The organism is Mesorhizobium sp. AR10, from assembly GCF_024746795.1.
Classification (GTDB): domain Bacteria; phylum Pseudomonadota; class Alphaproteobacteria; order Rhizobiales; family Rhizobiaceae; genus Mesorhizobium.
This window is the reverse complement of record NZ_CP080524.1, coordinates 2523381-2579203: the sequence shown is the minus strand read 5'-3', so window position 1 is coordinate 2579203 and position 55823 is coordinate 2523381. Positions and strand designations below refer to the sequence as shown.

53 protein-coding genes (2 of these 53 cut by a window edge) are annotated in these 55823 nt (G+C 62.9%); 29 read left to right on the top strand and 24 right to left on the bottom strand.

Annotated features, from left to right (window positions below):
* The 5 genes from LHFGNBLO_RS16040 to LHFGNBLO_RS16020 form a co-directional block, all read right to left on the bottom strand.
* Positions 1-51, bottom strand: the 5' portion of a protein-coding gene (locus LHFGNBLO_RS16040; RefSeq protein WP_258608910.1) for a DUF6665 family protein. It extends 264 nt beyond the left edge of the window; 51 of the gene's 315 nt are visible here — the first part of the coding sequence; the start codon lies at positions 49-51; its stop codon lies off the left edge, out of view.
* Positions 52-61: 10 nt separating this feature from the next.
* Entirely contained in the window at positions 62-1945 is a 1884-nt protein-coding gene (locus LHFGNBLO_RS16035; RefSeq protein WP_258608907.1) for an ABC transporter ATP-binding protein, read from the bottom strand.
* A complete protein-coding gene (locus LHFGNBLO_RS16030; RefSeq protein ID WP_258608906.1) occupies positions 1942-3834 on the bottom strand; it encodes an ABC transporter ATP-binding protein in 1893 nt (630 codons plus the stop codon). The genes LHFGNBLO_RS16035 and LHFGNBLO_RS16030 overlap by 4 nt, the downstream gene beginning before the upstream one ends.
* Before the next feature lie 152 nt (positions 3835-3986).
* Positions 3987-5873 carry an ABC transporter ATP-binding protein gene (locus LHFGNBLO_RS16025; RefSeq protein ID WP_258608905.1) on the bottom strand — a complete coding sequence of 629 codons (1887 nt, stop codon included), beginning with the start codon at positions 5871-5873 and terminating at the stop codon, positions 3987-3989.
* A 32-nt stretch (positions 5874-5905) separates the two neighbouring features.
* A complete protein-coding gene (locus tag LHFGNBLO_RS16020) occupies positions 5906-6421 on the bottom strand; it encodes a hypothetical protein (RefSeq protein ID WP_258608904.1) in 516 nt (171 codons plus the stop codon).
* Between the two features lie 283 nt (positions 6422-6704).
* Here LHFGNBLO_RS16020 and LHFGNBLO_RS16015 point away from each other — a divergent pair, with 283 nt between their 5' ends.
* Together LHFGNBLO_RS16015 and soxR are read left to right on the top strand one after the other, a co-directional pair.
* Positions 6705-7163 (top strand): tRNA (cytidine(34)-2'-O)-methyltransferase, encoded by a 459-nt coding sequence (locus LHFGNBLO_RS16015; protein ID WP_258608901.1) that lies wholly within the window; start codon positions 6705-6707, stop codon positions 7161-7163.
* A gap of 167 nt (positions 7164-7330) precedes the next feature.
* Complete coding sequence (gene soxR / locus LHFGNBLO_RS16010; protein WP_258608900.1) at positions 7331-7777, top strand: redox-sensitive transcriptional activator SoxR; 447 nt, start codon at positions 7331-7333, stop codon at positions 7775-7777.
* On the opposite strand, the gene LHFGNBLO_RS16005 is transcribed toward soxR, so the two are convergent.
* Positions 7774-8031 carry a hypothetical protein gene (locus LHFGNBLO_RS16005; RefSeq protein ID WP_258609752.1) on the bottom strand — a complete coding sequence of 86 codons (258 nt, stop codon included), beginning with the start codon at positions 8029-8031 and terminating at the stop codon, positions 7774-7776. The two genes, soxR and LHFGNBLO_RS16005, sit on opposite strands and share 4 nt — an antisense overlap.
* A gap of 102 nt (positions 8032-8133) precedes the next feature.
* On the opposite strand from LHFGNBLO_RS16005, the gene hemF reads away from it, so the two are divergent.
* The 3 genes from hemF (at position 8134) to LHFGNBLO_RS15990 (ending at position 9985) form a co-directional block, all read left to right on the top strand.
* Positions 8134-9048, top strand: a complete 915-nt coding sequence (gene hemF / locus LHFGNBLO_RS16000) for an oxygen-dependent coproporphyrinogen oxidase (RefSeq protein ID WP_258608898.1) — start codon at positions 8134-8136, stop codon at positions 9046-9048.
* A gap of 246 nt (positions 9049-9294) precedes the next feature.
* Positions 9295-9555, top strand: a complete 261-nt coding sequence (locus tag LHFGNBLO_RS15995) for a DUF1344 domain-containing protein (protein WP_258608896.1) — start codon at positions 9295-9297, stop codon at positions 9553-9555.
* Positions 9556-9799: 244 nt separating this feature from the next.
* Positions 9800-9985 carry a DUF1059 domain-containing protein gene (locus tag LHFGNBLO_RS15990; RefSeq protein WP_258608895.1) on the top strand — a complete coding sequence of 62 codons (186 nt, stop codon included), beginning with the start codon at positions 9800-9802 and terminating at the stop codon, positions 9983-9985.
* Positions 9986-9988: 3 nt separating this feature from the next.
* Here LHFGNBLO_RS15990 and LHFGNBLO_RS15985 read toward each other — a convergent pair whose 3' ends face one another.
* Genes LHFGNBLO_RS15985 through LHFGNBLO_RS15975 form a run of 3 tightly spaced genes read right to left on the bottom strand, consistent with a single transcriptional unit; the run spans position 9989 to position 12530 of the window.
* Complete coding sequence (locus LHFGNBLO_RS15985) at positions 9989-11257, bottom strand: CCA tRNA nucleotidyltransferase (RefSeq protein ID WP_258608893.1); 1269 nt, start codon at positions 11255-11257, stop codon at positions 9989-9991.
* Positions 11254-11886 (bottom strand): CoA pyrophosphatase, encoded by a 633-nt coding sequence (locus LHFGNBLO_RS15980; RefSeq protein WP_258608892.1) that lies wholly within the window; start codon positions 11884-11886, stop codon positions 11254-11256. Before LHFGNBLO_RS15980 ends, LHFGNBLO_RS15985 begins: the two co-directional genes overlap by 4 nt.
* Complete coding sequence (locus LHFGNBLO_RS15975) at positions 11886-12530, bottom strand: DUF1285 domain-containing protein (RefSeq protein WP_258608891.1); 645 nt, start codon at positions 12528-12530, stop codon at positions 11886-11888. Before LHFGNBLO_RS15975 ends, LHFGNBLO_RS15980 begins: the two co-directional genes overlap by 1 nt.
* A gap of 146 nt (positions 12531-12676) precedes the next feature.
* Between LHFGNBLO_RS15975 and LHFGNBLO_RS15970 the strand changes: the two genes are divergently transcribed.
* The 4 genes from LHFGNBLO_RS15970 (at position 12677) to LHFGNBLO_RS15955 (ending at position 19637) form a co-directional block, all read left to right on the top strand.
* Complete coding sequence (locus LHFGNBLO_RS15970) at positions 12677-13681, top strand: AAA family ATPase (protein WP_258608890.1); 1005 nt, start codon at positions 12677-12679, stop codon at positions 13679-13681.
* On the top strand, positions 13681-14667 hold the full coding sequence (locus LHFGNBLO_RS15965) for a DUF58 domain-containing protein (protein ID WP_258608889.1): 987 nt from the start codon (positions 13681-13683) through the stop codon (positions 14665-14667). Before LHFGNBLO_RS15970 ends, LHFGNBLO_RS15965 begins: the two co-directional genes overlap by 1 nt.
* Positions 14664-17486 (top strand): DUF4159 domain-containing protein, encoded by a 2823-nt coding sequence (locus tag LHFGNBLO_RS15960; RefSeq protein WP_258608888.1) that lies wholly within the window; start codon positions 14664-14666, stop codon positions 17484-17486. Before LHFGNBLO_RS15965 ends, LHFGNBLO_RS15960 begins: the two co-directional genes overlap by 4 nt.
* 63 nt (positions 17487-17549) lie before the next feature.
* The gene (locus LHFGNBLO_RS15955; protein WP_258608887.1) at positions 17550-19637 is read left to right on the top strand and encodes a hypothetical protein; all 2088 of its coding nucleotides are present in this window, start codon (positions 17550-17552) and stop codon (positions 19635-19637) included.
* 5 nt (positions 19638-19642) lie between these two features.
* Here the strand turns inward: LHFGNBLO_RS15955 and clpS are convergent, their stop codons facing one another.
* From clpS to LHFGNBLO_RS15935, 4 genes are all read right to left on the bottom strand, one after another.
* Positions 19643-19948 carry an ATP-dependent Clp protease adapter ClpS gene (gene clpS, locus LHFGNBLO_RS15950; RefSeq protein ID WP_258609751.1) on the bottom strand — a complete coding sequence of 102 codons (306 nt, stop codon included), beginning with the start codon at positions 19946-19948 and terminating at the stop codon, positions 19643-19645.
* A 138-nt stretch (positions 19949-20086) separates the two neighbouring features.
* Complete coding sequence (locus LHFGNBLO_RS15945) at positions 20087-20446, bottom strand: hypothetical protein (protein WP_258608886.1); 360 nt, start codon at positions 20444-20446, stop codon at positions 20087-20089.
* A gap of 138 nt (positions 20447-20584) precedes the next feature.
* Positions 20585-20833, bottom strand: a complete 249-nt coding sequence (locus LHFGNBLO_RS15940; protein WP_258608885.1) for a hypothetical protein — start codon at positions 20831-20833, stop codon at positions 20585-20587.
* Between the two features lie 38 nt (positions 20834-20871).
* On the bottom strand, positions 20872-21171 hold the full coding sequence (locus LHFGNBLO_RS15935) for a hypothetical protein (protein WP_258609750.1): 300 nt from the start codon (positions 21169-21171) through the stop codon (positions 20872-20874).
* Between the two features lie 237 nt (positions 21172-21408).
* Between LHFGNBLO_RS15935 and LHFGNBLO_RS15930 the strand changes: the two genes are divergently transcribed.
* The 3 genes from LHFGNBLO_RS15930 (at position 21409) to LHFGNBLO_RS15920 (ending at position 24003) form a co-directional block, all read left to right on the top strand.
* On the top strand, positions 21409-22125 hold the full coding sequence (locus LHFGNBLO_RS15930) for a response regulator (RefSeq protein WP_258608883.1): 717 nt from the start codon (positions 21409-21411) through the stop codon (positions 22123-22125).
* Positions 22122-23531 carry an ATP-binding protein gene (locus tag LHFGNBLO_RS15925; protein WP_258608881.1) on the top strand — a complete coding sequence of 470 codons (1410 nt, stop codon included), beginning with the start codon at positions 22122-22124 and terminating at the stop codon, positions 23529-23531. Before LHFGNBLO_RS15930 ends, LHFGNBLO_RS15925 begins: the two co-directional genes overlap by 4 nt.
* Before the next feature lie 91 nt (positions 23532-23622).
* Positions 23623-24003, top strand: coding sequence for a YciI family protein (locus LHFGNBLO_RS15920; RefSeq protein ID WP_258608879.1), 381 nt, complete (start codon positions 23623-23625; stop codon positions 24001-24003).
* 96 nt (positions 24004-24099) lie between these two features.
* Here LHFGNBLO_RS15920 and LHFGNBLO_RS15915 read toward each other — a convergent pair whose 3' ends face one another.
* From LHFGNBLO_RS15915 to LHFGNBLO_RS15900, 4 genes are read right to left on the bottom strand one after another with little or no spacing between them, the layout of a single operon-like run.
* A complete protein-coding gene (locus tag LHFGNBLO_RS15915; RefSeq protein WP_258608876.1) occupies positions 24100-24528 on the bottom strand; it encodes an alpha/beta fold hydrolase in 429 nt (142 codons plus the stop codon).
* Positions 24522-24914 (bottom strand): alpha/beta fold hydrolase, encoded by a 393-nt coding sequence (locus LHFGNBLO_RS15910; protein WP_258608874.1) that lies wholly within the window; start codon positions 24912-24914, stop codon positions 24522-24524. Before LHFGNBLO_RS15910 ends, LHFGNBLO_RS15915 begins: the two co-directional genes overlap by 7 nt.
* A 14-nt stretch (positions 24915-24928) precedes the next feature.
* On the bottom strand, positions 24929-26419 hold the full coding sequence (locus LHFGNBLO_RS15905; protein WP_258608872.1) for a pyridoxal phosphate-dependent decarboxylase family protein: 1491 nt from the start codon (positions 26417-26419) through the stop codon (positions 24929-24931).
* Between the two features lie 19 nt (positions 26420-26438).
* Positions 26439-27521, bottom strand: a complete 1083-nt coding sequence (locus LHFGNBLO_RS15900) for a PLP-dependent cysteine synthase family protein (RefSeq protein WP_258608870.1) — start codon at positions 27519-27521, stop codon at positions 26439-26441.
* A 214-nt stretch (positions 27522-27735) separates the two neighbouring features.
* On the opposite strand from LHFGNBLO_RS15900, the gene LHFGNBLO_RS15895 reads away from it, so the two are divergent.
* Positions 27736-29775 (top strand): transcriptional regulator, encoded by a 2040-nt coding sequence (locus LHFGNBLO_RS15895; RefSeq protein WP_258608868.1) that lies wholly within the window; start codon positions 27736-27738, stop codon positions 29773-29775.
* 46 nt (positions 29776-29821) lie between these two features.
* Here LHFGNBLO_RS15895 and choV read toward each other — a convergent pair whose 3' ends face one another.
* From choV to LHFGNBLO_RS15880, 3 genes are all read right to left on the bottom strand, one after another.
* Positions 29822-31003: a choline ABC transporter ATP-binding protein gene (choV, locus tag LHFGNBLO_RS15890; RefSeq protein ID WP_258608867.1), complete on the bottom strand. Its 1182-nt coding sequence runs from the start codon at positions 31001-31003 to the stop codon at positions 29822-29824.
* Positions 31000-31854, bottom strand: coding sequence for a choline ABC transporter permease subunit (gene choW, locus LHFGNBLO_RS15885; RefSeq protein WP_258608865.1), 855 nt, complete (start codon positions 31852-31854; stop codon positions 31000-31002). Before choW ends, choV begins: the two co-directional genes overlap by 4 nt.
* A gap of 120 nt (positions 31855-31974) precedes the next feature.
* Positions 31975-32910, bottom strand: coding sequence for a choline ABC transporter substrate-binding protein (locus LHFGNBLO_RS15880; protein WP_258608863.1), 936 nt, complete (start codon positions 32908-32910; stop codon positions 31975-31977).
* Between the two features lie 237 nt (positions 32911-33147).
* Between LHFGNBLO_RS15880 and LHFGNBLO_RS15875 the strand changes: the two genes are divergently transcribed.
* From LHFGNBLO_RS15875 to LHFGNBLO_RS15835, 9 genes are all read left to right on the top strand, one after another.
* Entirely contained in the window at positions 33148-33759 is a 612-nt protein-coding gene (locus LHFGNBLO_RS15875; RefSeq protein WP_258608860.1) for a thymidine kinase, read from the top strand.
* Positions 33760-33825: 66 nt separating this feature from the next.
* Positions 33826-35010, top strand: coding sequence for a glycosyltransferase (locus LHFGNBLO_RS15870; protein WP_258608857.1), 1185 nt, complete (start codon positions 33826-33828; stop codon positions 35008-35010).
* An 89-nt stretch (positions 35011-35099) separates the two neighbouring features.
* Complete coding sequence (locus LHFGNBLO_RS15865; RefSeq protein ID WP_258608855.1) at positions 35100-35489, top strand: c-type cytochrome; 390 nt, start codon at positions 35100-35102, stop codon at positions 35487-35489.
* 240 nt (positions 35490-35729) lie between these two features.
* The gene (locus LHFGNBLO_RS15860; protein ID WP_258608853.1) at positions 35730-36818 is read left to right on the top strand and encodes a hypothetical protein; all 1089 of its coding nucleotides are present in this window, start codon (positions 35730-35732) and stop codon (positions 36816-36818) included.
* A gap of 46 nt (positions 36819-36864) precedes the next feature.
* Positions 36865-38010 (top strand): hypothetical protein, encoded by a 1146-nt coding sequence (locus tag LHFGNBLO_RS15855; protein ID WP_258608851.1) that lies wholly within the window; start codon positions 36865-36867, stop codon positions 38008-38010.
* A gap of 24 nt (positions 38011-38034) precedes the next feature.
* Positions 38035-39945, top strand: coding sequence for an ATP-binding protein (locus LHFGNBLO_RS15850; protein WP_258608849.1), 1911 nt, complete (start codon positions 38035-38037; stop codon positions 39943-39945).
* A gap of 9 nt (positions 39946-39954) precedes the next feature.
* Positions 39955-41259: a DUF6638 family protein gene (locus LHFGNBLO_RS15845; RefSeq protein WP_258608846.1), complete on the top strand. Its 1305-nt coding sequence runs from the start codon at positions 39955-39957 to the stop codon at positions 41257-41259.
* A 12-nt stretch (positions 41260-41271) separates the two neighbouring features.
* Positions 41272-42393, top strand: a complete 1122-nt coding sequence (locus tag LHFGNBLO_RS15840) for a DUF2333 family protein (RefSeq protein WP_258608844.1) — start codon at positions 41272-41274, stop codon at positions 42391-42393.
* Between the two features lie 431 nt (positions 42394-42824).
* The gene (locus LHFGNBLO_RS15835) at positions 42825-44504 is read left to right on the top strand and encodes a formate--tetrahydrofolate ligase (RefSeq protein ID WP_258608842.1); all 1680 of its coding nucleotides are present in this window, start codon (positions 42825-42827) and stop codon (positions 44502-44504) included.
* A 74-nt stretch (positions 44505-44578) separates the two neighbouring features.
* Here the strand turns inward: LHFGNBLO_RS15835 and LHFGNBLO_RS15830 are convergent, their stop codons facing one another.
* Positions 44579-45226, bottom strand: coding sequence for a cysteine hydrolase family protein (locus tag LHFGNBLO_RS15830; RefSeq protein WP_258608840.1), 648 nt, complete (start codon positions 45224-45226; stop codon positions 44579-44581).
* A 129-nt stretch (positions 45227-45355) separates the two neighbouring features.
* Between LHFGNBLO_RS15830 and LHFGNBLO_RS15825 the strand changes: the two genes are divergently transcribed.
* The gene (locus LHFGNBLO_RS15825) at positions 45356-46342 is read left to right on the top strand and encodes a helix-turn-helix domain-containing protein (protein WP_258608838.1); all 987 of its coding nucleotides are present in this window, start codon (positions 45356-45358) and stop codon (positions 46340-46342) included.
* Between the two features lie 22 nt (positions 46343-46364).
* On the opposite strand, the gene LHFGNBLO_RS15820 is transcribed toward LHFGNBLO_RS15825, so the two are convergent.
* The gene (locus LHFGNBLO_RS15820; protein WP_258608836.1) at positions 46365-46922 is read right to left on the bottom strand and encodes a sugar O-acetyltransferase; all 558 of its coding nucleotides are present in this window, start codon (positions 46920-46922) and stop codon (positions 46365-46367) included.
* Between the two features lie 155 nt (positions 46923-47077).
* On the opposite strand from LHFGNBLO_RS15820, the gene LHFGNBLO_RS15815 reads away from it, so the two are divergent.
* The 4 genes from LHFGNBLO_RS15815 to LHFGNBLO_RS15800 all read left to right on the top strand — a co-directional run bounded on the left by LHFGNBLO_RS15815 (position 47078) and on the right by LHFGNBLO_RS15800 (position 51381).
* Entirely contained in the window at positions 47078-47539 is a 462-nt protein-coding gene (locus tag LHFGNBLO_RS15815) for a DUF4126 domain-containing protein (protein ID WP_258608834.1), read from the top strand.
* Positions 47536-48912, top strand: a complete 1377-nt coding sequence (locus LHFGNBLO_RS15810; protein WP_258608832.1) for an FAD-containing oxidoreductase — start codon at positions 47536-47538, stop codon at positions 48910-48912. Before LHFGNBLO_RS15815 ends, LHFGNBLO_RS15810 begins: the two co-directional genes overlap by 4 nt.
* A gap of 148 nt (positions 48913-49060) precedes the next feature.
* Entirely contained in the window at positions 49061-50239 is a 1179-nt protein-coding gene (locus LHFGNBLO_RS15805) for an MFS transporter (RefSeq protein WP_258608830.1), read from the top strand.
* An 86-nt stretch (positions 50240-50325) separates the two neighbouring features.
* Positions 50326-51381: a succinylglutamate desuccinylase/aspartoacylase family protein gene (locus LHFGNBLO_RS15800; protein ID WP_258608829.1), complete on the top strand. Its 1056-nt coding sequence runs from the start codon at positions 50326-50328 to the stop codon at positions 51379-51381.
* Between the two features lie 15 nt (positions 51382-51396).
* On the opposite strand, the gene LHFGNBLO_RS15795 is transcribed toward LHFGNBLO_RS15800, so the two are convergent.
* Complete coding sequence (locus LHFGNBLO_RS15795; RefSeq protein ID WP_258608827.1) at positions 51397-52167, bottom strand: isocitrate lyase/PEP mutase family protein; 771 nt, start codon at positions 52165-52167, stop codon at positions 51397-51399.
* 336 nt (positions 52168-52503) lie between these two features.
* Between LHFGNBLO_RS15795 and LHFGNBLO_RS15790 the strand changes: the two genes are divergently transcribed.
* Together LHFGNBLO_RS15790 and LHFGNBLO_RS15785 are read left to right on the top strand one after the other, a co-directional pair.
* Positions 52504-54693 carry an anthranilate synthase gene (locus tag LHFGNBLO_RS15790; RefSeq protein WP_258608826.1) on the top strand — a complete coding sequence of 730 codons (2190 nt, stop codon included), beginning with the start codon at positions 52504-52506 and terminating at the stop codon, positions 54691-54693.
* 5 nt (positions 54694-54698) lie between these two features.
* Entirely contained in the window at positions 54699-55646 is a 948-nt protein-coding gene (locus LHFGNBLO_RS15785) for a cation diffusion facilitator family transporter (RefSeq protein WP_258608825.1), read from the top strand.
* Positions 55647-55652: 6 nt separating this feature from the next.
* On the opposite strand, the gene LHFGNBLO_RS15780 is transcribed toward LHFGNBLO_RS15785, so the two are convergent.
* A protein-coding gene (locus LHFGNBLO_RS15780; RefSeq protein WP_258608824.1) for a type II toxin-antitoxin system VapC family toxin crosses the window boundary here: on the bottom strand, positions 55653-55823 show its final stretch. Its footprint extends 216 nt past the window's final position; only the last 171 of its 387 coding nucleotides appear in the window; its start codon lies beyond the right edge, outside the window; it ends in the stop codon at positions 55653-55655.

Genomic DNA, 55823 nt, shown 5'->3' with positions numbered 1-55823 from the left:
GGTTTCCTGTGCACTGGATTTCCCGAAATTCGACGGCATGCGCACTGACATGATCGCCTCCCTACTCCGCCGGTCTCGTCTCTTCCAGCACGCTGTCCTCGTGATAGAGGAACCCGCCGGACTGCCGCTTCCACAACCGCGCATAGAGCCCGTCGAGCGCCACCAGCTCGTCATGCGTGCCTTGTTCGACGATGCGGCCGCCGTCGAGCACCACCAGGCGGTCAAGTGCTGCGATCGTCGACAGTCGGTGCGCGATGGCGATGACCGTCTTGTTTTCCATCAATCGCGTCAGGTTCTCCTGGATTGCCGCCTCGATGTCGGAATCGAGCGCCGAAGTCGCCTCGTCCAGCACCAGGATCGGCGCGTCCTTGAGGAAGACGCGGGCGATCGCCACGCGCTGGCGCTGGCCGCCTGACAGCTTGACGCCGCGCTCGCCGACAAACGCCTCATAGCCGGCACGGTCGCGGTTGTCGCGCAGACCGAGGATGAAGTCGTGCGCCTCGGCCTTCTTCGCCGCCGCGATCACTTGCTTATCGGTCGCTTCCGGCATGCCGAGCTTGATGTTGTCGCGAAGCGAGCGGTGGAAAAGTGCGGTATCCTGGCTGACGACGCCGATATTGGCGCGCAGCGAATTCTGCGTCACTTTGGAGACATCCTGCCCGTCGATGGTGATTTTTCCGCCCTCGAGGTCGTAGAGGCGCAAGATCAGATTGACGAGCGTCGTCTTGCCGGCGCCGGACGGTCCGACCAGCCCGACCTTCTCGCCCGGCCGCACGACGAGATCGATGCCATTGAGCACGCCGAATCCCTTGCCATAGTGGAATTCGACGTTCTTGACCTCGATACGCCCACCGGTCACCACCAACTGCTTGGCATCCGGCACATCGATCAGGCCGAGCGGCTGCGAGATCAGCGCCTTGGAGTTTTCCAACACGCCGAGGTTTCGCAATATGCCGTTGAGCTGCATCATCAACCGCCCGAGCAGCATGTTGAGCCGTAACACCAGGGACAGCGTGAAGGCGACGGCGCCGACGGTAATCGAGCCTTCGACCCAGAGGTAGATGGCAAAGCTGGCGATCGCCGTGATCATGATGCCCGACAGCGTCGTCAGTGCCATGCGCACGCCGGTCAGCCTGCGGGTGAACGGACGCAGCGCGTCGAGATAGATGTCGAAGCCGTTCCTGATGTAACGGTCGTCACCATCGGCGGAAAACAGTTTCAGCGTCTGCACGTTCGAATAGGAATCGACGATACGGCCGGTGATCATCGAACCGGCCTCGGCGGTTGCCTCGGCGTGCTTGCGGATCGCCGGCAGATAGAGTTTTGCCAGCCAGCCGAAGGCGGTGATCCAGATCACCACCAGCACCGCCAGCCTGAGATCGAGGCCGGCGACCAGAGCCAGCGTCGTCACCGTATAGACGACCATGAACCAGACGACCTCGATGAAGCTTTCCATCAGGTCGCCGGTCGCTTGCCCCGCCTGCCAGACCTTTGTCGAGATGCGGCCGGCGAAATCGTTCTGGAAGAAGGCATAGGACTGGCGCGAGACATGGCGGTGCGCCTGCCAGCGCACCAGATTGTAGAAGCCTGGCGTGATCGTCTGCTCGTCGACCAGCGCCGATAGGCCAACGACAATGGTGCGGATGACCAGCACCACGGCGGCCATGAAGACAAGCTCGGGGCCGGCAGCGCTCCACAGGGCCTGCCAGCTGCGTTCGGCGGGAAGCTGGTCGAGAATGTCGACCAGCCGCCCAACGAAATAGAACAGGCCGGCTTCGACCAGCGGTGCGATACCGCCAATGACCAGCATGGCGAAGAAGGCGACCTTCGCCTGCCCGACATAATGCCAGAGGAAGCCGCCGACACTGGCAGGTGGCCGAAGATTCGCGGGCTCCCGGAACGGATAGACCCAGTTCTCGAACCAACGATAGACGGCTGTCATCATTCGGCGGCTTCACCCTTTGCCGGCAGATCGTCGGCGGTCGGCTTTTCATCGATCAGGAACCCGCCCGACTGGCGCTGCCAGAGCTGGGCATAGAGCCCACCTCTGACGATCAACTCCTCATGCGAGCCGTCCTCGACGATGCGACCTTTGTCCATAACCACGAGCCTGTCCATCGCCGCGATGGTCGACAACCGGTGGGCGATGGCGATGACGGTCTTGCCTTGCATGAGCTTATACAGGTTCTCCTGGATAGCGGCTTCCACTTCCGAATCGAGCGCCGACGTCGCCTCGTCGAGAATGAGGATCGGCGCATCCTTCAGCACGACGCGGGCAATGGCTATGCGTTGCCGCTGGCCGCCGGACAACTTTACGCCACGTTCGCCGACAAGCGCGTCATAGCCGCTCCGACCATTGAGATCGGTCAATCCCGCGATCACATCGTCGATCTGGGCAGCCCTCGCAGCGCTGAACATCGCTTCGTCGCTGGCTGACTGGCGCCCATATTTGAGATTCTCGCGAACGGATCGGTGCAGCAGCGACGTATCCTGATTGACGAAACCAATGGCCGCGCGAACGCTCTCTTGCGAAACGTTGCGGATGTCCTGTCCGTCGATCAACACCTTGCCGTCCTGCACATCGAATAGCCGCAAGACTAGATTGACCAGTGTCGACTTGCCGGCTCCGGAACGCCCGATCAGACCCACGCGTTCGCCCGGCGCGATTTTCATCGACAGATTGTCGATGACGCCGCCTTTACCGTCCTTGCGTGAATAGTTGAAGTTCACCCGGTCGAATTCGATGCCGCCGGCGCTCACAACGAGGGCCGGCGCATCCGGCTTGTCCTGCATGATGATTGGACGCGCGATCGTCGCCATTGAATTGCCGGCGACACCGATCTGCCGGAAAACGTTGGCGCCAACATCGAGTATCCTTCCTGAGATGTTGGCGATCTGCAATGCGAACGGTATGGCGGTTGCCACGGCCGCGGTCGTCATCTGGCCGGCGTTCCAACCGGCGAGCGCGAGCCAGCTTATGGTGACAAGCAGCGCTGCGTTCAGCACGAACAGCGTTGACCACATGAGCGTAAAAACGCGCATCAGTCGGTAAAACGTGTCGGCGTGCTCGATCACCGCTTGCGAGACATATCTATCTTCATGTTCGCCGGTCGAGAATGTCTTGAGCGTCAGAATGTTGGTATAGCTGTCGACCATGCGGCCGCTCACCGCCGACCACCGTTCCGACAATACAGTCGACCACCGCGTGATCCGCGGCATCGAAATCAGGAAGAGCAGGCAGTAGAATAGCAGCCATACAGTCACCGCCGCCAGCAGAACCGGATCGAGCTGCGCCAGCACCACTATGGCCACGGCGACGAAGACCAGCGCATACCAGACGGCGTCGATAGAAAGGTTGACGCTCATCTCCACCGAATCGCCGCTTTGCATGACCTTGGTCCCGATGCGCCCCGCGAAGTCGTTCTGGAAGAAGGACCAGTCCTGGCGCGAGACATGCCAATGGCTCTGCCAACGCACGAGGTCGATGAGATTTGGCGCAATGGCGTGATTGCGAATGAGCGCGTCAACTGCCATCAAGAGAGGACGCAACAGCACGACGAAAGCCATCGTGGCCAGCAGTGGCGCATGTGTCGCGAAAAAATGTCCGGGCTTTGCGTCGGCAAGCATGCCCACGATCAAACCGACAAAAATCGGCAGCATCGCGTCCGCAATGGCGCCCACGGCAACGATCGCCATGCGCAAGAAATATGCGGTGCGAAACTGCCTGATGAAATAGCCGTAGAACTTCCAAAGCCCCATCGGCGGCTGCCGGTCGTCGGCGAGCGCCACCGGCGAGTAACGGCTTTCAAACCAGGCGAACATGCGATCGAACATTTTTCTCTCGTGGGCGCCACAACCGGCCGCCCCTTGGTCTGGTGTCGGTTTGTGCTTCGACTGTGTTTCAATTGCGGGAGGCGGTTACGCCCGGGATCGGATTTCCCGCAATCCTTCGTTCCAATGGACCCGTGCGCGAACCGCGCAGAGTGTTACTCGGCGGCCATCTCGGATTCGGGGGCCGACGCCTTGGCATCGGCGTCGGCCGGCCCGTCGTCGAGCAGGAAGCCCCCCGACTGGCGCTGCCAGAGCTGCGCATAGAGCCCGCCGCTGGCGACGAGTTGCTCATGCGAGCCTTCCTCGATGACCCGGCCCTTGTCCATGACGACGAGCCTGTCCATCGCGGCGATGGTCGACAGCCGGTGGGCAATGGCGATCACGGTCTTGCCTTGCATCAGCTTGTAGAGGTTCTCCTGGATGGCTGCCTCGGCCTCGGAATCGAGCGCCGACGTCGCCTCGTCGAGAATGAGGATCGGCGCGTCCTTCAGCATGACGCGGGCAATGGCGATGCGTTGCCGCTGGCCACCGGACAATTTGACGCCACGGTCGCCGACATGAGCCTCGAAAGCTTTGCGGCCACCGGCATCCGAAAGTCCAGCGATGAAATCCAGCGCCTCGGCGCGGCGCGCCGCCTCGACCAGCATCTCGTCGGAGGCGTCGGGCCGGCCATAGAGGATGTTCTCGCGCACCGACCGATGCAGCAGCGAGGTGTCCTGGGTGACCATGCCGATCTGGGCGCGCAGCGAATCCTGCGTCACCGAGGCGATCTCCTGGCCGTCGATCAGGATCTGTCCGCTTTCCAGATCGTAGAAGCGCAACAAAAGATTGACCAGCGTCGACTTGCCGGCGCCAGAACGGCCGACGATGCCGACCTTCTCGCCCGGCTTCACCGTCAGCGACAGGCTCTCGATCACACCCTTCTGCCTGCCGTAGTGGAAGCGGATGTCGTCGAAGCGGATCTCGCCTCTGGTCACTGCAATATCCTTGGCGCCCGGCCTGTCCTCGACGAGGCGGGGCATCGAGATCGAGCCGATGCCGTCCTGGACCGTGCCGATGTTCTCGAACAGGCCCGACATTTCCCACATGATCCATTGCGACATGCCCCAGAGGCGCAGCACGAGGCCGATCGAGACGGCAACCGCGCCGATCGTCACCGACTGGCCGAGCCACAGCCAGATCGACAGCGCGCCGACCGCAAAAAGCAGCGTCGAATTTAGAAGGTAGAGCGCACCGTAGAGCTGGGTCACCAGCCGCATCGAGCGGTAGACCGTGCCGAGAAAGCCCGCCATGCCCTCCTTGGCGAAAGTTGCCTCGCGACGCGCGTGGGAAAACAGCTTGACCGTCTGGATGTTGGTGTAGCTGTCGACGACGCGGCCGGTCATGGTCGAGCGTGCGTTGGCCTGCTCCTCCCCAACCTTGCCCAGCCGTGGGATGAAGAAGCGCAGCAGCCCGATATAGCCGATGAGCCAGACGACAAGCGGCGCTGCCAGCCGCCAGTCGGAAGAACCGACGATCACCAGCATGCCGGTGAAATAGACGATGACGTAGTTGAGCACGTCGATCAGCTTGATGACGCATTCGCGCACGGCGAGCGCCGTCTGCATCAGCTTTGTGGCGATGCGCCCGGCGAACTCGTCCTGATAGAAGGTCATGGACTGCTTGAGCAGGTAGCGATGCACCTGCCAGCGGATGCGCATGGGGTAGTTGCCCATCAGCGTCTGCTGGGCGATCAGCGAATGAAGAAACACCCCGGCCGGCAGCGCAGCCAGCACGATGAACGCAATCCGCGCCAGTCTCCAGCCCTCATTCGCCAGAAAAGTCTCTCGGCTCTGCGCCGAAAGCCAGTCGACGATGTTGCCGAGGAAGGCGAACATCCACACCTCTGTGGCGGCGATGGCCGACATCAACACTGCGGCGAGGATGATGTGGGGCCACGCGCCACGCGTATAATGCACGCAGAAGGCGATCAGCGTCCTCGGCGGCTCGACCGGTTCCTCGGCTGGGAACGGGTCGAGCCTTTTTTCAAACCAGGCAAACATCGTCTTGGTACTCTTGATAGGCTCGTTAGCGCTCACGCGGCGCGGGATCGCACGACTTCGACGCCAAACGGCTCGGAATCACCCGAGTCGCTGGCTTCGTTTCGCGCAATATAGGGTGTCGAACGCATTTCGCCGACAGGCTCTTTCGACGATCCTGACGCCGCTGTGTCGACAAGGCGGATTTTCGCACCCGGCCGGATCAGCCTGATGATCCGGCGCACCAGCGACGGCCGGCTGTAGTCGGGAACCGCGCGCGAGAAATCGACATCCGGCAGCATGCCGCGATGCGGACGGCGGCGGGTCTCGGCGTGGACCGCCGACGAATAGGTTTCGCCGATCAGCAGCGCCCAGGTCGCCATCTTGCGCTCGTGCAGGCTTCTTGAACCCGGTATTCTATAGGGATCGAACATCGGTCCGTCCTCCATGTGAAAATAGAGATAAAAGGGTGAATCAAACCCGGCCGCGGGCATGGCACCGGCGGCAGGGGGAACATCGGTCGAGGCGTGTTCGGGTGGGGCGTTCAGCCCCTTCGACAGCTTGAAAAACATCGCAGGATCCCTTCGAAGACCGAAAAATGTTTCGGCTGGGAATCGGTGCGACTAGGTCTAAAAGTTCAGGAGAATTGTCGTACCGAAACCGCCGGCAGGCAGGTAAGCCCACGGGAGGGGCGCTGGATGTGCATGGTCATCATGAATTACCCCTCCATCGGTTTGGGTTGACAATGCTGGCCGTATAATCGATTTCGCAGAAAATGGCCACCCGCCAGTCCAGGAATTTCCAAAACCGCGAGATCCCTGTGGCCGATCTGCCACTTATTAGAAGGACGCGGAAATGAACGATCGTCTCCGCATCGCGCTCTACCAGCCGGATATTGCCGGTAATACCGGAACAATCCTGCGCTTCGCCGCTTGCCTCGGTCTCGGTGTCGACATCATCGAACCGGCCGGCTTCCCGCTCTCCGACCGGACGCTGAAACGGGCCGGCATGGACTACCTCGAAATGGCTGATCTGACCCGGCATGTCGACTGGCACGCCTTCGAGGATTGGCGCAAAACCAACGCGCGGCGGCTGGTGCTGCTGTCGACCAAAGCCGCGATCGCCTACACGGACTTTGCTTTCGTCCCCGGTGACGTTCTTTTGTTCGGCCGTGAATCCGCAGGCGTGCCGGACCCTGTCCACGAGGCGGCCAATGCGCGGCTGACCATCCCGATGCAGCCCGGCGCGCGCAGCATCAACGTCGCGCTTTCCGTTGCCATGGTGGCGGGCGAAGCGATCCGGCAGCTCCGATAGCATTTGCCGATCGGCCGGCGCCGGCATCAGCGCCCCGTTCCCGCCGACAATGGCACGCTCTCCCGTCATTCTCACCCAGGCACACATCGCCTTCTCTTGCGGTTTGCAAATCCAGGGTTTCATCGCTACAAGCTCAACTTAACTTGAGGTCAAGCGGAAAATACGAAATGGCTCCAGTTACGGAATTGACGGTCGGCCAGGTGGCCATGCGCAGCGGCGTGGCGGTATCGGCACTGCACTTCTATGAGGCGCGCGGGCTGATCCGCAGCCACCGCACATCAGGCAACCAGCGCCGCTACGGCCGCGACGTGCTGAGACGGGTGGCGATCATCAGGGTAGCGCAGGAGGTCGGCATCTCGCTGGCCGAGATTGGTGCCGCACTTCAATCATTGCCTGAAGGCCGCACGCCGACGCGAGAGGATTGGAACCTGCTGTCGACGGCATGGCGCGACGAGCTCGATCAGAAGATCATCCAGTTGAAGAAACTGCGCGACGGGCTGACCGACTGCATCGGCTGCGGCTGCATGTCGATCGACAAATGCCCACTGCGCAACAAGGGGGACCGGCTGGCAAAGGAAGGGACCGGGGCGAGAAGGCTGGTGGTCGAGCGTTAATCCGCCGCCGGCAGCCGCCTGATCGTGAACTCGATCACATCGCCCGGCCGTTCGAACCAGCTTTCGATCTCGGTCCAGTAGGCTTGCTTGGGAAAGCGCTCGAACCATTCCTTCGCCTTGAGGCGCGCATCGGAACGCGGCAGCACGAAGGTCTCGCGCAGGAAGCCGTCGCGCGGCATGCGCTCGCGCTCGGCACGGCTTTTGTCGAGCCTTTTTTTCAGCCCATCCAGCGATGGTCTTGCCGGGGTGCGCACGAAAGAACCCTTATTCACTTGACCCTTGCCCTTAAGAGATTAGGGATCGCGCCCGGAAAAGACGAGTCATTTGTCGGGCACGCCCGCAACCGGAGACAGCATTTGGAACGACCCGAAATACCGGCGGGGCTGCCGGCCGACATCGAACAGAAGAAGATGAAGGCGCGGCTGTGGTTCGAGACGCTGCGCGAGCGCATCTGCGCCGCCTTCGAGCAGATCGAGCAGGACCTGCAGGGGCCGCTGGCCTCATGGTCGCCCGGCCACTTCGAAAAGACGCCTTGGGAGCGCGACGCCGGCAAGGGCGGCGGCGGCACGATGTCGATGATGCATGGCCGTGTCTTCGAAAAGGTCGGCGTTCACACCTCGACGGTCTATGGCGAGTTCTCGCCTGAGTTCAGGAAGCAGATGCCCGGCGCCGAGGAAGACCCAAGTTTCTGGGCGAGCGGCATTTCGCTGATCGCCCATCCATGGAACCCCAATGTGCCGGCCGTGCACATGAACACCCGCATGGTCGTCACCTCGCGCCAGTGGTTCGGTGGCGGCGCCGACCTGACGCCGGTGCTCGGCCGCCGCCGCGTCCAGGACGATCCCGATACGGTCGCCTTTCACCGGGCCATGCAATTCGCTTGCGAGAAGAACGCTGATGTCGCCGACCATCCGAAATTCAAGGCCTGGTGCGACGAGTATTTCTATCTGCCGCATCGCAGCGAGCCGCGCGGCACCGGCGGTATCTTCTTCGACTGGCTGCATTCGGACGAAGACAAGGGCGGCTGGAACGCTGATTTCAACTTCGTCCAGGATGTCGGGCGCGCTTTTCTCGTCGTCTACGGCCATCTGGTGCGGGCCAACTTCAACGACAACTGGACCGATGGCGACCGCGACGAACAGCTCATTCGCCGTGGCCGCTACGTCGAATTCAACTTGCTTCACGATCGCGGCACCATCTTCGGACTGAAGACCGGCGGCAATGTCGCCTCGATCCTGTCCAGCCTGCCGCCCGAGGTAAGATGGCCATAAAATTCTGGTGAGCGGGCTGTGAACCGCAATCAGGTCCCAATCGGCCGAATGCGGCCGGCAATGTGGCACCCAAAATATCTTTTTCGTCTAATAGGCAATTGAAATAACAGGATTATTTGTCGTTGCCGGGCCGGGAAACGCCGGCGGTTCACTACCCCCGAACCGCGACCCGACGCGACCGGACGGCCCATAATTGAGTGGGGCACCTTCCCAAACGGGTGCCCTCATTTTCCAGGAGAGCCTGCCATGCGCAAGCTTATTATGACGGCAGCCGCCGCTGCTGTTCTCGCCTCTGGCACCGCTGCATTCGCCGCGGTCAAGCACACCACCGGCACGGTCAAGACCTTTGACGGAACGGCGCTCAGCCTTGTTCTGGATGACGGATCTACCTTTACGCTGCCCAAGACCTTCAAGGATCCTGGCCTGAAGGCCGGCGAAAAGGTCCGCGTTTCGTGGGACATGAGCGGCAAGAACAAAATTGCCGAAGCAGTCAAGATCGTGAAGTGATGGCCTGCCCGCCGGAACAAGACCAGACGATATCCGGTCTTGTTCCGGGGTAGCGTAAGAAGGCGGAGCAGCGCTGCTCCGCCTTTTTGGTCTTGGCTGGCTTTCTGGCGCAACCAAAACCAATCAATCGTGTTATGCTTGTTCCCCCAGTGCGTGACCCGATCATGCGCCGAACAAAATGCCGGAGTGCCTGTTGCCTGCGCGAATGGGTGCGGCGCTCCGAGGAGGAAAAAGGAAAAATCCGATGAAGGAATTTCACTGTGGCTCGCTCGTTCCCGGTTGTGAGTGGCACACGCGTGCCAGCGAGGAAGCAGAAGTCATGCGCCGTGCTGTCGAGCACATGCGTGAGACGCATGGCGAAGCGGTCATCCGCGAGACGATGATCGAGGCGATCCGTTCGCGCATCGAAAAGGTTCGCGACGCGGCGTAGCCCTCAGACTTTCAAGGCCTCTGTGGCGCGCTCCAGCAGCGCGCTGCGATCCGGCGCAAAACCGGCCGCAATCCATTCCTTTTCAAGGTTTTTCAGGATGGCGCCGAGCTTCGGGCCCGGCGCTGCGCCGAGCGCCGTCAGATCGGCGCCCTTGAGCGGAAACACTGGCTTTTCCCATTTTGTGGCAAAGGCAAGCAGGCGCGAAAAACCGCCGGCGTCCAACAGCGCGTCATTGTCCTCGACGGCCCGCGCCCGTGCCGAAGCCAGCGACAGCCGAAGGCGATCGGCAAAACCCTGTCGATCGCCAAGATAGAGTTTTTTGGCCAGTTCCCCTTCGCTCGTCTTGGGTTCGACGGCAGCCGTCAGCGCCCAGTGCCGCAGGCGATCGGCTTCGCTGGTGGAGAATTTCAGCCGTTCAGCCAGCGTCTTCATCCGCGCGGCATCCGGCGGCACGATGGCCTCCAGCCTGAGCAGCGGGTCCGGCGTCCAGACCAGATCCTTCTCGGTCCTGGCCAGCCCATGAATGGCATCGATGCCCCATTTCTCGCTTTCAGGCAAAACGCTGGTCAGCACGCTGGCCTGGCGCATCCACAGCAAGGCGCGCGATGGATCGGGCGCCGACAAAAGCTTCTTCAGTTCGGACCAGACACGCTCTGCCGAAAGTTGGCCGAGCCCTTCCTTCAGCCGGGCGCAGGCCTTCAGCCCTTCGGCGTCAGGCCGGCCGTCGCCATACCATGCAAAGAAACGGAAGAACCTCAGGATGCGCAGATAGTCCTCGCGGATGCGCGCTTCCGGGTCGCCGATAAACCGCAGCCGGCGCGCTTCGATGTCGGCGATGCCGCCGACCAGATCGACGACCGTCCCGTCGGCTTCGGCATAAAGCGCGTTGATGGTGAAGTCGCGCCGTTCCGCATCGGCCTTCCAGTCGCGTCCGAACGAAACCTTGGCGCGGCGCCCGTCGGTCTCGATGTCAGCGCGTAAAGTGGTAATTTCATAGGGCTTGCCGCCCGCGATCACGGTGATGGTGCCGTGCTCGATACCGGTCGGCACCGCCTTGAAGCCCGCTGCTTCGGCGCGGCGGATGGTTTCCTCGGGCAGGCAAGTGGTGGCGATGTCGATATCAGCGACCGGCTGGCCGATCAGCGTGTTGCGCACCGCGCCGCCGGCGACACGCGCCGCCTCGCCGCCAGCCGCCAGCACTGCAAGCAGGCGCTGCAGGTGCTTTTCGCCGAGCCAGTCGGCCCTGCCCGCGAGCGACACCGGACCGCTCACGTGTAAAGTCTTTCATAAAGCGTACGAATAATGCCGGCGGTGACGCCCCAGATGCGCTGGCCGCCATAAGGCATGTCATAGAAGAACCATTCGAGGTCGTTCCACATGCGGCTGTCCCTGGCATGGTTGGCGGGGTCCATCAGGAAGCGCAGCGGCACTTCGAAGGCGGCGTCGACTTCTTCGGCACTCAGCGTCAGCGAAAAACCCGGCTGCACCATTCCCAGCACCGGTGCGATGCGGTAGCCGCTGCCGGCGACATAGTCGGGCATGCGGCCGATGATCTCGATGAGATCCTCGCCGAGCCCGATCTCTTCGAAGGTTTCGCGCAGTGCCGCCGCTTCAGGCGTCGCATCGGTCGGATCGATCGTGCCGCCTGGGAAAGCCACCTGCCCCGAATGGCTGCGCAGCTTTTCCGCCCGTTTGGTCAAAAGGACCGTCGCATCGCGTCCGTGATCGACAACCGGAATGAGCACAGCGGCATTGCGCAGCGTCTTAAGCTGCTTCAAACGCGGATGGTCGGGATTGAAGCGATGGTCGCCATAGTCGTCGCCGTCATGCATTTCAGCCTGCGCCGCGACGCGCGCACGAAAATCCGCGGCTGAAAACGGCGGCGGCGTCACGCTGTCCATCACGCGCTCAACTGCTTCAGTTTCTCGGCCGGCATGATCGGATAGACCGCGCCCTTCGAGCGCACGGCAAACATCTTTCTGCCGCCGACTTCAATTTCCTCGCCATGTGCGACCAGCTCATACATCACCGGCCGCGCCACCAACGCTTCCAGCCGCCCGCGCACCAGAACATAGGGTTTCAGGCCGCCGGTTGCGTCCTCGTCGACGAAGCGCAGCGGATTGTCCGGTCCGGCCTCGACCAAATCGCCGACATTTGTACGAAAGGTGATGACCTGCCTGTCGCCGGTGCCGGACACATCCATCTCGACGGCGGTGAAGGGCGCGTCGACGACGCGGATGCCAACCCTTTCGACCGGCGTCACCAGATAGGTCTTGCCATCGGCGTCCTTGCGCAGCACCGTGGAAAACAGCTGCACCAGCGGCATGCGGCCGATCGGCGTACCCAGGTAGAACCAGGTGCCATCCTGTTTGATCTCCATATCGAGATCGCCGCAGAAGTCCGGATTCCAGCGCTCCACCGGGGCAGGCCCCTTGCCGGCGCGGGTCGCGCGCGAGACCAGCGCTTCCAGTCCGCGCGCCTCGGTGGCGGCGGTCAGGCTTTCCCGGCTGTGTTCGGCCCGGTTGTGTTCGGATCGTTCCGTCATGGTCACGAAATAGTCACTGTTGTTCCGCTTGTCAGCCTAAGTCTGTGATTTAAGTTGAAATGCAGGCGCCACGCGAGGCCGAATCGCGGCATTCTGCGGCACTGATGGTGCAAGCCGGTATTTCCAACCACAAGGATCGATACGACATGAGCGTGATGATCAAGGAAAGCCCGATCAGCGAGAAGGACATGATCGCACAGGCCGAGAAGGCGCTGGCCGACATTTCCAGGGTCCGCGACGGCGTTGGCCGCGTCATCTTCGGCCAGGAAAGCGTCGTCGAGCGCACGCTGGTGGCGTTGCTGGCCGGTGGCCATGCGCTGCTGGTCGGCGTACCGGGTCTCGCCAAGACCAAGCTGGTCGAGACGCTGGGCATCGTGCTCGGTCTCGATTCCCGACGCATCCAGTTCACGCCCGACCTCATGCCGTCGGATATTCTCGGTTCCGAGGTGATGGAACAGGACGAATTCGGCAAGCGCTCCTTCCGCTTCATCTCCGGGCCGATCTTCGCGCAATTGCTGATGGCCGACGAGATCAACCGCGCCTCGCCGCGCACCCAGTCGGCGCTGCTGCAGGCAATGCAGGAATACCACGTCACCATTGCCGGCGCCCGCCACGACCTGCCGGCGCCCTTCCACGTGCTGGCGACGCAGAACCCGCTAGAGCAGGAGGGTACCTATCCGCTGCCGGAGGCGCAGCTCGACCGCTTCCTAATGCAGGTCGACATCCTCTATCCGGAAATCGAGGCGGAGCGCCGCATCCTGCTGGAAACCACCGGCATCGAGGACGCCAAGGCCGAAAACGTGCTGCAGCCGGCGCGGTTAAAGGAGATCCAGACCCTGATCCGCCGCATGCCGGTGCCGGAAAGCGTTGTCGAGGCGATCCTCAAGCTGGTGCGCTCGGCGCGCCCGGGCCAGGGCAATGCCGAGACCGACAAGCATGTCGCCTGGGGGCCGGGCCCGCGCGCCAGCCAGGCGCTGACACTATGCGCCCGCGCACGCGCCCTGTATGATGGACGACTGGCGCCGTCGGTCGACGACATCCGCGCGCTGGCCGAGCCAGTGCTGCAGCACCGCATGGCGCTGACCTTTGCCGCCCGCGCCGAGGGCACAACCGTACGTGACGTGGTGGCGAAACTGGCAAAAGGCATCTGATGGCGCGTATAGGCGAGGTCCAGGCACCGGCAGCGACGCGCGACGCGCTCGCCCGTGGCCGGTTGCGGGCCTCGCTGGTGCCGGACCTGCTGGTCGAAGCCCGGCGCCTCGTCAACACGGTGATCGCCGGCTGGCATGGCCGCCGCAAGCGCGGCATCGGCGAGAATTTCTGGCAGTTCCGACCCTATGTCGAAGGCGATTCCTCGCGCATCGACTGGCGCCGCTCGGCCCGCGACGACCACACCTATGTCCGCGACCGAGAATGGGAGGCCGCCCACACGGTATGGCTATGGGCCGACCCCTCGCCTTCCATGCTCTACAAGTCGACCGGCGCCAGCGTTTCGAAGGAATCGCGCGCGCTGGTGCTTGCGCTGGCCATGGCCGAGCTTCTGTCGCGCAGTGGCGAACGCATCGCCTGGCCGGGCCTGACCGATCCGTTCACCGCCCGCAACGGCGCCGAGCGCATCGCGGCCCAACTCACCCACGCCACCGACCTGCCCGCCAAGCCCGACCTGACCAGCATCCGCCGCTTCTGCGACATCGTCATCGTCAGCGATTTCCTCGACCCGGTCGAAGACACCATGGCCTGGCTCGACGTGCTCGCCCGCCACGGGGTGCGCGCCCATTTGATCGAGGTCGCTGACCCGGCCGAGGAAAGCTTTCCCTATGCCGGTCGCACCGAATTCACCGATCCCGAGACCGGCGACAAGCTGACCGCCGGCCGCGCCGAAATGCTGGGCGATGACTATCGCCTGCTTTATACCGCCCGCCGCGGGGAATTGGCCAGCTGGTGCAAGCGGCTTGGATGGAGCTTCACGGTCAACCACACCGATCGTCTGGCCTCCGAGGCGCTGGTGCGCATTCACATGGCAATGACCGCCGATGGCGGCTATGCCGGGCTGACCGCAGGTGGCGGTCATGCCGGGCTGACCGCAGGTCATGCCGGGCCGACCGCTGGCGATCAGCCAGGAAAGGTCAGCGCATGAGCTGGCTGCCGCTCTCTTTCGGTGCTCCCATGGTGCTGTGGGGCCTGCTGGCGCTGCCGGTGATCTGGTGGCTGCTGCGGCTAACCCCGCCCAAGCCGCAGAGCGAGGTATTTCCGCCGCTGAAGATCCTGGCCCGCGTGCTGAAGCGCGAAGAGACGCCACAGCAGAGTCCATGGTGGCTGACACTGCTCAGGCTGCTGATGGCGGCCCTCATTGTCGCCGCCCTTGCAGAACCTGTGTTCAATCCGCGCGAAAAGCTGCCGGCCGAAGGGGCTGCTCTTGCGCTGGTCATGGACAATGACTGGGCAAGTGCCGCCGACTGGGACAAGCGCGTCGCCACCGCCGAGCGGCTGATCGCCGATGCCGGTTCGAACGGCGTTCCGGTGATCATCGCCTTCACCGCCGAAAAGCCCAATGCCGAGATCGGCCCCTTCGATGCCGCTGCCGCGCTCGACCGGCTGCGCGCGGCAAAGCCGCGGCCGATCCCGACCGACCGACCCGCCGTCTATGCCCGCGTCGCGGCAGCACTGGAGTCCTTGCCCGGCGCCAGCGTCGCCGTGCTCGCCGATGGTATGGCGGCGCAAGGCGACGAAGCCGCCTTCAACACGCTCCTGTCGAAAAACGCCGCGCGCGTCGTCTGGGCCGTTTCCGACCGTCTTTCCCTCACCGGCCTGACCAGCGCCGAAAACGAGGTGGACGGCTTCGCGCTGACCGCCATCCGCGCACCCGGCGACCCGGCACCGGCGCAAGTGACCGCGGGCGCCTTCGACGACAAGGGCCGCCGCATTGCCGACGCGACGCTGACCTTCTCACCGGGCGAATCCACCGCCACCGGCACCATGGCCGTGCCGTTCGAACTGCGCAACGACTTCGCCTCGATCGCCCTCGACAGCGAGCGCCATGCGGGTGCAGTGCGTGTGCTCGACGAGAGCTCCAAGCGTCGCCGCGTCGGCCTGCTGTCCCAGTCCGAGGCCGACCAGGCGCAGCCGCTGCTGTCGCCGCTCTACTATATCCGCCGCGCGCTGCAGCCTTTCGCCGATCTGGTCGAACCGTCGAGCGCCGACCTCGCCGACGCCATCCCGCAGCTCCTTGAGCAGAAGCCGGCGATGATCGTTATGGCCGATGTCGGCACCATTCCCGAACAGGTTCGGCAAAGGCTGGTCGACTGGGTCGACAATGGCGGCACGCTGGTGCGTTTTGCCGGTTCGCGGCTGGCCGCCGCCGGCAATGACGACGATCTGCTGCCGGTCCGGCTGCGCACCGGCGAGCGCTCCCTCGGCGGTGCGTTGTCGTGGACCACGCCGCAGCCGGTCACCGAATTCCCGAAGAACGGTCCCTTTGCCGATCTCGCCCCGCCTGCCGAAGTCACCGTCACCAGGCAGGTGCTGGCCGAGCCGACGCCTGACATCGTCGAGCGCACCTGGGCCACGCTTGCTGACGGCACCCCGCTGGTCACCGGGTTGAAGAAGGGCAAGGGCACGCTGGTCCTGTTCCATGTCACGCCCGAGGCTACGTGGTCGAACCTGCCGATCTCCGGCAGCTTCGTCGAGATGCTGCGCCGCATCGTGCAGATATCGCGCAACCAGGGTGCGGCGGTCGCCAATGCCGAAGCCGCCGCCACCTCGCTGGCGCCCTATCGGATGATATCAGCCGACGCCACTCTGGTGCCGCCAACGCCGGATGCAAGGCCGCTGGTGCCAGGCGCTGGCCCGCTGCCGGTGACGTTCGAGAACCCGCCCGGCCTGTACGGCTCCGAAACCGGCGTCTTCGCCCATAATCTGCTCGAAGCCGGCAGCGCCTTCGTGCCGCTGGTCCGCCCGCAATTCATCGTGCCTGTCACCACCGTCCAGTATGCCTTCGACGAATCGCGCAACCTGAAAGGTCCGCTGGTCACGACGGCTCTCGTGCTGATGGTGCTCGACACGCTGGCCGTGTTCTGGATGGGAGGCCTGTTGTCGCGCCGGCCGCGCCGCGCCCGCGCTGCTGCAACCGCCGCAACCCTTTTGATCGCATTCGGCGCGCTGTTCGGCCATGCCGACTTCGCCCGCGCCGACGACGCCAAGCCTGGCGATGCCGCCGCGATCGAGGACATCTCAAAGACCCGCATCGGCTATGTGCTGACCGGCGAGCCTGGTGTCGATTCGATCAGCCGTGCCGGCCTCGAAGGCCTGACCCGCTTCCTGATCGAAAAGACCGCGCTCGAACCGGGAGCGCCTGCCGGCGTCGATATTTCCAAGGACGAATTGTCCTTCTACCCGCTGATTTACTGGCCGATCGACCCTGCGGCCCCGATGCCGACCCAAGCCGCGATCGCCCGTATCGACGCCTATATGCAGCAGGGCGGTACGGTTCTGTTCGACACCCGCGACCAGTTCGCCAACGGCATCGGCGCCGATTCGACCAGCCCTGCCACGGAGCGGCTGCGCGACATCCTGGGCAATCTCAACGTGCCGCCGCTGGAACCGGTGCCGTCTGACCACGTGCTGACCAAGTCGTTCTTCATCTTGCCTGAGTTTCCCGGCCGCTTTGCTGGCAGCCCACTCTGGGTGGAGGCGTCGCTCGAAGCCAGCAACGCCGAAAACCGCCCGGTGCGTGTCGGCGACGGCGTTTCGCCGATCATGATCACCGCCAATGATTTCGCCGGCGCCTGGGCGGTCGACGAGAACGGCGACCCGCTGCTGCCGACCGTGCCATCGGACCCGATGCAGCGCATCTATGCGCTGCGCGCCGGCGTCAACATCATGATGTACATGCTGACCGGCAACTACAAATCCGACCAGGTGCACGTCCCCGTGCTGCTCGAACGGCTGGGGCAGTAGGATGATGCTCTTTGTTGCACTCCCTGCCCGGAACGATCCTCCCCACAAGGGGGAGGATGAGGCATGAACTGGTCGCTCTCGTTCGAACCGCTCATCTCCTGGCCGCTGCTCGCTATTGTGCTGGTGCCGCTGGCATTGCTGGCACTGGTCGGCCTGTGGTTTCGCCAACGCGGCGCGATCTTCCGTCTCGCTGCGCTGCTCGCACTGGGCGCCGCCCTGCTCAACCCGGTCTTCCTCAATGAGGAGCGTGAGGCGCTGAAAAGCGTCGTCGCCGTCATCGTCGACCGCAGCCAGAGCCAGGACATCGGCGAGCGCACCAAACAGACCGACGAAGCCCTTGCCGGGCTCCAGCAACGCCTTGGCCGTTTCAAGCAGTTTGACGTGCGTGTCGTCGAGGCCGGCCAGTCCGAAGCCGCCGAGGAGCGCACCGACACGCGGCTTTTCGGCGCGCTTGAAGGCGCGTTCCGCGACGTGCCGCCTTCGCGTATCGGCGGCGCCATCATGATCACCGATGGCGAAGTGCATGACGCGCCGGCCGGCGCGCCCGACTTCAATGCCCCGCTGCATGCGCTGATCACCGGCAACGACCACGAAAAGGATCGCCGCATCCGTTTCGAAAACGCGCCGCGCTTCGGCCTGGTCGGCAAGCCGCTCGACATGACCTACCGCGTCATCGCCACCGACAATGAAACCGGCCCTGTCGACGTCCGCGTCTCGGTCAATGGCGAGCAGGTCGCTGTCGAAGAGGCCACCATCGGCAAGGCGATGCCGCTGCAGGTGACGATTCCCGGCGCTGGCCGCAACATTGTCGAACTCGCTATAGACCGAGAGCCCGATGAACTGACCGACGCCAACAACCGCGCCATCGCCTTGATCGACGGCATCCGCGAGAATTTGCGCGTGCTGCTTGTCTCCGGCGAGCCGCACGCCGGCGAGCGCACCTGGCGCAACCTGCTGAAATCAGACGCCTCGGTCGATCTTGTCCATTTCACCATTTTGCGCCCCCCCGAAAAGCAGGATGGCACGCCAATCAACGAATTGTCGCTGATCGCCTTCCCGACGCGTGAACTGTTCGTCGAGAAGATCAAGGATTTCGACCTGATCATCTTCGATCGCTACCAGCACCGCGACGTGCTGCCGATCCTCTACTACGACTACATCTCCGAATACGTCGAAAAGGGCGGCGCGCTGCTGATCGCCGCAGGCCCCGAATATGCCGGCGAAAGCTCGATCGCCCGCACGCCGCTGATGTCGGCGCTGCCGGCGATGCCGACCGGCGAAGTCATCGACAAGGCTTTCTATCCGCGCCTCACCGATCTCGGCCAGCGTCATCCGGTGACGCGTGGGCTCGACGGCTCGGCGACCGAGCCGCCGCACTGGAGCCGCTGGTTCCGCACCATCGGCGTCCAGAATCCCGAGGGCGAGGTGGTGATGAAGGGCGCCGACAACCGGCCGCTGCTGCTGCTCGACCGCAAGGGCGAAGGCCGTGTCGGCATGCTGCTCTCCGACCAGGGCTGGCTGTGGGCGCGCGGCTTCGAGGGTGGCGGTCCGCATGTCCAGCTCTACCGGCGCATCGCCCATTGGCTGATGAAGGAACCCGAACTCGAAGAGGAGCGGCTGACCGCCGACGGCCGCGGCATGATGCTGGAAATCCGCCGCCAGACGATGAGCGACGATCCCGGCCCGGCGCAGGTCATCACGCCGTCCGGCAAGGCGCTGATCGTCAGGCTCGAAAAATCCGAACCCGGTGTCTTCCTGGGCAGCATCGAGACCAGCGAGATCGGCCTCTACCAGATCGGCAATGGCGATCTGACGGCCTTAGCCCATGTCGGTCCGGTCAACGCGCCGGAATTCTCCGACGTCATCTCCACAGAGGGCCGGCTGAAAGCGCCGGCTGAAGCCACCGGCGGCGGCGTGCGCCGGCTGGCTCAATCATCGGCTCTTGGCGGCTTCACCAGCGGGGTGACGCTGCCCTCCATCGTGCCGGTTCGCACCGCCGGCGCGGCCGCCGGCAGCGACTGGATCGGGTTGCGCACCACCGACGACAGCGTTCTCAAAGCCGTCTCGCGCGTGCCGCTGTTCGGCGGCTTCCTCGGCCTCGGCCTGTTGCTGCTGGCGATGGGATCGATGTGGTACCGCGAGGGGCGGTAAGCTCCTCACTCCTCCGGCTCTGTCGTGAACATTAGCGGATAGCCTTTGGCCTTGCCGGCATCGGTCGCCCGCATCGCCTTGGTTTCGGCGACGTCCCTGGTGAAGACGGCGACAACGCAGACGCCGCGCCGGTGCGCGGTGATCATCACCCGATGCGCCTGGTCTTCGTTCAGCTTGAACTCGCCCTTCAGCACCGTCACCACGAATTCGCGCGGCGTAAAATCGTCATTGACGAGGATGACCTTGTAGAGCTTCGGCCGTTCGGTCTTCGGTTGCGTTTTGGTTTGAGGTTTTGTGGTGATTTCAGGCATCGGAACCGGCAATTTCACGCGACAATTTCGCTTTCATCTTGTCACGGGCGAAAGCGGTCGTCCATTTTCGATCCGCGCGCAAACCGGCTTCCCGGTGGTGCGGCCATTCAAATCTATGTGGGGACTGTCGACCGCCGTTCAACGGCCCTGGCGGCCGAAGATGCGGCGGGCCTGCAATTGCCGTGAGGTGCCGACCGATGGCGCATCCGGCCTGGATCCATCCGCATCCACCCGGCGTTCCATCCATGCGACGACCAGCCAGGCGACGAAGCAGACCAGCACTGAGCCGGTAAGCACGATGAGCACCCAGGTTTGCCCCGGCGTGATGTAGTCCCAGTCGGTGGATACCGCCGGCGCGAACAGTGAAGGTTCGGTCCGCCCGCTGGCGGGATCGGGTACCGGGCTGGCGGTGAACTGGATCAACAGCTTGGCCACCGCGGAGACCACAAGGCCGCCGATGGCCATTGAGCGCAGAATGGACGAAAGCCGCTTCTTCATGCGGATTGTCCTACCGGGCCGGAGTTGCGATCGGGTTAAGGATCACCACGGCCAATGAACCGAACGATACGGCAAGGCCGCTCCACCAAACTGCGGCTGGAGCGGCCTTGTCATACAGGCTTGCTATGTCAGCCTGGATCAGGCCTTGGGAGCGGTCTTCTTGGTGGTGTGCTTCACCGGGCACTTGTGCGTCTTGGACACCTTGCAGGCAGCCTTGACGCTCTTCTTGGCAGTGACCTTCTTCGGAGCAGTCTTCACAGCCGGAGCGGCCGTCGTGGCGGCAGCGGGAGCAGCGGTCGTCGTGGTGGTAGCTGCGTTGCCGAGAGCCGGCATCGAGAAAGCGAGAGCGACGGCGAGACCGAGTGCGGAGAGGATGGACTTTTTCATGGTTTCATTTCCTTTTTATGCGGGTCGGTTTTTGAGTGTCACTGAACCGGGTCGATCGGTGTCACTCCAAGCAGCTTCAAAGCGTTTGCGAGCATCCGGAGTCCCTGTGCCTGTTTCTTGTTGGCGCAGAACCGGTTGCCCTTTCTTTGAAGTGCCTTTGCCGCGGTGACCTGCGTTGCCGTGGCGTGGGTTTCGAGGGCTTCATCAAATTGGTGGCTGAGACTGCTGCAACGCTCGCTCCGGGTGAGCGCCACCTTTGCGTCCGACTGTTCGACCGCGGCCGTGACGAGCGAAATGCCGAGCAACGCACCCATCAAGCTGATCGAGAACCTTTGCATTGGTTTGTCCGTAAATCCCGAAGCTAGCGTCGCAGCCGATGACCTGACCGCCACGACACCACTTATGCCTTTGTTTTTTTTCGGGAGTTTTTCCCGACTGTAGAATTTTGTTTCTGGATTGTTTCTGAGAAATCGGCTCCGGAACCCATCATCGCCGCTGGCCAACATGTGGCCAGAATTCTATCGTGAGGGTGACGCCCGAACGCAGGCTTGGCCATCAACAATGACAGGATTCCCGTGAAATCCGACGCACACATACTGATCGTCGACGACGACAAGGGCATCCGCGACCTGCTGCAGGAATTCTTCCAGAAGCGCGGGTTGCACACTTCGGTTGCCGCCGACGGCGTCGAGATGGAAGCCATCCTCCGGCGGGCACAGGTCGATCTTGTCGTCCTCGACGTGATGCTGCCGGGGAAGAGCGGGTTGGAGCTGTGCCGCGATATTCGGGCGAATTATTCGACGCCGATCATCATGCTGACCGCGGTCACCGAGACGACCGACCGCGTCGTGGGTCTGGAGATGGGCGCCGACGACTATGTGCCGAAACCCTTTGACCCACGCGAGCTGCTGGCCCGGATTCGCGCCGTGCTGAGGCGCAACGGCGCCGCCGAGCCGCGGCGGCCTAGCACACGGCAGATCTATCATTTCGCCGGCTGGACGATGGACTGCTCGCGCCGCCGGCTGATGGCGCCCGGCGACGTCAGGGTCGAGCTGACGATGGCGGAGTTCAACCTGTTGCAGACTTTCGTCAAGAGTGCGCAGCGCGTGCTCACCCGTGACCAACTCATCGAACTGTCCGGAGGTGACAGCGACTACAGCTTCGACCGCAGCATCGATATTCTGGTCAGCCGGCTGCGGCGCAAGATGGAAGACGACCCGAAAACGCCGAAACTGATCCTGACCGTGCGCAGCGGCGGCTATCAGTTCCTCCCCGAGACAACGTCCGAATGAGACGCTTCCTGCCGCAAACCCTGCCCGTCTGGGTGTTGCTCATCGTCATTGCCGGCCTGCTGATCAGTCAGGTCGCGACCCTCTACATCGTCTCGCACGACCGCGCTGCAGCCAACGACGTGGTCGATCTCTACCGGCTCAACGACCGCGCCTTCTCGCTGGTGCAGTTGATGCATGACGCCACGCCCGAAGAACGCAAAGCCACCGCGTCCGGTCTGTTCAACGCCACCTACGCGCTCACTGTTTCGGACACGCCTGCGGTCACTTCATCGATTGCAGGCGATGACGAGCTGGCCGAACTGGAAGACATACTGGTCGGGCGGCTGTCGAAATTCGGCATCACCGATGCGCGGGTCGGGCGCGACCCGGCAACGCGCGAAGCCGACGATGCCGGAGGCGCGGTCGAAGGCCCCGATATCGGCCAGGTCGAACGCGACCTTCTGGTGTTGGCGGCCGATTTCGCCCAGAGCGACAAGCTGACGGCTTCGCTACGCTTCGCCGACGGCCAATGGCTGAACTTCACCGAGCCGAACACGCCGGTCGGCCCCATATTGAGCTTCGACAGCCTGCCGCTCTATGCCTTGATCGCCGGTCTGGTGGTGGTCATGTCGATCTGGTCGCTGCGCCGGCTGACCGCGCCCTACCGGATGATGGAAACCGCCGTGAAGCGGATCGGCAACGATTTGAAGAGCCCGCCGATCGCCGAGACCGGCAGCCGCGAGATCCGCGCCGCGGCCAAGGCGGTCAATGCCATGCAGCTCCGGTTGCGCGACTATGTCGAGGATCGCGAGCACCTTGCCGCGGCGCTCGCCCATGACCTGCGCACGCCGCTGACCCGGATGCGGCTGCGCCTCGAACTGCTGCGGAAATCGACGGCGCGCGAGGCGCTCGCCCACGACCTCGCGGACATCGAAGACATCGCCAGCTCCGTCATCGACTTCGCCACCTTTGAGGTGACCGAGGAGAAAAGCGAAAGGATCGATTTCTGGTCACTGGTGGAATCAATCGCCGACGGCTTCGAGAATGTCTCGTTCGACAATGAAGACACCCGCTCGCGCGGCCTGATCTGCATTGCGCGGCCGGTTGCGCTGAAGCGCTGCGTCACCAATCTCGTCCAGAATGCCGTAACCTACGGCAAGAAGGCGCATCTCAGCCTGCGTCGGTCGGAGCAGACGATCACGCTGGCCATCCGCGACGAAGGGCCTGGCATACCGCAAGCCCAGCTCGACACGGTGTTCGGCTCTTTCGTGCGCCTGGAACAGTCCCGCAACCGTCAGACCGGCGGCCTTGGCCTCGGCCTGACCATCGCCCGCAACATCGCCCGCGGCGTCGGCGGCGAGGTCAGCCTGTCCAATCATCCCGACGGTGGCCTGATGACGGAATTGCGCCTGCCATTGGCAGCTTGAGGCAGCAGAGCACCGCCTCGATGGGCGCTGGGGCTGGATCGGCCAACGCATCCTTGCGATATTGCGTCGTGCAGCACGAGGAGAACGTCGCATGTTCTACGCCATCCTGGCCTATCACGTCGAAGAGACAGTCGCGTCCTGGACACCACAGGAGGATGCGGCGCTGATGACCGACTTGCTCAAAGTCAATGACCGGTTGGTCCAGGAGGGCACCCTCGGCCCGGCCGCCAGGCTGGGCGCGACCGCGGAAGCCGTTACGCTGCGCGGCCCGGGCGACGGCATGGTGATCGACGGTCCCTTTGCCGAAACCAAGGAGCAGTTGCTGGGGTTATATGTCCTCGATTGCGCCACGCGCGAGGAGGCCATAGCGGCCGCGCGCGACCTCCGGCGAGTCAATCCCAGCGCCGTCTACGAGATTCGCCCGATCATTCTCTATCTTCCCGGCGCGCCGCTCCCCGCCAGCCAAGATTAGAGCATTCTAGGAATAGTGCGCAGTGGTTTCCACTCAGAATTGCGAAAAAACAAAGAGTTAGAGCGGTTAGGCGTGTCTATCAAAAGCCAAACCGCTCTAGGCAACCATCGCGGCTTCCGGCAGCTCCGCATCTGCAATCGTCAGGAACCGTGTCAGCAGCGCGGCACATTTTTGCGCATGGGTCGCAATGAGGAAATGGCCGGCGTCCTCAACCACCGCGCTATGCACATGCGGCAAGGCTTGTTGCAGCATGTCGGTCATCGCCACCATGGCCGGATTGGCCAACCCGCCTCTGATGAGCAGAACCGGGATGTCGAGGGCGCTGTAGTCTCGGAGGGCAGCCTCGAAACTGAAATCCGTCAGCCAGTCGATCACATTTGCCGGGGCTGTCTCGCGACAATGGCTCCGCACGATTTCGGGAAGCTTCGCAAAGGTGCCTCGACCTCCCCAGAAGTCGATGATGATACCGGCTGCATCGGCGTCGGCATCGACTGCCGCGCCGAACTCCCGGCTCAGCCTCAGCACGTCCTTATAGAGACCTTGCCTCGGCAGTCCCTTGAGGAGCGCGAGGGGATTTGCCTCGAAAAGCGACAGGCTCGCATATTGATGGAATTTGCCAGGGCTGCCGCCAGTGCGACAGTCCCGCCGAAGGAATGTCCGACCAGATGAACCGGGCCGCCGATGCGACGCGCCGCGTGCTCGATGATCCGCAGCTCATGCTGCATGCCGAAATCGTTGCGCGTGCGGGTCTCCGGGGTCGCGCCATAGCCGCAAAGGCTGGTGCCAACCATCCGATAGGCTGCAGGCAGAAGCTTCTGGATCGGCCGCCAGGCCGCATGCGTGCTGAAGGATCCCGGGACGAACAGCACGGCAGGCCCACTGCCTGTTTCCACGTAGTCAATCGACGACATTCCGCTCGCCCCCCTTACACACCAACCTGCGGTGATGGTTCCAGCAAGACGCCGAGACGCAATGTTTGCTCGACGAGCATGTCGAGATCCTCGCGCCGGGTCCGGTGATTGTTGATCGCCACCCGCAGGCAGTGCTGGCCGTGCACCGTCGTATCGGAAATGGCCGCGATTCCCTCTTCCTGTAGCCTCAGCATGATCTCGGTGTTGAGCGCCTTCAGCTCCCCATCCGCCATCCCGATCGGCCGGTAGCGAAAGCAGACGATGTTGATGTTGGTCGGTGCCGTCAGCTCCAGCATTGGTTCGGCCTCGATCAGAGCGCTGAGATAATGTCCTTGCGCGATGTTCTGGTCGATCAGGCGCCCAAACTTCTCGATGCCATGTTCCCTCAGAGCCATCCACACCTTGAGTGCGCGAAAACCACGCGACGTCTGCAGGCCGTAATCATGCAGCCACTGCCCCGATGCGAGGCCGCGCGGTGTCGATTCCAGATATTCCGGCGTCACCGCAAAGGTTTTGCGATGTGCTGAGGCATCCCTGACCAGGGCGCAGCCGACCTCGAATGGCGCGTGCAACCATTTGTGCGGATCGAGCGCGATGGAATCCGCCCATTCTATACCCTTAACGCGATGCGCATTCTCCGGCGAAATGGCGATCAGCGCGCCGATGCAGCCATCGACATGGAACCAGAGGTCTTCCTCGTGCGCCAGCTTGGCAAGCGCCTGCAAATCATCGATCGCCCCGGTGTTCACCGTGCCTGCCGTGCCAATGACGCAGGCCGGCCGGAAGCCCGCCGCGCGGTCCTCCGCGATCGCTGCCCGCAAGGCGGCGATGTCGATCCGCAGTCCGCCATCGGTCGGAATGCGGCGCAGCGCCCGGTTTCCCAGGCCAAGCGCCTCCATCGCCTTGCGGTGGCAGGAGTGAAGTTGGTCCGAGCCATAGAAGCGCAGCGGCTTGTCTATTGCCGCAACGCCCTCTTCGCGCACGTCGATGCCTGCCTTGGCGTTGCGCGCCACGGTCAGGCCGATGATGTTGGCCATCGAGCCGCCGCTGACCAGCGTACCGCTGGCCGAGGCGGGGAAGCCCAGCATCTCCTTGCACCAGTCGACCACCTGGCTGTCCATCAGCCCGGCGGCATGGTTGCCGCCACCGAGATTCGAGCCCTGTATTGCCGCCAGGAAATCGCCGAGGGCGCCGGTGAAATTGCTCGACCCCATGTACCAGGACCAGAAGCGCGGATGGATGTTGCCCATCGGATAGGACATCACGGTCCGCGAGACCTCGCCATAGACAGCGGCAAGCGGCGCTGGCGATCGCGGCAGGGGTGTCGCGAAGAAATCTCTCACCTCCGCTGGCATCTCCCGCCAGACAGGGCGGTCACGGACATCGCGCAGATAATCGACGGCATCGTCGATGACCCGGTGCGACAGGGCCTGGATATCGGCCCAGTTGACCGGATCGAGCGTTTCCTCGGCGGTCGTGCCGAAGGATTTTGGCATCGCGTCCATGACCGTCTCCCGCTTTGCGCTACTCGAACTGGCAGCCGGGCGTCGAACGCGACAGCTCAGCCTCCTCCGCGTCCATCTCGGCTTCGATGCCGTCGAACAGCGGCGTCGTCATGTAACGCTCGCCGGTGTCGGGGAGCATGCACAGGATGACCGAGCCGGCGGGTGACTTTTCTGCGATCTGCCGCGCTACCGCGAAGGTGGCACCGCCGGAAATGCCGGTGAAAATGCCCTCCTTCTGCGCCAGTGCCTTGGCCCATTTCATGCCTTCCGGTCCGGCAATCGGCATCACTTCGTCATAGAGGCTGGTATCGATCGCCTCCTGCAACACGTTGGGAATGAAATCCGGGGTCCAGCCCTGGATCGGATGCGGCTCGAAGGCCGGATGGCTGGCGGAAGGCGCGCCACCGGCGCCGCGCTCCTGAGCCTTGCCGCTGCTGATGAGCTGGGCGTTGGCCGGTTCGGTCAGCACGATCCGGGTCTCGGGCCGCTCACGTCGCAGCACACGCGCCACGCCGACAACGGTGCCGCCGGTTCCATAGCCGGTGACGAAGCAGTCGAGCCGCGATCCGGCGAAATCATTGATGATCTCGCGTGCAGTCGTCGCCTCGTGAATGGCAGCATTGGCCTTGGTCTCGAACTGGCGAGCAAGGAACCAGCCATTGGCTTCGGCCAATTCCACCGCCTTCTTGTACATGCCGAACCCCTTCTGGGCCCGCGGCGTCAGCACCACCTTGGCGCCCAGCATGCGCATCAGCTTGCGGCGTTCTATAGAAAAGCTGTCGGCCATGGTCACCACCAGCGGATAGCCCTTCTGCGCACAGACCATGGCAAGGCCGATGCCGGTGTTGCCGCTGGTTGCCTCGACGACGGTCTGGCCCGGCTTCAAGGCGCCGCTGCGTTCGCCTTCCTCGATGATGTTGAGCGCCAGCCGATCCTTGACCGACGCGGCCGGATTGAAGAATTCGGCCTTGACGTAGATCGTCGCATGCTGCGGGCCGAGATTGTTGACGCGGATCACCGGCGTATCGCCAACGGTGTCGAGAATGCTGTCGAACAGGCGGCCTCGGCCGGCGGTGGTTCTGATCTTTTGCTGGTGCAACATGTCTGCTCTCCTCATTTGTTATCACGAGCCGGTTACAAACCGGCGGTTTGGGCGGCGAGGTTTCGACACCTTGGCGCCGTACTGTAGCTGGACTTGCCGTCAATGCGGCGAAGGCAGCATCCGGCACGAAAATTCGTTGCCCGATGCGCCCTGTCGCTTTCGGTGATAAAATATCTGCCGACTGGCCAGCGTGGGAGCAGGCGTGGAAACGCACGTGGAATCGAGTCCGGATAGCGGAAAGACGGGTCTTTCCGTGCGTCTGCTCGGACCGCTGGCGATCGTCCGCAACGGCGCCACGGTCACGCTGCCGAAGTCGCGCAAGCTGCGCGCTCTCTTTGCCTATCTGGCGCTCGCCCCGCATCCCGTTGGGCGCAGCCGCCTGTGCGAGCTGCTGTGGGACGTACCGAACGACCCGAGAGGCGAGCTTCGCTGGTGCCTGAGCAAGCTTCGGGGCGTTCTCGACGAACCGGAACGCTGCAGGATCGAGACATCGGGCGACACGGTCGCGCTTGATCTGAATGACGTTTTTGTCGATGCCGTTGATATCAACTTGGCTACGACGAAGGGAATCGAGACGCTCGATCTCGAGCGGCTGCAAGCGCTTTCCGGACTGTTCGTCGGCGATTTCCTTGATGGGTTGGAGATCGAGCGCAGCCCGCATTTCAACAGCTGGGTGACCGCTCAGCGCCGCCGTTTGCGGTCTTGCCACGCCGCCATACTGGAACATCTCGTCACCAATCTCCCGGCGGGTTCCGACGAGGCGTCTGCGCATCTCGAAAAATGGCTGGAACTCGCCCCGTTCGACGGCCGCGCCCATGTTGCTCTTCTGACAAGGCTTGCGCAGCGCGGTCAGATCGGCGCCTGCGAAGAGCATGTTGCGGCTGCAGCCCAGCTCTTTGAGTCCGAGGATCTGGATTTCGCGCCTGTTCGCGCGGCATGGAATGCCATCCGCAGCGAACGGCCAGCTACCTCGCTCTGGACGCCACCGGCAACAACTCTGTCCGTAGCATCCGCCATAGCGCTCCCACCTGCCGATGCCAGCCCGGCCGATGCCAGCCCGGCCGAAAACCACCACGCGTCGCTCGCGGTGATGCCATTTGTCGAAGACGCCGGCATCGACGGCGTTCGCGGCGGTCTGGCTGATGGCCTGACCCACGACATCATCACCCGCCTGGCCAAGCTCAGGGACTTCTTTGTCATCGCGCGCGGGTCGGTCTTTGCGCTGGCGGAAAAAAACATCGCGCCGGAGGATGCCGGACGCAGGCTGAATGTCGACTACGTCGCCACCGGAACCGTGCGCAGCCTGACCGGTCGCATCATTGTCACAGTCGAGCTGGTCGAAGTGCGCACGGCCAGGATCGTCTGGGCCGAGACGTTCGAACGCAAGCCCGACGACATTTTTATTGTCCTCGACGATATCGGCAACAGCATCGTCTCGTCTATCTCGACCGAGATCGAAACGGTCGAGCGCAATCGTGCCATGCTGAAAACGCCAAATTCCTTGAACGCCTGGGAGGCCTACCATCGCGGCCTCTGGCACATGTATCGCTTCACCCGGACGGAAAACGAACTGGCGCGGCATTTCTTCGGCGTGGCCGTACAACTCGATCCCACCTTTGCACGCGCCCATGCCGGCCTCTCCTTCACCCATTGGCAGAACGCCTTCCAGCGTTGGGGAGACCGCGACCAGGAAACCGCCATGGCCTTCGAGACCGCCGGCCAAAGCCTTCTCATCGACGATCACAATCCGGCAGCGCACTGGGCCATGGGCCGGGCACTGTGGCTGCGCGGCGAGCGGGATGGGTCTTTGATGGAACTGGAAAGGGCGGTGGATCTGAGCCCGAACTTTGCGCTCGGTCACTACGCGCTGTCGTTTGTGCATTCCCAGTCAGGCGATCCGCAGGCTGCGATCGGCTCATCCGACCATTCGCGCCATCTGAGCCCGTTCGATCCGCTGCTGTTCGGCATGCTGGGCGCGCGCGCCATGGCCCATGTCCGCCTCGGCCAGTTCGAGGAGGCCGCCGAATGGGCTCTGAAGGCCGCCGCCCGGCCCAACGCCCACGCCATCATCCTGGCGATCGCTGCCCATTGCCTGGCGCTGGCAGGGCGGCTTGACGAGGCCCGCACCTTCGCCGCCGCCATCCGCAGGACGCTTCCGGACTACCGTTCCGACGACTTCATCGGCACTTTCCGTTTCGAGTCGGACGCCGCGGCCCTGTTCAAGCTCGGTGCCAAACGCATCGGCCTGAACTGATCCCCGATCGACTTGTCGATCATGGGCTATCGAACAGGCAAGGCATTTACCGCCGCAATACCGCGCTCAGCACATCGCGTATCCCGATCGCGCCGACGAAGCGCGACTGGTCGTCGAACAGCGCTACCGGCGCTGTCTGAGAACGGTGCATGGCCAGCATCACGGTTTTCAGCGAAGTGCCGGGGTTGGCCCAGAACACTTGCGCCGTCTCCTCCGGCTGGCCCTCGACGTCAGCGCAGGACACCCACACTGCCGGCTTGCCGTCGCGCTCGGCCGCCGCCACCAGCCCATGCTCGTCGATCTTGAAGCGTGTCGTCTTGCGCCGGTCGAGCCACACCCAGCCATCCTTGCCCTGGTCGAGGTCGCGACGGTCGCGCATCACGTTCCAGGCCGTCAGCACCGACAACGGATTAACGTTGGCGATGAAGTCGCGGACGTAATCGTTGGCGGGGCGCAGCACGATGTCTTCCGGCGCGCCGGTCTGCACGATGCGTCCACCCTCCATGATGGTGATGTGGGTGCCGATCTTCAGCGCCTCCTCGAGGTCGTGGCTGACGAAGATGATGGTCTTCTTCAGCTCCGCCTGCAGCTGCAGCAACTCGTCCTGCAGTTTCGTCCGGATCAGCGGATCGAGCGCCGAGAACGGCTCATCCATCAACAGGATCGGCGCCTCGGTGGCAAAGGCCCGCGCCAGGCCGACGCGCTGCTGCATGCCGCCGGAAAGCTCGTGGGCATACTTCTTCGACCACGGGTCGAGATTGACCAGCTTGAGCTGGCGCTGCACGCGCTCCTTGCGCTCGGCTTCCGGCACGCCGGCGAGTTCGAGGCCGAGACCGACATTCTCCTCCACCGTGCGCCACGGCAGCAGCCCGAACTGCTGGAACACCATGGCGACCTGCTTCTGCCGCAGCCTTCTCAACGTCACCTCATCGCAGGTGACGACATCGACCGTGCCGTCGCCGTCCTTGACCAGAACCTGGCCGCGCGAAACGACGTTCAGCCGGTTGACGGCCCTGAGCAGCGTCGACTTGCCCGAACCGGATAGACCCATGAGGACCGAAATCTCGCCCTCATGCACGGTCAGGCTGGCGCCGGCGCAGCCTAGGACATTGCCGGTTTTTTCGAGGATTTCGGCGCGGGTGGCGCCGCTATCGATCAGCGCCAGCGAACCGGCCTGGTCGGTGCCAAAGACGATATCGACATTTCTGAAATCAACGGCGACGGTCATTTCTTGCCTCCAACGCCAATACGCGTCATTCGGTCGAGTACGATGGCGAGCACGACGATGGCGAGGCCGGCCTCAAGCCCGAGGTCGATCCTGCGCGAGCCCAACGCCCGGTTGATTTCGGTGCCGAGGCCGCCGGCGCCGATGAGGGCCGCGAACACCACCATCGACAGCGACAGCATGATCGACTGGGTGAGGCCCGCCATGATGGTCGGCAGCGCCGAAGGCAACTCGACCTTCCACAGCAGCTGTCTTTTGGTGGCACCGAACGCCTCACCGGCCTCGACGATGGATTTCGGCACCGATGTGACGCCGAGATGCGTGAGCCGGACCGAGGTCGGAATGACGAAGATGATGGTGACGATGAGGCCGGGCGCGTTGCCAAGCCCGAACAGCGTCAGCACCGGGATCAGGTAGACGAAGGTCGGCAGCGTCTGCATCAGGTCGAGCACCGGCAGCATGATGCGGTAGACCTTCGGCTTGTGCGCGGCCCAGATGCCGAGAGGCACGCCGATGGCCATCGAGGCGGCGGCGGCGGCAACCACCAGCACAAGCGTCTCCACCGTCTGCTTCCACAGATTCTGGTTGAGAATGAACAGCAGCCCGATGAAGACGGCCAGGGCCAGTCCCTTGGAGCGCTGCAGGAAATAGGCGAGCAGCGCAATCAGCGCGATGAGAAGGACGGGTGGCAACAGCAGAAGTCCGTCGACGATCCCGTCGAGCAAGAAATTGAGGCTGTTGGAAAAGGCCCTGAAGACGGTATCGAAATTGTCGGTAAGAAAGCCGAAGAAGGCCTTCCCCCATGGACCTATGGGGATCTTGTAGGCGACCAGAAATTTCGAAATTGGATCCATCTTGCCCCTCTTTGGCTGCGCCACCTTGCCGGACGGTCATCTTGTCACAGGATATGAAAAAGGGCAGCCTTTTCTAAGATGGCTGCCCTTCCTGGTTCGGCCTTGCCGAATTCAGTCGGCTCAGCTTCCGAGCGCGGTCTTGACCGCCGCTGCCGCGTCGCCGCCATCGAAGGTGGTCACGCCGGCAATCCATGGAGCGATCGCATCCGGGTGCTTCTTCAGCCAGTCGGTTGCGACCGTATTGGCGTCGCCGCCCTTCAGGATCGCGTCCATCATCTCGCCTTCCATGTCGAGATTGAACTTCAGATTGGCGATGAACTTGCCGGCATTCGGGCACTCGGTGGTGTAGCCCTTGCGCACATTGGTATGCACGGTGGCAGCGCCGAAGCCGCTGTCGCCCATGCCGTCGAGATAGGTGATCTTCATGGCGCCCATCACCGGATGCGGTGTCCAGCCGAGGAAGGCGATCCATTCATTGTTCTTGATCGACTGCTCTGCCTGGGTCAGCATGCCGGCTTCCGAGGACTCGACCAGTTCGAAGCCTTCGAGATTGTCCTTCGGGTTCTTGATCATGTCGAGGATGATGCGGTTGCCGTCGTTGCCGGCCTCGATGCCGTAGATCTTGCCGTCGAACTTGTCCTTGAACTTGCCGAGGTCGGTCAGCGTCTTGACGCCGGCGTCCGCAACATAGGTCGGCACAACGATGCCGTAGCCGGCGCCGCTGAGGTTCTCGCTGATGGTCTCGACCGAGCCGTCGGCGGTGTAATCCTTGATGTCGGCGGTCATCGACGGCATCCAGTTGCCGAGGAAGACGTCGAGGTCCTTGTTCTTCAGCGACGCCATCGTCACCGGAACCGACAGCTGGATCACCTGCGGCTCGTAGCCGAGCGCGGTGAGCAGCACCGAAGCGATACCGGTCGTCGCCTGGATGTCGGTCCAGCCGACATCGGAAAGACGCACCGCCTTGCAGCTTTCCGGGTCGCCGGCGAAGGCAGCGCTCGTGGATAGGATAGCCGCCAGGCCGAGGCCGGCGACGAAGGAATTCACACGCGACATAAAAATTCTCCCATTCTGATTCTTGGCGAGGCGAAGTTACGGTTTCTCTGTCCGCCTTGTTTCGTCAGCCAAACACCATTCTGGTGCGGTTTCAAGCACTAAGGCAATCACGATCAACGGCGCGCGCTGGCCGATCAGCGACACGCCTGCCGCTTTTTTGATGGAAGGCGGCTTTTTTGGTGGAATGGGACTGGAGGCCCCTCCCCGCACGACGATAACTGGGCTTAAAAGGACGGCATGGCCAAACTGTATTTCCATTATGCGACGATGAACGCCGGCAAGACGACGATGCTGCTGCAGGCGTCCTACAACTATCGCGAGCGCGGCATGGCGACGATGCTGTTCGTCGCCGGCCACTATCGCAACGGCGATACCGGGCTGATCTCGTCGCGCATTGGCCTGGAGGCGGAAGCCGAGATGTTTCGCGAGGGCGATGATCTGTTCGCCCGCGTCGCCGAGCGTCACAATCACACGACGGTGCATTGCGTCTTCGTCGACGAGGCGCAGTTCCTCGAAGAGGAGCAGGTCTGGCAGCTCGCCCGCATTGCCGATCGGCTGAACATCCCGGTGATGTGCTACGGCCTGCGTACCGATTTTCTGGGCAAGCTGTTTTCCGGTTCGCGCGCATTGCTGGCGATCGCCGACGATCTGCGCGAGGTACGCACCATCTGCCGCTGCGGCCGCAAGGCGACGATGGTCGTACGCCTTGGCCAGGACGGCAAGGTGGCCAGGCAAGGCGAACAGGTGGCGATCGGCAAGGACGTCTACGTTTCGCTCTGCCGCCGCCACTGGGAAGAAGAAATGGGCCGCGCCGCGCCCGGCGATTTCATCGGCTTTATCAAAGCCTGAAACGGCCTGACCACCACCTATTCCGGTTTCATCTGCGCCCAGCTACGATCCGGATGGGGGCCGAAAATGAAAATCCTGCAGTTCACGATCGACTGTCCGTTTCCGCCGGTATCCGGCGGCGAGATCAGGAACGCCGCCAATGCGCGGGCGCTCTCGGTGATCGGTGAGGTTCTGACGGTGAGCTTTACCGGCGCGCCGGCGCCGTTCCCTCCGCCGAATGTCCGTCACCAGATCATCGAGGCAGCCCGCGGCCGTGGCTCCTGGCAAGGGCGCAGCGCCCATCCGACGCTGCACATGATCCCCGCCGACGAGTTGGCTGAAGCGGATTCGCTCTGGAAGAGCTTCGCTCCCGATCTCGTCGTCGTCGAAGACATCGCGCTGTCGCAGCTGCTGGCGTTGGTGCCCAGGCATGACGCGCGCACCGTCATCGACCTGCACAACATCGATTCACGCACGGTGGCGGACCGTATCGGGTCACTCCCCCTCTGGCAGCGGTTGCGAAGCTTTCGCGAGCACCGGCGCAGGATGGCGCAGGCGCGCGAGGCGGACATCCTTGCCGCGAAGGCGGCGGACCAGGTCTGGGTCTGTTCGGAAACAGACAGGGAAATGCTGCTGGCGATGGGGCCTGCCGGCGACATCAGGGTGATCGCCAATCCCATCCCCGATGAAACCGTGCTTTCCCTGCCGATTGCCGTCCAGCGATACGAAGACATCCGTCTCTGCTTCATCGGCCACCTCGGCTATTTCCCCAACATCGACGCCGTCAAGCAGATCGGCCGCAAGATGGTGCCCCGCCTCAAAGCGTCCGGGCGCCCCTGGTCGATGACCGTCGCCGGCAAGAACCCACGCGACATCGTGCGCCAGCTCTGCACGGCACACGGGCTGCATCTCGTCGAAAACCCACCGCGCCTGCTGGACCTGCTCGCCGCCGCCGGCTATGCACCGATCCCGCTCAGATTCGGAGGCGGGACCCGCATCAAGGTGCTCGAAGCCATGGCGGCAGGGCTGGTCGTTTGCGCCACCGAAAAGGCTGTCGAAGGGCTCGGCCTGCAAGCCGACAGGCATTTCCTGTCCGGCAGCGATGCCGGCGAGCTGGCCACGAAAATCGTTGCCCTCGCCGCCCGACCGGAAGCGGCCGCCGAGATGGCCAGTGCCGGCAGGGCCTTCGTGCGCGACAGGCATTCGTCAGCGGCAATCGAAATGGCGACCCGGCAAGCGGTCACAGAAATAACAGCGCGCCGGCGCGCTTGAGGAACTGCTCCGCAATCCCGCCATCATGCGGCGTTTGTTAAGGGCTGGATCCTATTTTGCGCTCCAGCCAGAACTCGTCGGAGTCAGCCATGTTTCGAGCCGTCTCGTCTGCCGGTGTCTTTTTCTTTGCCGGCATCCTTGCCGCGCATGCCGACGGCGACGCTGCACTCGGCAAGAAGGTCTTCAACAGATGCATGGCTTGCCATGAAGCAGCGACCGACCGCGACAAGATCGGCCCGCATCTGATGGGTGTCGTCGGCCGCACCGCCGGTACCGCCGAAAGCTTCCTCAGCCACTATTCACAAGCCATGAAGGATGCGGGCGCCGCCGGCCTTGTCTGGGACGAGGCGAACCTCACCGCATATCTAAGGGCTCCCAAGCTAAAGGTCCCCGGCAACAGGATGGCCTTCACCGGCCTGACCAGCGACGACGACATTGCCAACGTCATTGCCTATCTGAAGGCCGATCCGAAGCCCTGAACGCATTGGTTCCAGTACGCCCGCAATTATCCCGGTTGCCCAAAAGTCGAGTTTCAGGCCAAAGCCAACGGATCGATCCGCCAATCGCGCCATGAACACGGTTCCACTATGTTTCAAGAGTGGAGCGAATTCTTTTGTTTTCGTGCCCTCTGATGTCTTGCGTCTTTCAATCCCCGGATGCCCCACATATATTCGCCGCGGTTTGCGACACGAAACTGATGCCGAAGCGGGAGGCCCCTAATGGCGACATTGCAGAATTTCGATGCCGAAATTGCCAAGACCAAGCAGGTCGTGCAGGACATGCGCACGAAGATCGAGCAGTCCGGCACCGTGCTCGACACCCTCGCCACCGCCGACAAGAAGATCGGCGACGCCAATTTCGACATCGAAAACGCCCGCATCGAGGACGTGCTGAAACAGCAGAAGGTGATGGAAGGCAACATCGCCGACCTGATCATCGGGCTGGAGGATGCCACCAACGTCTTCGGCGCCGAATTCGAGAGCATGAAGAACTACACCGGCTGGGAGAGCTTCGTCGGCATGTTCTCCGCTCAGAGCAAGCAGCGCATGCGTACTGACCGCGTCCGCAACATGTCGCTGGCCGGCAATCTGCAGGAACTTCTGGTGAAGTCCGACACAATCGTCGGCATCCTCAAGGCGCAGAAGGAGGTTCTCGACCAGCGCTACAAGACCTCCGAAACCAGCCTTTCGCAGGTGATCGAGCGCCGCAAGACCACCATGTCCAACCTCGAGACCGTGCAAAAGCGCATCGAGGAGCTCAATCCGATGCTGCTCGACATCGAGAACAAGATCGCTGCCTCGACCAGTCAGAAGGAGCGCACCCAGCTTGAAGGCGAGCGCTCTAAACTGGCCACCGAGTACAACGAGAAGCAGGCCAAGGAACAGGAACTGCTGGCCGAAAGCCAGACGCTGGAACGCTACACCTCGATGTTCCAGACCTTCGTCGATTCGCTCAACAACCAGATCGCTGCGCAGTCGACGCTGATCAACAAGCTGACCATCGATACCGAACAGCGCATCGTGCTCTACAAGGCCCTGGAAGACAGCTTGAAGACCGCCGCCCAGCAGGACGTCGCCCACAAGATCAACACGCTGGGCAGCCAAGTCGACAACACCGCCGAAGAGACCATGGCCGGCATCGGTGCGGCCTCGCAGAAGCACATTGGCGACCTTCTCGAAATGCACGAGAAGAACATGGTGGCCACCGCCGACATCCAGCGTCGCAAGAAGCTGGCCGACGATGCCTTTGCCCGCCGCTTCGACGAGGTGCTGAAGAAGCACAATTCGGCAAATTACGTGCAGTCGTAAGGGTGCAGCCACCGCTCGCATCCATGGCCATCCTCAGAGCACAAGCATGACCCCCGAAAACGAAGCGGCGGCGCGCTATTTCTCGGCAATTTCGGCGGCACTCAGCGGCCTCGAAGTGTTCATGCGCGACGACCGCTCGCCGCTCTACCGGCACGGCATCGTCGCCAAGATCGTCGCCGAGTACATTGCCCGGCTGGACAAGTCCTTTTCCTGCTGGCGCAACCGCCTCGGCTTCATGGAGACATTCCGCATTTCGCGCGCCGAGAGCGGCTTTCCAGTCTTCCAGAACCTGCTCGAACTGGAAAACGACCGCCGCCAGGCCGACAGCCGCCTCGCCAACATCCCACTCGCCGGCGAGTTGCGCGAGGAAATGGCCGACTTCATCCTGCGCCACAAGGAATTTCCAGAGGCGCTGCAGAAATCGATGGCCGAGCGGCTCTATCTGGAGGGCGTCAAGAGCGAGACGACCTTCGGTCCGTTCTCGCTGCCGCAGACGGCAAAAGTCTCGGTCAATCCGAAGACGGGGCGGCCCTATTATCTGGTTCACTGGGCCACCTTCGACGGCAGCGCCAACCTGCCGCTGGTCTACATGGTGACGGTGGAGGATTCCTCCGAAGACATGATCCGGCAGCTCGTCGACAGCAGCGGCAAACTCAACGACAAGGTCGACATTCCGCTGCCGGTCGACGGCTTGCTCAACCCCGAGCTTGCCCACCGCTTCGACGATTTCGCCGAGAAGAATTCCGCCTACACGCTGTCGCCGGCGACCATCGCGGTGAACCTCGACAAGGATTTCGAGCCGCTGCATCCCAAGCAGCTACGCCGCGTCGTGCTCGGCCCCTTCTATTCGGCCGGGATTACCGACAACAATTCGACGGTGGCGGAAGTGCTGGCCAAGGTGCGCAAGCCGGAAAACGCCTGGTTGCTGACCTGGACCATCCAGGAAGTCTATTCGAAGGCGGAAAAGCCCGGCCGCAAGGGGCTGTTTTCAAGCGAGAAGACGACGCAGGAGTTCTTCATCAACACCGACGATCTGGAGGCCGCGCGCCAGGGTGTGTCGAGCTACGAGAACCACGCTTTGATCCCGCACGAGGCCTATCAGGCGCTCTACGCCGCCGGCGAGGCGCAGAAGATTTTTTCGGGCTACAAGGTCCACATCCTGTCCAAGGGACAGGTCATCAGCGACGTCTGACCGTCAAACCACGGAGCATCCTTCATGGACACCGGCCTGACCACGATTTCGGAAGCGGCAATCGAAAAGCACCGCGCCAGCGCGCAGAGCTTCATCACCCGCATCGTCGTGCTGGAAGACCCGTCACGCGAATCCGGCACCGCGCTTGCCGGCACCAACCGCCGCTTCGTCTCGACGGTCTCGGTCGGCTCGGTGCGCCGCACGCGCGAGGTCGAGCTTTCCAAGACCGTCGCCGCCGTCCATCCCGACGACCAGTTGCTGACCATTCCGCAGCACACGCTGCTGTTTCGCGCCCGGCGCGGGCTGGCGATCGCGCTGGCCATATCAGACGTCTTCGCCGAAGGTTCGGACCTAGAAAGCCTGCAGGCCAAGAACACCCGCGCGCCGCTCGAAGGCGACGAGGCCGCCACCTTCAAGAAGCTTCTGTCAGCTTCGGCTTACATTTCGGCCTTCAGCTTCGCCTCGTATCTATTCCAGCTGATCGACAGCGACGGCGAGGCACCGAACGATACGGCGGAGCCGGACTTCCTGTTCGACACGCCGCAGGATGCGGTGAAGTCCATAATAGCAGGCCTCGACAAGGCGATATCAGGCTCGGCTGACGACGCCGACCTGATGACGCGGGCGCGCGCTTTCGCGCGCGTTGCCATCGACGGGCTGCTGGCGCGAAAGGGCCGCTTCGACGGCATCGGACCGTTCGAGAACGCGCATATCCGCATCGACGTGGATGATTTTATCCTCGACGGCTTCGATGTCGCGCCGGGCAAGCGCTCGAAGCCGCTGGTGATGACCTTCAAGAATCCGGAAGAGGTCGTCGGTAACCACATCGCCAAGTACCAGTCGGTGAAGCTGGCCAAGATGCTGATGGCTTACGACTTCGAGCGCGAGCTGAACCCTTTCGTCGAGCTTGGCGGCTTCCTGTTCACCTTCATCGGCGACGGCGCGCCCGGCACCGGCAAGACGACGCTGATCCAGATGATTGCCGGTCTCGTCAACAATTATTGCCAGGTCGCCGGCTATCCCTTTGCTTACGAGAATTTCGGCGTCGACCAGATCTCGTCCTATCAAGGCAAATCCGGCCAGAACTGTCGCCAGTTCATCAACAATGTTCTCAACCCGCGCGTCATCGGCTTCGGCACTGTCGACGACATCGACCAGGTGGCTGCCAGACGCTCCGATGACCGCGCCTCTGCCGGCCAGCAGGAAATCACCGGCGTCTTGATGGACGCCTTTGCCGGTGCCGGCACCGTAGTGCGCGGCAACTGCTCGTTCGGCATGTTCTCCAACTATCCCGAAAACGTCGACGACGCGCTACGCCAGCGCGCCGGCGCCCGCTGGCTGGTCGACGGGCCGCAGAGCCGCGACGACTACATCGACATCTTTGTCCTGCTCGCTGGAAAAAACCACAAGATCCCGCTCGGCGACCACAAGCTCTATGCCGCCCAGGAAATCCAGCGCGCTGTGATGGAGGCTTATGAGGAGCATGAAAAGCCTCAGGAAGACGGGCTGATGAAGGTTTACGAGCGCTACATGAAGGACAATGGCGCACCGAAATCGATGGCCGACGTCGGCACCTATCTGCACATGATCAAGGATGCCGAACCGCGCTTCACCGGCCGCGCCATCAAGAACGTCACCGACGCCATCAAGATGCGCGCCATGGACATCGAGCTGCCGGACGAGTGGTTCGAGAAGCCGGAAGTCTTCATGCACAAGGGCTACGACGACAAGAAAGCGATGATCGAGGAACTGCGCGGGCCGTTCTCGATGGACATGGTCATGCAGGAGATCAACCGCTACGCCGACTCAGAGTTCCGCTATTCCGACAAGTCCGACGACTCAGCCGTCACCAAGATGATCCGCGACACCCGCCTGCGTGACCGCGCGGTGCGCGAGATCGAGGAGATGAAGGCCAAGGGGAATTGGAATGCGTAAAGGCACGCGATGAGCCCCGCCAGGAAACCCGATCTGCTGCGCGACAATGAGCTGATCTACGGCCGGCTGCTTACGGTTGACGAACCGCACCTCATCCAGCGCTACAACAAGGCGATGGTCGCCTTCGGGCTGAAGCCTACGAAGCTGAACAGCTTCGAGATCGACCGCACCGGCTTCTCACCGCAGGTGGCCGACGAATGCGGCGACTACGCCTATCTCGATCCCAACGAGGTCAACCGCCGCTTCATCATCCTGACGCCGTCGCAGATCGACCTGCCGGTGGTGCACACCGCCTTCTCCAACACCTCGCAGCTGATGTTCGAGTTCATGTCGAAGAACCAGCGCGCCATCGATGCGCTGACCATCAAGGATGTCATCTACGGCGAGATCGAGGATTCAGTCCCCAAGGTCAACGACATCGAGGACCTGCTGTCGATCAACCAGGTCGAGTTCAAGGTGCTGTCGGCGGAGGACGTGCTGGGCAAAGCGGCCGAACTCGGCAAGCTCGTCAACCGGCTGAAGCAGGAACCCGATGCCTGGCGCGACAGCGCCATGCTCACCCGCATGGTGGAGCTGGCAAAGATCTGTGGCGACATCCGCGAGAACGCGCTGGTGCCGGATCAGGTGATCTTCCGCCACAACGCCTACTGGACCAGCCATTTCGGCGGCCTCTACGTCTTCGTCGATCCGGACATGACGACGGTGATCAGCGACCCGGCAGCCCCGGGCTTCCGCCGCTCGCGGCCGTGGCAGGTGAGCTACCTCTCGATCAATGATGCCGACAAGGTGTTCAAGTTCCTCGCTGCCACCGGCCGCATCGAACTGCCGCGCGCCTCGTGGATCGAGACATCGGGCTATCTCGAGCATCGCGCCGAAATGGTGGTGCGCGCGCTGATCCGCGACTCGGAACCCGACCGCAATCTGACCGACGTCGACAAGGTCTGGCTGCAGACCTGGATCCACGGCCATGCCGACCTGATCACCAGGGACGGCAATTTTCCCTTCCTCAATGCCGCCAAGCGCGAGATCGCCCAGCTCGGCCATCTCAAGATCGAGGACGTATTTCCGCAGCAGCGCTTCCTGGTGATCCGGGCCAAGCCCGACCATCCCGACGCTTGGCTCACCAACCAGCTGATCTCGGATTTCGTGCCGCAGGACTTCGTCTCGCGCTACGTCTTCAACAAGCCGGGCTTCTACAAGGACTATGACGGCTTCAGCGACGCCTGGCGATCGCATGTTGTGGACGTTCTGAAAACCACATATCTGAAAGACAAGGTAGCGTTTCGCACGCGCCTCTATGGCCTGACTGACTGAGGGGATATCGCCATGCTTGATCCGATCGTGAACTTCTTCACCCGGATTTTCCAGTGGATCGGCCGCGGCATTGGCCTCCTTGTTGGCGTGATCCTGTGGCCGTTCCTGTGGGCCGGGCGCTGGTATACGCAGCGCGGCTGGATCCTGAAGGCGGTGCTCGGTACAGCGCTCGTAATCTTGGTCGGACTATACGCCTATTTCTTCTGGAACACGCAATATTGGAAGAACTTCAATCCTGCCTATGCGGATGCTTATACATTCGCGCCGCCGGCCGGATCCGGCGAGCAAGTCACCGACGAAGGCGCGGAAGGCCAGGTCAAGACATGTACCAAGTCTGGTATCGTGACGGTTGCGGCGGATTTGATCGACTTCAACGTCAATCAAAACGCCTGGATCTCGTCGATGATCCTGTACAAGCTAGGGCTCTTCGGAATGGACTGGGATCATACACCATTCCTGGACAACAAGGCGGCTTTCCAGCGCGGCGTACACCAGGCTGTTCGACGCACCGCGGTCGAATTGGTTGACACGATCGGCCGAGTACGCGGCACCAGTCAGATCGATCAGAACCTGCAGGATGCAAGAGGCGCGGTCGAATTCGACGAGGAAACGTGGTATTTCGGCCTTAGGCCATTCGGCCCCAAGACGCCAAGCCCCAGCTTCTACCGCACAGGCATCACGTCGCTTCGCACCTTCAACGACCGCCTGTTGAAATGCGAGGTGGTGTTCAACGCCCGCGCCGACAATCTGGCGAAGTTCGTCGACCGTATAGCCAGTGATATCGGTTCGACATCGGATATCCTCAGCAGACAGTCGCAGACAAACAACAATGGCTGGTTCGATACGCGCGCGGACGACCGATTTTGGTTCGCCTACGGACAGCTCTACGGCTACTACGGAATCCTGAAAGCCACGCGCTCTGATTTCAAGGCCGTTATCGACACTCGCGGGCTCGGTCCGCTCTGGGACCAGCTCGACCAGCAATTTCAGGCGGCACTGAAAATTCGGCCCCTCATCATCTCCAATGGTCGGGAGGACGGTTGGATCATGCCCTCCCACTTGACCACCATGGGATTCTACATGCTGCGTGTCCGCTCCAATCTCGTTGAGGTCCGATCGGTTCTCGACCGCTGAGCTTGCAACCGCGCCGGCACCGCTGCAAGGATCGCCGCATCTGACGATGGGTTTTACGTGCTGCGGGTACGTTCGAACATGGTCGAGATCCGCAACGTGCTGACCCAGTAGCGATCGGTTCGCAGCGACGGCAATGGCTGATCTGCGCCGTTGCCTCTGTCGCATTCCGTGCATTGTGCGGCTGTTTTGAGACGGCGGAACGGCGTCCGCTCTGGCTTCTATACGCCGCAACAGCCGGTACGAAAAAGGCCCGAGAACAGGTCGGCCGGCAGCAAGAACCTTTTTCTTCATAGGAAACATAGTTGCATGCAAGTTGACGCCATGGCAGCGACGGGGTTAGAACGTGCCCGCGCCTGCCGTGCCGGGCCGCTTTGAACCAGCTTGCGACCACAAACCGTCCCCTCCATCGTCCAATACAGAGGAAAGCCGTCATGGCCGAAGTGAAGTCCGACATCGAGATCGCGCGCGGCGCCAAGAAGAAGCAGATCCAGGAGATCGGCGCCAAGATCGGCATCCCGACCGAGCACCTTTTGCCCTACGGCCACGACAAGGCGAAAATTTCAGCCGAATTCATCAAGTCGGTCAAGGGCAACAAGGACGGCAAGCTGATCCTCGTCACCGCAATCAACCCGACGCCTGCCGGTGAAGGCAAGACTACAACGACGGTGGGCCTGGGCGACGGTCTCAACCGCATCGGCAAGAAGGCGATCGTCTGCATCCGCGAGGCCTCGCTCGGACCGAATTTCGGCGTCAAAGGCGGTGCTGCCGGCGGCGGCTATGCACAAGTCGTGCCGATGGAGGACATGAACCTCCACTTCACCGGCGATTTCCACGCCATCACAACCGCGCACAATCTGCTTTCGGCGCTGATCGACAATCACATCTACTGGGGCAACGAGCTCGGCATCGACACCCGCCGCGTCGTCTGGCGCCGCGTCATGGACATGAACGACCGGGCGCTGCGCGAGATCATCTGCTCGCTCGGCGGCGTCGCCAACGGCTTTCCGCGCGAAGGCGGCTTCGACATCACCGTCGCCTCGGAAGTCATGGCGATCCTGTGTCTGTCCACCGACCTGAAGGACCTGGAAAAGCGCCTCGGCGACATCATCGTCGCCTACCGCCGCGACAAGTCGCCGGTGTTCGCCCGTGACCTCAAGGCCGACGGCGCCATGGCCGTGCTGTTGAAGGACGCCATGCAGCCCAACCTCGTGCAAACACTGGAAAACAACCCGGCCTTCGTTCATGGCGGCCCGTTCGCCAACATCGCCCATGGCTGCAACTCGGTCGTCGCCACCACGACGGCGCTGAAGCTCGCCGACTACGTCGTCACCGAGGCTGGTTTCGGCGCCGATCTCGGTGCTGAAAAATTCTTCGACATCAAGTGCCGCAAGGCCGGCCTGAAGCCAGCAGCCGCGGTCATCGTCGCCACCGTGCGCGCCATGAAGATGAATGGCGGCGTCAAGAAGGAAGACCTCGGCAAGGAAAATGTCGAAGCGGTCAAGAAGGGCTGCGCCAATCTTGGCCGCCATATCGAGAACGTGAAGCAGTTCGGCGTGCCGGCGGTGGTGGCGATCAACCACTTCACCACCGATACCGAGGTCGAAATCCAGGCGATGAAGGATTTCGTCGCCTCGCTCGGCGCCGAGGCCATCCTGTGCAAGCATTGGGCCAAGGGCTCTGCCGGCATCGAGGAACTGGCGCGCAAGGTCGTCGAGATCGCTGAATCGGGCGCATCGCAGTTCTCGCCGCTCTATCCCGACGCCATGCCGCTGTTCGAAAAGGTCAACACCATCGTCAAGCGCATCTATCGTGGCGACGAGGCGATCGCCGACAAGTCGGTCCGCGACCAGCTGCACGCCTGGGAACAGGCCGGCTACGGCCACCTGCCGGTATGCATGGCCAAGACGCAGTACTCCTTCTCGACCGACCCGAACCTGCGCGGCGCGCCGACCGGCCATACCGTGCCGGTGCGCGAGGTCAGGCTATCGGCCGGCGCCGGCTTCGTCGTCATCATCTGCGGCGAGGTCATGACCATGCCCGGCCTGCCAAGCAAGCCGTCGTCGGAAAAGATCTTCCTTAACGACGCGGGCCAGATCGAAGGCCTGTTCTGAGAATTTCGAAATCGTTGCGAAACTAGAAAGGGCGGCCAATGGCCGCCCTTTTGCCTTCCCAGGGGTAAATTTGCCTATGCCGCGTTGCGTGCCAGCGCACGCTGGTTGGACGCATAGATTGTGTCGCGTTCGGGCAGAGCGCCGGTCTTGAGGCAATCGATCCATTCGGCGGTCTTGAGAACCGCCGCGAAGCGCGACTGCAGGATGATGGTCACCACGCGGTGGATCTCCTCGGCCGAGGCATAGCCGGCGCTGTTGGCGTAGGGCAGCGAGCCGGTGGCGTCGGACAGGAACTCCACCGCAAAGCCCATATGCACGGCGTGGATGATCGTCGACAGATCGCAATTATGCGTCATGTAGCCAACGACAGTGATCGTATCGACGGCGTTGGCGCGCAACCAGTCCTCCAGATCCGTGCCGGTGAAGGCGCTCGGCAAAGTCTTTTCGACATAGTGGTCGCGGCTTCGCCTGGCGATCTCGGGATGCAGTTCGGCGCCATGGCTGCCCCTGGCGAAGACCGGCGACGTCTCGGGTGCCAGCTGCTTGATAACCACGACCTTGACGCCGGCCTCGGCGGCCGCGTCCATGGCTCGTGCCACGTTGACGACGCTGTCGCGAAACAGCGGATGCTTGATCGCAAGATTGCCGCCATCATAGTCGTTCTGGACATCGACGACGATGAGAGCGCGGCGCGGCGCCGGAGTATTGGCTGGTGCAGACATGGTGGTTTCCTTTCAGTCTTGAATTGACTGTCCCAAGGGGTAGGCCCGCAATTTGCCGACCAAAAGTGTCCCAATTGACATTGTTCGAAAGGATTGGGACAATCCGGTGTAACCCTTATTAGTGCTCCCATGGCCGATCCGATTGTTGCCGCCATCGCCTTCGATGGCATCAGCCCGTTCCATCTCTCCGTGCCATGCCTGGTATTCGGCGAGGACCGTACCGCTCTCGGTCTACCGCGCTTCGACTTCCGCATCTGTACGATCGATGACGGGCCGATCCATACCGAAGCCGGGTCGACCGTGACCGCACCTCATGGACTTGGCAGCCTCGACGACGCCGACATAGTGATCGTTCCAAGCTGGCGAGATCTCGACGAACCGGCGCCTGCATCTCTGGTAGAGGCGCTGCGGCGGGCGCACCGCAACGGCGCGTTGATTGTCGGACTGTGCCTCGGAACCTTTGCCATTGCGGCGACCGGGCTGCTTTCGGGGCGGCGAGCCGCGACGCACTGGGCCTACACCGAACAATTGCAGGCGCTCTATCCCGACGTCGTCGTCGACGCCGAGGTGCTTTACGTCGACGACGGCGATATCATGACATCTGCCGGCGTCGCAGCCGGGCTCGACTGCTGTCTCCACCTCGTGCGTGCCCGTTACGGAGCGGAAGCAGCACTTCGCCTCGCCCGGGAGATCGTCCTATCGCCGCATCGGCAGGGCGGGCAAGCGCAATTCATCGAACGTCCGATCGCCAGGGTGCAGGATCCAGACCGATTCACACAAGCCCTCGACATGGTGCGCAGAACGCTCGGCGAAACACATAGCCTGGATCGCGTCGCCGATGCAGCCGGCCTGACCCGACGGACGTTCACGCGCCGCTTTCAGAAAACGATCGGCACCAGTTTCGGCGATTGGCTGACCGACCAGCGCGTCGCACTGGCGCAGCGGCTGCTCGAAGCAACGGAAAAATCGATGGACGCGGTGGCCTTCGAGGCCGGGTTCGGCAGCGCCACCTCGCTGCGCCAGCATTTCGCGGCGCGGCTGAGGACCTCGCCGATGCAGTATCGGCGCGAATTCTCGAAGAGCGTTCGTCAGCATGAGCAGGCCACTTCGCGCTGAGCCAGCCAGGATTAATGATTTTTCAGCCACGCTTGACCGGTCGTGCCGGGTTGCCGACGACCGTGGTGTTTGCCGGCACGTCGCGCGTCACCACGGCACCCGCACCGATGATGGCGCCCTCGCCGATGCTGACACCGCCCAGAATGATGGCGCTGCCGCCGATCCAGACATTGTCACCAATCTCGACTGGCCTGCCGATCTCCAGCCCCGCCTGCCGACCCGCAGCCTCCTTATGATGCTCCGCACAGTAGATTTGCACATTGGGACCGAGCAGCGTCCGCTTGCCGATATGCACCGCTGCCGTATCGAGGATGGTGCAGGCGGCATTGAGAAAGGTGCCCTCGCCGAGAAAGATGTTGAAGCCGTAGGCACAGTGGAACGGCGCCTCGATCCGCGCGCCCTCGCCCGCAGCGCCGAGGAGTGATTTCAGGGCAGGCCCAACGTTGCCACGTTGCCGGGGTGGCACAGAATTATGCTCGAACACCGCGTCCCGCGCGATCACACGCAGCGCCTCCAGCTCCGCATCAAGGCAAGTGTACCACTCGCCTGCGGCCATCTTTGTGCGTTCGCTTCCGGCCATGACAGCGCCTCCCATCCCTTCGTCGTGTTTTGACTGTTTACCAAAGTACAATGCGCCCGGTGCAAGAAGCGCCAGCAGCGACTCTGGTCAAACGCCGGACCTATGCTAGCCTGCCCTCGTGGGCCTGTCCCGGGCCTGCCATCGAGGGATCAATCATGCTGTACCTTCTTGCACTTCTGATCGGCGTCATCGCCGGCCTGCGCGCCATGACGGCGCCTGCCGCGGTCGCCTGGGGCGCCTGGCTCGGCTGGTTGCCGGTCGCCGGCACATGGGCCAGTTTCATGGGCCATTGGATCGCCGTTGGCATCTTCACCATCCTGGCCATCGTCGAACTGGTCACTGACCAGTTGCCATCGACACCGAGCCGCAAGGTGCCGCAGCAATTCGGTGCACGTGTCATCGCCGGCGCCTTCGCCGGTGCGGTGATTGGAGCGACCGGTGACGCCACCATCGGCGGGCTCATCGCCGGCGCCACCGGCGCGGTGATCGGCACGTATGGCGGCGCCGAAGTGCGCGGCCGGCTGGCCGCTGCGTTCGGCAAGGATCCGCCCGCCGCCTTCATCGAGGACGCGGTGGCGATCATCGGCGGCCTGCTCATCGTGGCGGCCGTGGCATGACGGCAAAGACCTTCGACGCCATCATCATCGGCGCCGGACAGGCCGGTACTCCGCTCGCCGGCCGGCTGAACGCGGCCGGCATGAGCGTGGCGCTGGTCGAGCGCAAGCTGGTCGGCGGCACCTGCGTCAACACCGGCTGCATCCCGACCAAGACGATGGTGGCAAGCGCCTATGCCGCGCATCTCGCCCGCCGCGCCGCCGACTACGGCGTGACGCTCGGCGGTCCCGTCGGTGTCGATTACAAAGCAATCAAGGCGCGCAAGGACAAGGTGTCGGGCGCTTCCCGCACCGGGCTGGAGACCTGGATCGCCAGCATGGACAAATGCACGCTCTATCGCGGCCATGCGCGTTTCGAATCTGCCAACACGGTGCGTGTGGGCGATGACCTGCTGACCGCCGAGCGGATATTCCTCAACACCGGCGGCCGCGCCTCGGTGCCCGACCTGCCCGGCATCAACGACATTTCGTACCTCACCAATTCTTCGATGATGGATCTCGACGTGCTGCCGCGCCATCTCGTCGTCGTTGGCGGCAGCTACATCTCGCTCGAATTCGCGCAGATGTTCCGCCGCTTCGGCAGCGAGGTCACCGTTATCGAAAAGAGCCCGCGGCTGACCGGCCGCGAAGATGAGGATGTCTCAGCGGCCATCCTGTCCATCCTCGAAAACGAAGGCATAGCGGTCCATGTCGGCGCCGACGACATCGGCTTTGCCGGACAGGGCAGCGATATTGCCGTGACCATTTCGGCCGGCAAGGCGCCGGCGGTCGGCTCGCATGTGCTGCTGGCGCTGGGCCGGACGCCCAACACCGACGATCTCGGCCTCGACAAAGCCGGCGTCGAGGTCGACAAGCGCGGCTTCGTTGTCGTCGACGATCAGCTGCGCACCACAGTGCCCGGCATCTGGGCGATGGGCGACTGCAACGGCAAAGGCGCCTTCACCCACACCTCCTACAATGACTACGAGATCGTCGCCGCCAATCTGCTCGACAATGACCCGCGCAAGGTAAGCGACCGCATCGAGGCCTATGCGCTCTACATCGATCCGCCGCTTGGCCGCTGCGGCATGACCGAGGCTGCGGTGAAAAAATCAGGCCGTCGCGCACTTGTCGGCCAGCGGCCGATGACCCGCGTCGGCCGCGCTGTCGAAAAAGGCGAAACGCAAGGCTTCATGAAAATCCTGGTCGACGCCGACACCAGACAGATTCTCGGTTGCTCGGTGCTCGGCCCGGGCGGCGACGAGGCGATACACTGCGTGCTCGACCTGATGTATGCCAAGGCGCCCGTCGACACGCTGGCTCGCGCCACGCACATCCACCCCAACGTCTCTGAACTTCTGCCGACCATCGCCCAGGAATTGAAGCCGCTCGAATAGCACGGTTCGAAGCTGCCCAAGAGCGTTTCGGCGCCGCACTTCCGTTAGCTCTTCACTTTCTGCAATGCTGCATTGCAACAATGGCGATTGCGCACGCCACGCATCTCCAGACAGTCTCAGCTTTGAACCGATTCAGTCCGGACGTCCCATGCCCCTGCCGATCCTAGCGCTTGCCATTGCGTCATTCTGCATCGGCACCACCGAATTCGTCATCATGGGGCTGTTGCCCGAAATCGCCGGCGATCTTGGCGTCTCGATCCCTTCCGCCGGCCTGCTGGTCACAGGCTATGCGCTCGGCGTCGTCTTCGGCGCTCCGATCGTCGCGGTGGCCACGGCGCGCCTGCCGCGCAAGCCGGTGCTGATCGGTCTGGCAACCCTGTTCGTCATCGGCAATCTGTTCTGTGCCATCGCGCCAAATTACTGGACGCTGATGGCCGCCCGCGTCTTTACGGCCTTCGGCCACGGCGCCTTCTTCGGCATCGGCTCGGTGGTCGCCGCCAGCCTGGTACCGCGCAACAAGCGGGCCAGTGCCATGGCGCTGATGTTTGCCGGATTGACGCTGTCCAACATCCTTGGCGTTCCCGGCGGCACCGCGCTTGGTGAAGCCTACGGCTGGCGCGCCACCTTCGTCGCCGTGGTCGGCATCGGCCTCATCTCGGTCGCGGCAATCGCCTGGCTGGTGCCATCTGATGTCGCAGAGCCAAGCGGCGGTGGCCTGCTCGGAGAAGTGCGCGTGCTGGGCAAGCTGCAGGTGTGGCTGGCCATGCTGATCTCGGCAACGGCATCAGCCAGCCTGTTCACCGTCTTCACCTACATAAAGCCTTACCTGACCGACGTGTCCGGCCTGTCGACAGCGGCCGTAACCTGGGTGCTGCTTTTGTTCGGCGGCGGCATGACCATCGGCAACATCATCGGTGGCAGGCTGGCCGACTGGAAGCTGATGCCGACCGTGATCGGCACGCTGCTGATGCTGGCGCTGCTGTTGCTTGGCTTCGCCCAATTCGGCGCCATCGCAGTTGTGGCGATCGCCATGGTCTTCCTGTGGGGCCTGCTCGTCTTCGTCGTCGTGCCGCCGCTGCAGATCCGCGTCGTCGAGGCGGCGGCCGAGGCGCCAAACCTCGCCGCCACGCTGAACCAGGGCGCCTTCAATATCGGCAATGCCAGCGGCGCCTGGATAGGCGGCATCGCGCTCTCCTGGGGCGTGTCCTATGCCAATCTGCCGTTTGTCGGTGCAGCCCTCGCTCTGTTGGCCGTCGCCATCGCCGTGATGTCACAGGCGCTGGATCGCACGGTGCCGGTTGCGACCCTCCAGGCTCCCGCCGAGTAGCTTGCGCCCATAGCGCCCGGAAGCTGGACCAATCGACAGCGTAGCGGCAAAGATGCATGTCTTCCGCAGATTTTCGGAGACATCCCATGCAGAAATCGATCGAGCGCATCGCCGGCGAAAGTGAAGGCGTTTCCTACGAATTTCCGCTGTTCCGCTTCGCGGGCACGGATAAGGCTGCCCCTTCGGCCTATCTGCAGGCGGCACTCCATGCCGGCGAACTGCCGGGCGTCGTTGCCATCGATGCGCTGATGCCAATGCTGGCCAAGGCCGAGGCTGAAGGCCGCATCAAGGGCAATATCACCATCGTGCCATGGGCCAACCCGATCGGCCGTGCGCAATACCATTTCGGCGAGCATCAGGGCCGCTTCCACTTGGGCACGCGCACCAATTTCAACCGTGGCTTCCCGCTGCTTGCCGCGCCCGACACCGCGCTCTTGCCCGACATCACGTTCGGTACCGTCGACCAGCGGCTGAAGACACGGCTGGTCCAGCTTTCGCTCGGCCACGACATCGTGCTCGACCTGCACTGCGACGACGAGGGACTGGCTTATCTCTATATTCACACCAGCCTGTGGCCGGCCATGGCGGACTGCGCGGCTGCCATGGGCGTCGATGCGGTGGTGCTGTGGAGCGAAGATACCGACGGCACCTTCGAGGGCGCCTCGATCATGCCCTACCAGAACGTGCCCGCCGAGGTGGCCAAGCTCGACCGTCGCGTCGCCACCACGGTTGAATATCGCGGCATACTCGATATCGATGGCGCTCTCGCCGGCTCCGATGCCGAAGGGCTCTACCGGCTGCTGGTGGCGCGCGGCGTGATCCTGGATCCGGTCCTGCCCGCGCCCGGCGGCTTTGCCGGCACCGTCGCACCACTGGAAAACATCGACATGATGCCTGCGCCTCGCGGTGGCGCCGTCCTCTACGACGTGAAGCCCGGCGACCGCGTCGCCAAGGGCGCGCGGCTGGCCACTATCGTCCACTCGCCAGGTGAAGCCGGCGGCCGCACCGAGGTATTTGCGCCGCAGGCTGGCCTCATCCTGACCCGACGTTCGCGCCGCATCATCCGCGCCGGTGAAGACCTGCTGAAGCTGGTCGGCGACAGCAAGAGCAGCGACGCCAGATCCGGCACGCTGGAGGATTGAGGCAGGCTTGCTGGGCTAACCTGAGATAGCCTGACGCGCCTTGGCTTCTAGCCATTCGGCCATCTGCCGGTAAGGTACAGGGCCGTGGCTGACGCGGGCAACGCCCAGTTCCGCCAGGCGCTGCCGTGGCGGCACATGCGCCAGCGCAATGATGTTGACTGGCAGCTTGATCGACTTGCAAAGTGTCTCGATCAGGCCCTCGTCACCGAGACCCGCTGCAAAGAAACCGTGCGCTCCGGCCTTCTCATAGGCGTGCGCCCTCTCTATGGCCTGGTCGACCAAAGCCTTGTCGTGAGTGTCCGGCTTCGCTTTGAGGAAGAGGTCGGTTCGTGCGTTGATGAACGCCGGTATGCCGGAGGCTTTCACAGCCGCGGCCGCGGCTTCGATGCGTTTCACCTGCACCGCGATGTCGTGCAGGCCACTGCCGCCAACGATCTGATCCTCGAAATTGAAGCCGATGGCGCCGGCCTGCACGGCGAGCGTCACGGTGCGAGCGACGATGTCGGGAGCGACACCATAACCGCCCTCGAGATCCATGGTCACCGGCAGGTCGACCGCCGCCACGATGCGCTTGATGTTGTCCAGCGCCAGCTCTAGCGGAATTTTCTCGCCGTCAGCGAAACCGAATGCTGCCGCGACCGGCCAACTTCCCGTGGCAATGGCCTTCGCCCCTGCTTTCTCGACGATCTTTGCACTGCCCGGATCCCATGCGTTGTAGAGAACGATTGGATCGCCCTTGACGTGAAGGGCATGGAACGCCCGCGCGCGGTCGATTTGCTGGGTCATTTGTGTCTCTCGCGTCTTCCTGCTGTTGGATGTCTAGAGTAGGCGGGGCTGCCAGCCTTGGCGATGTGCCATGAGGTGTAGAAGCGGCAGCCACTGGACAGGCTTTTCAAACCTGTTGCGCATCGGGTCTTTCGCAGCTATGGATTTCGCCATGAACATGCGCTCGATCAAGACCATTTGGTGGTGGGCTCGCTGACAGCGGCCTGTTCGAACGCGTGCGCGTGAAAATAGAAGGTGGCCGCAACGGAATGTCCGGGCGGCCATTTGTTTTTTCAAGCCATTCCCGGGTCCGTGGCCCCAAGAAGCAGAAATGCCAAGACGCTGATGGAGACGGCAATGACGACGATAATTCTGGAGAACGGGGCGGAACGCTTCGTCACCGCGGGTGGCGTGACGATTACCCGCGAGCGCCACGACCGACCCTACGAGGGCGCGATCGACACCTATATCGACGGGCTGAACTCGCGCCGTGGTGCGGTATTTTCCTCGAATTACGAATATCCCGGCCGCTACACGCGCTGGGACACCGCCATCATCGACCCGCCGCTGGTGATTTCAGCGCGCGGCCGCGCCATGCGCATCGAGGCGTTGAACAGCCGTGGCGAGGTGCTTTTGCCGGTGATCGGCAAGGCGCTTGACGATCTTGCCGATGTGACGATCGCCGAGACGTCGAAAAAACTCATCCTCCTCGATGTCGCCAAGCCGGGCCGTGTCTTCACCGAAGAGGAACGCAGCCGCGTCCCCTCCGTATTCACCGTGCTGCGCGCCATCACCGCTCGGTTCAAGACGGCGGAAGACGCCAATCTCGGGCTCTACGGTGCCTTCGGCTATGATCTCGCCTTCCAGTTCGATCCGGTCGACTACAAGCTCGAGCGCAAGCAAAGCCAGCGCGATCTCGTGCTGTTCCTCCCCGACGAGATACTGGTCGTCGACCACTATTCGACCAAGGCCTGGACCGACCGCTACGACTACTCCGGCGACGGGTTTTCGACGCAAGGCCTGCCGCGCGACGAAATCGTCGAGCCGTTCCAGACCGCCGACCGCATCCCGCCGCGCGGCGACCATGAGCCCGGTGAATATGCCAGCCTTGTGCGCAAGGCGATGGAGAGTTTCAAGCGCGGCGATCTGTTCGAAGTGGTGCCCGGCCAGATGTTCTACGAGCGCTGCGAGACGCCGCCCTCCGACATTTCGCGCAAGCTGAAGACCATCAATCCCTCGCCCTATTCCTTCTTCATCAATCTCGGCGAAGGCGAGTACCTGATCGGCGCCTCGCCGGAAATGTTCGTGCGCGTCAACGGCCGCCGGGTCGAGACCTGCCCGATCTCCGGCACCATCAAGCGTGGTGACGACGCCATTTCCGACAGCGAGCAGATCCTGAAATTGCTCAATTCGAAGAAGGACGAATCCGAGCTGACCATGTGTTCGGATGTCGACCGCAATGACAAGTCGAGGGTCTGCGAGCCGGGCTCGGTGCGCGTTATCGGCCGCCGCCAGATCGAGATGTATTCGCGCCTGATCCACACCGTCGACCATATCGAGGGGCGGCTGCGCGAAGGCATGGACGCCTTCGACGCCTTCCTGTCGCACGCCTGGGCGGTGACCGTCACCGGAGCGCCCAAATTATGGGCCATGCGCTTCATCGAGCAGAACGAAAAGAGCCCGCGCGCCTGGTATGGCGGGGCGATCGGCATGGTCAATTTCAACGGTGACATGAACACCGGCCTGACGCTTCGCACCATCCGCATCAAGGACGGCATCGCCGAGGTACGCGCCGGCGCCACATTGCTCTTCGACAGCATTCCCGAGGAAGAAGAAGCCGAAACCGAATTGAAGGCATCCGCCATGCTCTCCGCCATCCGCGACGCCAAGACCGGAAATGCCGCTGGTGCCGAACGCACCACCGCGCGCGTCGGCGACGGCGTCAACATCCTTCTGGTCGATCACGAGGACAGTTTCGTCCATACGCTCGCCAACTATTTCCGCCAGACCGGCGCCAATGTCTCGACCGTGCGCACGCCGGTGCCGGAGGAGGTCTTCGACCGGTTGAAGCCCGACCTCGTCGTGCTGTCGCCCGGGCCCGGCACGCCGAAGGACTTCGATTGCGCCGCCACCATCAAGAAGGCCCGTGCCCGCGACCTGCCGATCTTCGGCGTCTGCCTTGGCCTGCAGGCGCTGGCCGAAGCCTATGGCGGCGAGCTGCGCCAATTGCACGTGCCGATGCACGGCAAGCCGTCGCGCATCCGCGTGTCGAAGCCGGGCATCATCTTTTCCGGCCTGCCCAAGGAAGTGACCGTCGGCCGCTACCACTCGATCTTCGCCGATCCGGTGCGGCTGCCTGACGACTTCATCGTCACCGCCGAGACCGAGGACGGCGTCATCATGGCCTTCGAGCACCGCAAGGAGCCGATCGCCGCGGTGCAGTTCCATCCGGAGTCGATCATGACGCTCGGCCACAATGCCGGCATGCGCATTATCGAGAACATCGTTGCGCACCTGCCGCGCAAGGCCAAGGAAAAGGCCGCATAGCCACGATGGCCGCAACGGAAAACCTGACGGCGATCGCGGCAAAAGCCGCCGCGAAGAAGAAGGTCGCCAGCCTCGCCTTCTGGTCGATCGTCGTCGCTTGCGTGGTGCTCGGCCTGAAGCTCATCGCCTGGTACGTCACCGGTTCCGTCGCGCTCTACTCGGACGCACTGGAATCGATCGTCAACGTCATTGCCTCGGCCGCCGCCTATTGGGCGATCCAGGTCAGCTACAAGCCGGCCGACCAGGACCACCCTTTCGGCCATCACAAGGCCGAGTACTTTTCAGCCGTGCTGGAGGGCGTGCTGATCGTGCTGGCAGCCCTTCTGATCCTGAACGAGGTCTGGTGGGCCTGGCGGAATCCAGCCCCGCTCGAGCAGCCTTGGACCGGCCTTGCCGTCAACGGCGTCGCGACGATCATCAATGCCTTCTGGGCCTGGAGGCTGATCCGCGCCGGCCGTGCCCAAAAATCGCCGGCTCTGGTCGCCGACGGCAAGCACATCATGACCGATGTGGTGACCTCGATCGGCGTCTTCGCCGGCCTGGCCGGCGCCGTGCTGACCGGCTGGCAGATACTCGACCCGGCGCTTGCCGTCATCGTGGCACTGAACATCCTGTGGCAAGGCTGGCACGTGATCGGCTCGTCGATGAACGGGCTGATGGACCGCGCCGTCGACACGCAGGAACACATGCACATCCGCGACACCATCTCGGCCAATTGCAAGGGTGCGCTGGAGGTCCATGACCTGAAGACGCGCATCGCGGGCCGCGCCACCTTCATCGAGTTCCACCTGGTCGTCGATGCCGACATGACGGTCGGCGCCAGCCATGTCATCTGCGACCGAATCGAGGACGCATTGAGGGCCGAAATCCCCTCGGTGCGCGTCACCATCCATGTCGAGCCGGACGACGAGGCCAAACTGCCCAAGGGCACGACGGCCGTACCGTTCGCGTGAGGTCGCTCACCACGTCTCGATTGTGAGATCTTTGATCCGCGCGAATTCTCGGACATTGCGAGTCATCAGCGTGAGGTTTCGGGCACGAGCCTGACCGCCGACCAAAGCGTCATACGGGCCAATCGGTGTCCCAGATGTCGCAAGTGTCGCCAGAATCTCGCCGGCATGTCTCGCATC

Coding starts and splice junctions, on each gene's coding strand:
- LHFGNBLO_RS16035 (WP_258608907.1), bottom strand. CDS start 1,945: ATGATGACAGCCGTCTATCGTTGGTTCGAGAACTGGGTCTATCCGTTC.
- LHFGNBLO_RS16030 (WP_258608906.1), bottom strand. CDS start 3,834: ATGTTCGATCGCATGTTCGCCTGGTTTGAAAGCCGTTACTCGCCGGTG.
- LHFGNBLO_RS16025 (WP_258608905.1), bottom strand. CDS start 5,873: ATGTTTGCCTGGTTTGAAAAAAGGCTCGACCCGTTCCCAGCCGAGGAA.
- LHFGNBLO_RS16020 (WP_258608904.1), bottom strand. CDS start 6,421: ATGTTTTTCAAGCTGTCGAAGGGGCTGAACGCCCCACCCGAACACGCC.
- LHFGNBLO_RS16015 (WP_258608901.1), top strand. CDS start 6,705: ATGAACGATCGTCTCCGCATCGCGCTCTACCAGCCGGATATTGCCGGT.
- soxR (WP_258608900.1), top strand. CDS start 7,331: ATGGCTCCAGTTACGGAATTGACGGTCGGCCAGGTGGCCATGCGCAGC.
- LHFGNBLO_RS15995 (WP_258608896.1), top strand. CDS start 9,295: ATGCGCAAGCTTATTATGACGGCAGCCGCCGCTGCTGTTCTCGCCTCT.
- LHFGNBLO_RS15990 (WP_258608895.1), top strand. CDS start 9,800: ATGAAGGAATTTCACTGTGGCTCGCTCGTTCCCGGTTGTGAGTGGCAC.
- LHFGNBLO_RS15980 (WP_258608892.1), bottom strand. CDS start 11,886: ATGGACAGCGTGACGCCGCCGCCGTTTTCAGCCGCGGATTTTCGTGCG.
- LHFGNBLO_RS15975 (WP_258608891.1), bottom strand. CDS start 12,530: ATGACGGAACGATCCGAACACAACCGGGCCGAACACAGCCGGGAAAGC.
- LHFGNBLO_RS15970 (WP_258608890.1), top strand. CDS start 12,677: ATGAGCGTGATGATCAAGGAAAGCCCGATCAGCGAGAAGGACATGATC.
- LHFGNBLO_RS15965 (WP_258608889.1), top strand. CDS start 13,681: ATGGCGCGTATAGGCGAGGTCCAGGCACCGGCAGCGACGCGCGACGCG.
- LHFGNBLO_RS15960 (WP_258608888.1), top strand. CDS start 14,664: ATGAGCTGGCTGCCGCTCTCTTTCGGTGCTCCCATGGTGCTGTGGGGC.
- LHFGNBLO_RS15955 (WP_258608887.1), top strand. CDS start 17,550: ATGAACTGGTCGCTCTCGTTCGAACCGCTCATCTCCTGGCCGCTGCTC.
- clpS (WP_258609751.1), bottom strand. CDS start 19,948: ATGCCTGAAATCACCACAAAACCTCAAACCAAAACGCAACCGAAGACC.
- LHFGNBLO_RS15945 (WP_258608886.1), bottom strand. CDS start 20,446: ATGAAGAAGCGGCTTTCGTCCATTCTGCGCTCAATGGCCATCGGCGGC.
- LHFGNBLO_RS15940 (WP_258608885.1), bottom strand. CDS start 20,833: ATGAAAAAGTCCATCCTCTCCGCACTCGGTCTCGCCGTCGCTCTCGCT.
- LHFGNBLO_RS15935 (WP_258609750.1), bottom strand. CDS start 21,171: ATGCAAAGGTTCTCGATCAGCTTGATGGGTGCGTTGCTCGGCATTTCG.
- LHFGNBLO_RS15925 (WP_258608881.1), top strand. CDS start 22,122: ATGAGACGCTTCCTGCCGCAAACCCTGCCCGTCTGGGTGTTGCTCATC.
- LHFGNBLO_RS15920 (WP_258608879.1), top strand. CDS start 23,623: ATGTTCTACGCCATCCTGGCCTATCACGTCGAAGAGACAGTCGCGTCC.
- LHFGNBLO_RS15910 (WP_258608874.1), bottom strand. CDS start 24,914: ATGTCGTCGATTGACTACGTGGAAACAGGCAGTGGGCCTGCCGTGCTG.
- LHFGNBLO_RS15905 (WP_258608872.1), bottom strand. CDS start 26,419: ATGGACGCGATGCCAAAATCCTTCGGCACGACCGCCGAGGAAACGCTC.
- LHFGNBLO_RS15900 (WP_258608870.1), bottom strand. CDS start 27,521: ATGTTGCACCAGCAAAAGATCAGAACCACCGCCGGCCGAGGCCGCCTG.
- choV (WP_258608867.1), bottom strand. CDS start 31,003: ATGACCGTCGCCGTTGATTTCAGAAATGTCGATATCGTCTTTGGCACC.
- choW (WP_258608865.1), bottom strand. CDS start 31,854: ATGGATCCAATTTCGAAATTTCTGGTCGCCTACAAGATCCCCATAGGT.
- LHFGNBLO_RS15880 (WP_258608863.1), bottom strand. CDS start 32,910: ATGTCGCGTGTGAATTCCTTCGTCGCCGGCCTCGGCCTGGCGGCTATC.
- LHFGNBLO_RS15875 (WP_258608860.1), top strand. CDS start 33,148: ATGGCCAAACTGTATTTCCATTATGCGACGATGAACGCCGGCAAGACG.
- LHFGNBLO_RS15870 (WP_258608857.1), top strand. CDS start 33,826: ATGAAAATCCTGCAGTTCACGATCGACTGTCCGTTTCCGCCGGTATCC.
- LHFGNBLO_RS15865 (WP_258608855.1), top strand. CDS start 35,100: ATGTTTCGAGCCGTCTCGTCTGCCGGTGTCTTTTTCTTTGCCGGCATC.
- LHFGNBLO_RS15860 (WP_258608853.1), top strand. CDS start 35,730: ATGGCGACATTGCAGAATTTCGATGCCGAAATTGCCAAGACCAAGCAG.
- LHFGNBLO_RS15855 (WP_258608851.1), top strand. CDS start 36,865: ATGACCCCCGAAAACGAAGCGGCGGCGCGCTATTTCTCGGCAATTTCG.
- LHFGNBLO_RS15850 (WP_258608849.1), top strand. CDS start 38,035: ATGGACACCGGCCTGACCACGATTTCGGAAGCGGCAATCGAAAAGCAC.
- LHFGNBLO_RS15845 (WP_258608846.1), top strand. CDS start 39,955: ATGAGCCCCGCCAGGAAACCCGATCTGCTGCGCGACAATGAGCTGATC.
- LHFGNBLO_RS15840 (WP_258608844.1), top strand. CDS start 41,272: ATGCTTGATCCGATCGTGAACTTCTTCACCCGGATTTTCCAGTGGATC.
- LHFGNBLO_RS15835 (WP_258608842.1), top strand. CDS start 42,825: ATGGCCGAAGTGAAGTCCGACATCGAGATCGCGCGCGGCGCCAAGAAG.
- LHFGNBLO_RS15830 (WP_258608840.1), bottom strand. CDS start 45,226: ATGTCTGCACCAGCCAATACTCCGGCGCCGCGCCGCGCTCTCATCGTC.
- LHFGNBLO_RS15825 (WP_258608838.1), top strand. CDS start 45,356: ATGGCCGATCCGATTGTTGCCGCCATCGCCTTCGATGGCATCAGCCCG.
- LHFGNBLO_RS15820 (WP_258608836.1), bottom strand. CDS start 46,922: ATGGCCGGAAGCGAACGCACAAAGATGGCCGCAGGCGAGTGGTACACT.
- LHFGNBLO_RS15815 (WP_258608834.1), top strand. CDS start 47,078: ATGCTGTACCTTCTTGCACTTCTGATCGGCGTCATCGCCGGCCTGCGC.
- LHFGNBLO_RS15810 (WP_258608832.1), top strand. CDS start 47,536: ATGACGGCAAAGACCTTCGACGCCATCATCATCGGCGCCGGACAGGCC.
- LHFGNBLO_RS15805 (WP_258608830.1), top strand. CDS start 49,061: ATGCCCCTGCCGATCCTAGCGCTTGCCATTGCGTCATTCTGCATCGGC.
- LHFGNBLO_RS15800 (WP_258608829.1), top strand. CDS start 50,326: ATGCAGAAATCGATCGAGCGCATCGCCGGCGAAAGTGAAGGCGTTTCC.
- LHFGNBLO_RS15795 (WP_258608827.1), bottom strand. CDS start 52,167: ATGACCCAGCAAATCGACCGCGCGCGGGCGTTCCATGCCCTTCACGTC.
- LHFGNBLO_RS15790 (WP_258608826.1), top strand. CDS start 52,504: ATGACGACGATAATTCTGGAGAACGGGGCGGAACGCTTCGTCACCGCG.
- LHFGNBLO_RS15785 (WP_258608825.1), top strand. CDS start 54,699: ATGGCCGCAACGGAAAACCTGACGGCGATCGCGGCAAAAGCCGCCGCG.